This is a genomic window from Ideonella oryzae, from assembly GCF_024055665.1.
Taxonomy (GTDB): Bacteria; Pseudomonadota; Gammaproteobacteria; order Burkholderiales; family Burkholderiaceae_C; genus Ideonella; species Ideonella oryzae.
Genome location: NZ_JAMXMC010000014.1, coordinates 57,672 through 100,028 on the forward strand (window position 1 = coordinate 57,672; position 42,357 = coordinate 100,028).

The 42,357-nt window shown below is 68.7% G+C and carries 30 protein-coding genes (1 of these 30 cut by a window edge); 24 read left to right on the forward strand and 6 right to left on the reverse strand.

Annotated features, from left to right (window positions below; translation table 11 throughout):
- Positions 1-763, reverse strand: partial view of a glutathione synthase gene (gene gshB, locus M0L44_RS19725; protein WP_252771897.1) — the 5' portion only. It extends 200 nt beyond the left edge of the window; 763 of the gene's 963 nt are visible here — the first part of the coding sequence; the start codon lies at positions 761-763; the stop codon falls past the left edge of the window.
- 165 nt (positions 764-928) lie between these two features.
- Here gshB and M0L44_RS19730 point away from each other — a divergent pair, with 165 nt between their 5' ends.
- Complete coding sequence (locus tag M0L44_RS19730) at positions 929-1,681, forward strand: glycine zipper 2TM domain-containing protein (RefSeq protein ID WP_252771898.1); 753 nt, start codon at positions 929-931, stop codon at positions 1,679-1,681.
- A 12-nt stretch (positions 1,682-1,693) separates the two neighbouring features.
- On the opposite strand, the gene M0L44_RS19735 is transcribed toward M0L44_RS19730, so the two are convergent.
- Positions 1,694-2,857, reverse strand: a complete 1,164-nt coding sequence (locus M0L44_RS19735; protein WP_252771899.1) for a benzoate/H(+) symporter BenE family transporter — start codon at positions 2,855-2,857, stop codon at positions 1,694-1,696.
- A 22-nt stretch (positions 2,858-2,879) separates the two neighbouring features.
- Positions 2,880-4,766: a potassium transporter Kup gene (locus tag M0L44_RS19740; protein WP_252771900.1), complete on the reverse strand. Its 1,887-nt coding sequence runs from the start codon at positions 4,764-4,766 to the stop codon at positions 2,880-2,882.
- 134 nt (positions 4,767-4,900) lie between these two features.
- Between M0L44_RS19740 and M0L44_RS19745 the strand changes: the two genes are divergently transcribed.
- On the forward strand, positions 4,901-8,563 hold the full coding sequence (locus tag M0L44_RS19745) for a glycosyltransferase (protein ID WP_252771901.1): 3,663 nt from the start codon (positions 4,901-4,903) through the stop codon (positions 8,561-8,563).
- Here the strand turns inward: M0L44_RS19745 and gshA are convergent.
- The 3 genes from gshA to M0L44_RS19760 all read right to left on the reverse strand — a co-directional run bounded on the left by gshA (position 8,554) and on the right by M0L44_RS19760 (position 11,917).
- Complete coding sequence (gshA, locus tag M0L44_RS19750) at positions 8,554-9,849, reverse strand: glutamate--cysteine ligase (protein WP_252771902.1); 1,296 nt, start codon at positions 9,847-9,849, stop codon at positions 8,554-8,556. The two genes, M0L44_RS19745 and gshA, sit on opposite strands and share 10 nt — an antisense overlap.
- Before the next feature lie 165 nt (positions 9,850-10,014).
- The gene (locus M0L44_RS19755) at positions 10,015-11,541 is read right to left on the reverse strand and encodes an ammonium transporter (protein ID WP_252771926.1); all 1,527 of its coding nucleotides are present in this window, start codon (positions 11,539-11,541) and stop codon (positions 10,015-10,017) included.
- A gap of 37 nt (positions 11,542-11,578) precedes the next feature.
- The gene (locus M0L44_RS19760) at positions 11,579-11,917 is read right to left on the reverse strand and encodes a P-II family nitrogen regulator (protein ID WP_022979924.1); all 339 of its coding nucleotides are present in this window, start codon (positions 11,915-11,917) and stop codon (positions 11,579-11,581) included.
- Positions 11,918-12,329: 412 nt separating this feature from the next.
- On the opposite strand from M0L44_RS19760, the gene M0L44_RS19765 reads away from it, so the two are divergent.
- The 22 genes from M0L44_RS19765 to M0L44_RS19870 form a co-directional block, all read left to right on the forward strand.
- On the forward strand, positions 12,330-13,850 hold the full coding sequence (locus M0L44_RS19765) for a YifB family Mg chelatase-like AAA ATPase (RefSeq protein ID WP_252771903.1): 1,521 nt from the start codon (positions 12,330-12,332) through the stop codon (positions 13,848-13,850).
- A 58-nt stretch (positions 13,851-13,908) separates the two neighbouring features.
- Entirely contained in the window at positions 13,909-14,973 is a 1,065-nt protein-coding gene (locus M0L44_RS22235) for a glycosyltransferase family protein (protein ID WP_252771904.1), read from the forward strand.
- Positions 14,973-15,872, forward strand: coding sequence for a glycosyltransferase family 29 protein (locus M0L44_RS19775; protein ID WP_252771905.1), 900 nt, complete (start codon positions 14,973-14,975; stop codon positions 15,870-15,872). The genes M0L44_RS22235 and M0L44_RS19775 overlap by 1 nt, the downstream gene beginning before the upstream one ends.
- 103 nt (positions 15,873-15,975) lie before the next feature.
- Entirely contained in the window at positions 15,976-18,627 is a 2,652-nt protein-coding gene (locus tag M0L44_RS19780; RefSeq protein ID WP_252771906.1) for a glycosyltransferase, read from the forward strand.
- A 136-nt stretch (positions 18,628-18,763) separates the two neighbouring features.
- Positions 18,764-19,555, forward strand: coding sequence for an ABC transporter permease (locus M0L44_RS19785; protein WP_252771907.1), 792 nt, complete (start codon positions 18,764-18,766; stop codon positions 19,553-19,555).
- A 9-nt stretch (positions 19,556-19,564) separates the two neighbouring features.
- A complete protein-coding gene (locus M0L44_RS19790) occupies positions 19,565-20,260 on the forward strand; it encodes an ABC transporter ATP-binding protein (RefSeq protein WP_252771908.1) in 696 nt (231 codons plus the stop codon).
- A complete protein-coding gene (locus M0L44_RS19795) occupies positions 20,257-21,375 on the forward strand; it encodes a KpsE/RkpR family capsule polysaccharide export protein (protein WP_252771909.1) in 1,119 nt (372 codons plus the stop codon). The genes M0L44_RS19790 and M0L44_RS19795 overlap by 4 nt, the downstream gene beginning before the upstream one ends.
- A 4-nt stretch (positions 21,376-21,379) precedes the next feature.
- Positions 21,380-23,104 (forward strand): polysaccharide biosynthesis/export family protein, encoded by a 1,725-nt coding sequence (locus tag M0L44_RS19800; RefSeq protein ID WP_252771910.1) that lies wholly within the window; start codon positions 21,380-21,382, stop codon positions 23,102-23,104.
- Positions 23,043-27,455, forward strand: a complete 4,413-nt coding sequence (locus tag M0L44_RS22240) for a glycosyltransferase family protein (protein WP_252771911.1) — start codon at positions 23,043-23,045, stop codon at positions 27,453-27,455. The genes M0L44_RS19800 and M0L44_RS22240 overlap by 62 nt, the downstream gene beginning before the upstream one ends.
- 334 nt (positions 27,456-27,789) lie before the next feature.
- Positions 27,790-28,518 (forward strand): hypothetical protein, encoded by a 729-nt coding sequence (locus M0L44_RS19810; protein WP_252771912.1) that lies wholly within the window; start codon positions 27,790-27,792, stop codon positions 28,516-28,518.
- Positions 28,515-29,387 (forward strand): hypothetical protein, encoded by an 873-nt coding sequence (locus tag M0L44_RS19815; RefSeq protein ID WP_252771913.1) that lies wholly within the window; start codon positions 28,515-28,517, stop codon positions 29,385-29,387. Before M0L44_RS19810 ends, M0L44_RS19815 begins: the two co-directional genes overlap by 4 nt.
- The gene (locus M0L44_RS19820) at positions 29,384-30,655 is read left to right on the forward strand and encodes a glycosyltransferase family protein (protein WP_252771914.1); all 1,272 of its coding nucleotides are present in this window, start codon (positions 29,384-29,386) and stop codon (positions 30,653-30,655) included. Before M0L44_RS19815 ends, M0L44_RS19820 begins: the two co-directional genes overlap by 4 nt.
- Positions 30,652-31,644, forward strand: coding sequence for a hypothetical protein (locus tag M0L44_RS19825; protein WP_252771915.1), 993 nt, complete (start codon positions 30,652-30,654; stop codon positions 31,642-31,644). The genes M0L44_RS19820 and M0L44_RS19825 overlap by 4 nt, the downstream gene beginning before the upstream one ends.
- Positions 31,641-32,813: a glycosyltransferase gene (locus M0L44_RS19830; RefSeq protein WP_252771916.1), complete on the forward strand. Its 1,173-nt coding sequence runs from the start codon at positions 31,641-31,643 to the stop codon at positions 32,811-32,813. The genes M0L44_RS19825 and M0L44_RS19830 overlap by 4 nt, the downstream gene beginning before the upstream one ends.
- Positions 32,814-32,978: 165 nt before the next feature.
- A complete protein-coding gene (locus M0L44_RS19835; RefSeq protein ID WP_252771917.1) occupies positions 32,979-34,433 on the forward strand; it encodes a mannose-1-phosphate guanylyltransferase/mannose-6-phosphate isomerase in 1,455 nt (484 codons plus the stop codon).
- 40 nt (positions 34,434-34,473) lie between these two features.
- Positions 34,474-35,292, forward strand: coding sequence for a hypothetical protein (locus M0L44_RS19840; RefSeq protein ID WP_252771918.1), 819 nt, complete (start codon positions 34,474-34,476; stop codon positions 35,290-35,292).
- Between the two features lie 52 nt (positions 35,293-35,344).
- A complete protein-coding gene (locus M0L44_RS19845) occupies positions 35,345-36,445 on the forward strand; it encodes a Stf0 family sulfotransferase (protein WP_252771919.1) in 1,101 nt (366 codons plus the stop codon).
- Positions 36,442-37,224, forward strand: coding sequence for a hypothetical protein (locus M0L44_RS19850; RefSeq protein ID WP_252771920.1), 783 nt, complete (start codon positions 36,442-36,444; stop codon positions 37,222-37,224). The genes M0L44_RS19845 and M0L44_RS19850 overlap by 4 nt, the downstream gene beginning before the upstream one ends.
- The gene (locus tag M0L44_RS22245; RefSeq protein ID WP_252771921.1) at positions 37,221-38,465 is read left to right on the forward strand and encodes a glycosyltransferase family 4 protein; all 1,245 of its coding nucleotides are present in this window, start codon (positions 37,221-37,223) and stop codon (positions 38,463-38,465) included. Before M0L44_RS19850 ends, M0L44_RS22245 begins: the two co-directional genes overlap by 4 nt.
- Positions 38,466-38,493: 28 nt before the next feature.
- Complete coding sequence (locus tag M0L44_RS19860) at positions 38,494-41,124, forward strand: glycosyltransferase (protein ID WP_252771922.1); 2,631 nt, start codon at positions 38,494-38,496, stop codon at positions 41,122-41,124.
- 88 nt (positions 41,125-41,212) lie between these two features.
- Complete coding sequence (locus tag M0L44_RS19865) at positions 41,213-42,220, forward strand: NAD-dependent epimerase (RefSeq protein WP_252771923.1); 1,008 nt, start codon at positions 41,213-41,215, stop codon at positions 42,218-42,220.
- 3 nt (positions 42,221-42,223) lie between these two features.
- The coding region (locus M0L44_RS19870) for a sugar phosphate nucleotidyltransferase (RefSeq protein ID WP_252771927.1) at positions 42,224-42,357 on the forward strand (134 nt) is incomplete at its 3' end.

Sequence of the window (42,357 nt, forward strand, 5' to 3'; positions counted from 1 at the left end):
CGCTGTCGGACAGGGGCTGGGCCACGCCCTTGCCGCCGGCCGCCAGGTTGCCGCGGATCTCGCTGCCCTGCGGGATGCGGGCCAGGCAGAAGGGCACCGGCTGGCCACCGATGACCAGCACGCGCTTGTCGCCGTGCACGATCTCGGGCACGTAGCGCTGCACCATCACCGTCTGCGCGCCGTCGCGGTTGAGGGTTTCGATAATGCTGCCCAGGTTCAGGCCGTCCTCGCGCACGCGGAAGATGCCCATGCCGCCCATGCCGTCCAGCGGCTTGAGGATGATGTCGTGGTGCTCGGCGTGGAAGGCGCGGATGGCCGCCGCGCTGCGGGTGACCAGGGTGGGCGAGGTGAACTGCGGGAACTCGAGGATGGCGAGCTTTTCCGGGTGGTCGCGCAGCGCCTGGGGCGAGTTGAAGACCCGCGCGCCTTCGGCTTCGGCCCGGCCGAGCAGGTGGGTGGCGTAGAAATACTCGCTGTCGAAGGGCGGGTCCTTGCGCATGATGACCGCGTCGAAGGCCGCCAGGGCTTCGCTGCCCTCGCCCGCCACGGTGTACCAGTCCTTCACACCGGCCCCCGAGCGGCCGGTCAGGGCGAGGGCCTGAATGTGGGCGCTGACTTTCCCGCCGGTGACCCAGGACAGGTCCTCGGGCCCGCAGTGGTGCAGGCTGTGGCCGCGCCGGGCGGCTTCGCGCATCATCGCGAAGGTCGAGTCCTTGTGCGTCTTGAAGGTGGACAGGGGGTCGGCAACGAACAGGAGTTTCATGGCGCGGGGCGACGGTCAGAAAGCGCCAGTGTGCCCTGAAGCTGCGGGCCGTGCCGCAACCAGGGTGTCACGTTTGTTCACGTGTTGAGGTGCCTCCGGTCAGCGCAAAGGCCGGGACCGGCGTTACATCTTCACCGCGATCCGATCCATTTCACAGGACACGTCATGAACGATCCGCTTGCCTCTTCCTCCAACCCGGTGCCCGGTATGGCGCCGGCCCGTCGCACTTCCCCGGCTTTGCTGGTGGGGGCAGGGCTGGCCGCAGGGGTGTTTGCCGCCGCTGCAGGGGCCCTGGTCTGGCAAAAGGTGTCCACCCCCGCGGTGCTGCCACAGCCCGAGCCGGTGGCCTCCGCGGTGATGGCCCTGCCGGCCAGCGCACCCCCGTCCATCGCTGCGGTGGCCTCGGCGCCGGTGGTGGCCCAGGCGGCCTCTCCGGTGACGGCGCCTGCGCCGGTCCACAAGCCGTTGCACAAGCCCGTGACCAAGGCCCCGACGGCGGTGGCCGAGACTCCGGCGGCCTCGGTGCCCGTCACCACGGCACAGACGCCCCCCCCGGCCCCGGTCAAGGCGGTGTGCACCAACTGTGGCGTGGTGGAATCCGTGCAGGAAGAAAAGCACAAGGGCCACGGCACCGGCATGGGCGCGGTGGCGGGTGGTGTCGTCGGCGGGGTGGTGGGCAACCAGTTCGGCAAGAACTCCCGCATCATCGGCGCCATCGGTGGTGCACTGGTGGGGCACCAGATCGAGCGGGATGTGCGCTCGACGATGGATTACAAGATCGTCGTGCGCATGGAAGATGGCAGCCGCCAGACGGTGACCCAGGCCCAGAGCGTGCCGGTGGGGACCCATGTGACCGTGCAGAACGGCGCGTTGCGGGTCAACAATGGGGCCACGGACAGCGGCAGCGGGTCGTACTGAGTCCGGTCGGCCTCAGTGGCGGCGCTGGCTGGTCAGCAGGGCCAGCGCCCCGGCCAGCACCCCCCAGAAGGCCGAGCCGATGCCGGCGATCGACAGCCCCGACAACGTGACCACATAGGTCAGCAGCGCCGCGTCGCGGTGGCGCTCCTGCTGCAGCGCGCTGGCCAGGCCGCCACCGATGGTGCCCAAGAGGGCCAGGCCGGCGATGCCGATCACCAGTTCCTTCGGGAAGGCCCCCAGCAGGCCCGCCACGGCGCCGCCTGCGAGGCCGACAGCGATGTAGAACACACCCGCGGCCGCCGATGCGGTGTAGCGCCGCTCGGGGTGTTCGTGGGCCTCCCGGCCCATGCAGATGGCTGCGGTGATGGCCGCCAGGTTGAAGGCGAAACCGCCGAAGGGGGCCAGCGCCAGCGAGGCCAGGCCGGTGGTGCCCACGGTGGGGGAGACGGGAATCTGGTAGCCCGCCGCCCGCTGGGCCGCCACGCCGGGCAGATTCTGCGAGGCCATGGTCACGACGAAAAGCGGCAAGCCCAGGCCCACCAGGGCGTGAAGGGTGAACTGCGGTGTGACCCAGACCGGCTGCGCCAGGCCCCAGGAGATTCCACCGAGGTGCAGCAGCCCCTGGGCTGCGGCCAGCACAATGCCGGCCAGCAGCACCCCGGGCACGGCGTAGCGCGGCCACCAGCGGCGTCCGGCCAGGAAGGCCGCGGCCATGCCCACGATCAGCAGCGGCTGGCTGCGGGCGGCCAGGGTGGCATCCAGCGCAAAGCGGGTGAGCACCCCGGCCAGCAGGGCGGCGGCAATCGCCATCGGGATGCGGTCCATCAGCTTCTCGAACCAGCCGGTGACGCTGACCAGCAGGATCAGCACCGCGCAGACGATGAAGGCGCCCACGGCCTCGGGCAGCGCGATGCCCTGGCTGGCCGCGATCAAGGCTGCACCGGGGGTGGACCAGGCCGTCAGCACCGGCTGGCGCGTCCACAGCGACAGACCCAGGCTGGTCAGGCCGGTGCCCAGGCCCAGGGCCCAGATCCAGGAGGCTGTCTGGGCCGTGTCAGCCCCCACGGCCTGGGCCGCCGCGAAGATGATGGCGATGGAGCTGGTGAAGCCCACCAGCACCGCGACAAAGCCGGCCACGACGGCCGACAGCGAGACATCTTTCCAGAACGCGCGCATCAGGGCAGGGGAGAGAAGAGGGTCAGATCTCGACCTTGGCACCCAGCTCGACGATGCGGTTGGTGGGCAGGTTCAGGAAGTCGGCCATGTCGGTGGCGTTGCGGTGCATGCTGGCGAACAGCTTTTCGCGCCACATCGCCATGCCCGCGCCGCGGGTGGGCACCACCGTCTCGCGCGAGAGGAAGTAGCTGGTGTCCATGTCGTCCAGCGGCACGCCCCGGTCCTTCAGCAGCTTGATTGCTTCGGGCAGGTCCGGGTCGTTCTTGAAGCCGAAGCTCACCGTCACCTGCCAGCAGTCGTGGCCCAGCGAATGCAGGGAGAGGCGCTTGTCGAAGCCGATCCAGGGCACCTCGTGGTGGCGCACGGTCACGAACAGGTTGTGCTCGTGCAGCACCTTGTTGTGCTTGAGGTTGTGCATCAACGCGTTGGGCACCAGATCTTCTTCGGAGACCAGGAACACCGCGGTGCCGGGGACCCGGGTGGGCGGGTTGATGAAGACCGCATCCAGGAAGCCTTCAAGCCGGATGGCGTCGTTGCGCACCTGCTCGCGCATGATCTGCCGCCCCTGCTTCCAGGTCAGCATCAGCATGAACATGCCGGAGCCGATGACCAGCGGGAACCAGCCGCCAGCGATCAGCTTGAGCAGGTTCGAGAAGAAGAAGGTGATGTCGATGGTGAAGAAGAAGCCGGTGGCCAGCAGGCACAGGGCCAGCGGGTAGCCCCAGCCGTAGCGAATGACGTAGAAGGTCATCACCGTGGTGATGGTCATGTCCAGCGTCACCGCGATGCCGTAGGCCGAGGCCAGGTTGGACGAGGACTTGAACAGCGCCACCGCCAGCACGATGAAGACGTACAGGCCCCAGTTCACGAAGGGCACGTAGATCTGGCCGGTGTCCTTGACCGAGGTGTGGCGGATGGTCATGCGCGGCAGGATGCCCAGCTGGATGGCCTGCTTGGTGACCGAGAAGGCGGCCGAGATCAGGGCCTGCGAGGCGATCACCGTGGCCGCCGTGGACAGGAAGACCAGCGGCAGGCGGGCCCAGTGCGGCGCCATCAGGAAGAAGGGGTTGTCGATGGCCTCGGGGTTGCCCAGCAGCACCGCGCCCTGGCCGAAGTAGTTGACCACCAGGGCCGGCATCACCAGGCCGTACCAGGCGATGCGGATGGGCAGGCGGCCGAAGTGGCCCATGTCGGCATACAGGGCCTCGCCGCCGGTCACGCACAGCACCACCGCGCCCAGGGCGATGAAGGCCACCAGGGGCTGCTGTACGAAGAAGCCGATGGCATAGAGCGGGTTGAGCGCCACCAGCACGGCGGGGTTCTCGAGGATGTGCGGCAGGCCCAGGGCAATCAGAGCGAAGAACCAGATCAGCGTGATCGGCCCGAAGAACTTGCCGATGCCGCCGGTGCCGAAGCGCTGCACCGCGAACAGGCCGGTCAGCACCACCAGGGTGATGGGGATCACCAGGCTGTGCAGGGCGGGGGCGGCCACTTCCAGGCCCTCGACGGCCGAGAGCACCGAGACCGCCGGGGTGATGACGCCGTCGCCATAGAAGATGGCCGTGCCGAACAGGCCCACGACCATCAGGATGCGGCGCAGCAGCGGGCGCTCCTTCACGGCGGTGGTGGCCAGCGCCAGCATGGCGATCAGGCCGCCTTCGCCGTTGTTGTCGGCCCGCAGGATCAGCAGCACGTACTTCAGCGAGACGATGATGGTCATCGTCCAGAAGATGAGGCTGAGCACGCCCAGGATGTTCTCGTCCGAGGCCGGCACATGGCCCGCATGGAACACCTCTTTCAGCGCGTAGAGCGGGCTGGTACCGATGTCTCCGTAGACCACGCCGAGTGCCGCCAGTGTCAGGGTGGCCAGGGCTGCCGGTGTCCGAGGGGCAGGGGTATGAGAACTCAAAGGAGCTTGCTCGTTGGAGAAACCCTTATTGTGCGCTTGCCCCGGGCGGGTCTGTCCAGCGGAACGCGTCCGGCGGGGCGTGCGCGCCACGGCACAATCCGCGCTGTGCAGCGCCCTGTGCGGCCTGCCGGCCCATGCTGTCTTCTACCGCGATGTCTTCAGCCGCCGCCCGCCCTGTCCGCTTCCATGTCGAACTGATCGATGGTCCGGGCGCCCAGGGGTGGGCGCTGGATTCTCGGCATCCGGGCCAGGAGGTTCTGTCCTTGCGCCTGGACGGTCAGCCGCTGCAGGCCCAGTGGCGCCGCACCTGGCGCCACGACGTCTGCGAGTCTACGGGCGTGCAGGGCGTGGCGCTGGGTTGGGTGTGTGACCTGCCTCCGGAAATCTGGGCGCGCTGGTTTGCCACGCGGGGAGAGCTGGAGTTTTGGGTGAATGGGCTGCGGCATCCCGGTCTGGCCTGGGTGTTGGATCCCACCTCGCTGCACCGCTGGCTGGCGCGGCGTCTGCTGGAGGCTGACGCGCGGACACGGGCTGATTGGCAGGCCCGCTTTCAGGCTCATCGCGCTGCCATTTCGAAGTGCGGGCTCACATGGCGTTCCCCGGCTGCGTCATTTCCGCCGATCGGGCAGCATGAGGGGCTGCGGGGACTCTGCCTGGTCGGTTGGCTGGCGGATGTCCCGACGGCGCGCCACGTGCTGGGCCTGCAATGCCAGGGGAAGCCCTTGCCGTGTCCGGTGCGGCGCCTGTCTCGCCAGGATGTGTGCCGTGCTCTGGACTGGCCCGAGGAAGGGATCGGCTTCGAGCTCGAACTGCCGGGTGTCTTGTGGCTGGGCGTGGCGCCGGAAAACCCTCTGGTGTGTCAGCTCACGGTGGACGGAAAGCCCTGGGGCGAGCCCGTGGCGCTGGATCGGCTGGACTTGGTGGCGGGCTTCGATGCCGCCGCAGGGTTGGCCGATGCCGGCGAGCGGACCCGTCAGGGCCTCTTGGCGCTGGAGCACATCTTGCATGCAGGTCTTTGGCACACCCTTGGGGGGGGCCGGCAGCGGAGGGCTGGGCAATTGGCGGCGCTGGCGGGGGTGTCCTCCTGGCTGGCCCAAATGACCGGCGATGCCAAGTCACCACCACTTTCGATCCTGCCCGAGCAGGCCCCGCAAGGGTGGCTGGGCCGTTGGGTGCAGCGACGTTGGCGTGCCTGGCTGGCCCTGGTCTGGCTGCAGTGGCTGCAGCGGTCGTCCCGACGGACGGCGTTGGCCCTGCGCACGGAGATTGCGCTCACCCAGGCCTTGGGCCTGTTCGATGCTGCGCTGTACGACCTGCAGGTGCCGGAGTCGCTGCGTCCGGGCCTCTCGGCGCTGGCCCACTACGTGATCCAGGGGGATGCACGCTCGCTGGTGCCCCATGCTCTGCTGGATCCCCGTCACTACACGGGGCAGTTGCCCGGGCGGCGGCATCCGGGGATCAACCGGCTGTTGCACTATGGTCTGAAGGGGCGGTTCGAGGCCCTGAGCACTTCGGCCTGGTTCGACGGCGGCGCCTATCTTCGCCGTTACAGAGATGTGCGGCGCAGTGGGCGCGATCCCTTGCGTCATTTCGTCCATCGGGGTTGGCGGGCCGGACGCCTGCCGCGGGACGGCTTCGTGGCGAATTCGCTTCAGGGCCAACCCCTGGCGCAGCGCCTGGCGCGAGAGGTCAATCCCCTGCGGGCGCACCCGGTGCTGCGCTACCTGCTGGATGGTCTGCCCGCCGATGCGCCCCTGCCGGAACAGGGGCGTCTGCCCTGGATGGTGCCGACCACCCTGGACGGATGGGACCACCTGGACCTGGCGCCCTGGCAGGCGCTGCCCGTGCCGGACCCCCGTCGCGCGATCACCCTGGATGTCGTGATCCCCATCTATGCCGGGGCCCAGGAGAGCCTGCGCTGTCTGTGGTCGGTGCTCAGCGCCCCGGGGCGGACGGATGTGGCGGTGGTGGTGGTCGACGACGCCAGCCCGGAGCCCGCCCTGAGCGCCATACTGGCCCAGTTGGCCGGTCTGGGCCTGATCGAGTTGCTCGTGAACGAACAGAACCTCGGGTTCGTGCGCAGCGTCAACAAGGGCATGGCCCTGCATCCTGGGCGGGATGTGCTGCTGCTCAATGCCGACGCCCGGGTGCATGGCGACTGGCTGGACCGCTTGCGTCGCCACGCCGAGCAGGATCCCCGCATCGCCTCGGTGACCCCGCTGTCGAACAACGCGACGATCTTCAGCTATCCCCGCACGCAGTTCAACAATCAGGATGGCGTGGCCTTGCAGGGCGACGCCCTGGACGCGCTGGCGGCGCGCTGCAATGCCGGGCGGCGCGTCGAGGTGCCGACTGCCATGGGCTTTTGCATGTACCTGCGGCGGGCCTGCCTGGACCAGATCGGCCTGTTCGATGCGGGGCGCTATGGCCGCGGCTATGGCGAGGAGAACGACTGGTGTCGCCGGGCTGTGGCCGCGGGCTGGATCCACGTGGCGGCCACGGATGTGTATGTGCTGCACCAGGGCTCGGTCTCCTTCAAGGCCGAGGCCGACAGCCGCTCCCGGGCGGCTCTGACGCTGCTGCTTGAGCGCTTCCCGGACTACCAGCAGCAGATCGATGCCTGGATTGAGGGCGATCCGCTGCAGGCCGCCCGCGTGACCCTGGATCTGGCCCGGCTGCGTGCCGACCTGGGTGAGGCCGGTCTGGTGCTGATGGTCAGCCACGACCGGGGCGGCGGCACGGCGCGCCATGAAGAGGATGTGGCGGCCGGGCTGCGTGCCCGCGGTCTGCAGGTGCTCTGGCTGCGGCCCTCGGTTGCCCCCGGATGTGTGACCCTGCGAGCACCAGAGCTGGGTGACTATCCCAACCTCGAGGTCCTGCCCCTGGTCCGCGGCGGGGACGATGCGCCCGACCTGGCGCAAGCCATGGCGGCCCTGCCTTTGCAGGGCGTACAGGTGCACCATCTGGCCGACCTGCCCGCGGCCCTGGCCGAGGTCCTGCCCGGCCTGTGTGCCGCCCGGGGCGTGCCGCTCGAGGTCACCGTGCACGACTACCACCTGATCTGTCCCCGGATCAACCTGGTGGGCTCCGACGGACGCTACTGCGCCGAGCCCGACGAGGCGGGCTGCGACCGCTGCCTGGCCGCTGATGGCCTGCTGGCCACCAGCGGTCCGATCCAAGCCTGGCGGCAGCGCCACGCCCGCCTGCTGAGGGCGGCGCGGCAGGTGGTGGCACCAGATCTGGACGTGGTGCAGCGGCTGGAGCGCCATCTTCCGGGGTTGCGCGTGGAGGCCGTGCCCCACGAGCAGGATTTCCAGCCCTCTCTCGTCGCAGCGCCGTCAGGCCCCGTGCGCCACGTGCTGGTGATCGGCGCGCTCAGCCAGATCAAGGGCCTGGAGGTGCTGCGGCAGCTGGCCCGGGCGGCCAGGTTGCAGGGACGGGACATGCGCTTCACCCTGCTGGGACATTCCAGCGACGATGCCGCCTTGCGGGCGGAGGGCGTGCGGGTGCTCGGCCGCTACGACGATGCGGAGCTGCAGGGCTTGATCGCGGCGGAGGCTCCGGACCTGATCCTCATCCCGTCCATCTGGCCGGAAACCTATTGCTATGTGCTCAGCGCCGCCTTGCGCGCAGGCCGCCCGGTTTCGGTGTTCGATCTGGGGGCGCAAGCCAGGCGCCTGAGGGCGCTGGGCCTGACCCGCTGGATCGTTCCACTGTCCGAGGCGGATCTGCCCGAGCGCCTGCTGGCGCGTCTGGCAGGCGAGGTCGCGCCAGCCCCGCCCCCGCCTCACTCGTAGACTTCGGCGTCCGGGTCGGTGGCTTCCAGCTCGTAGCTGGCCGCCAGCATCGCCAGGCGGCCGATCACGCCGTACATGTAGAAGCGGTTGGGCGCGCTGGCCCCCGGGCGCATGCCGGGCTTGGGCAGGTGGTGGCTTTCCGAGAAGGCCAGGGGCACGAAGCTCGCGCCCGGGGCGTTGAGGTTCTCGTCGATGCCGCGGTCCGCATGGACCCGGTAGAAACCGCCCACCACATAGCGGTCGATCATGTAGACCACCGGCTCGGCCACAGCTTCGTTGACCCGCTCGTAGGTGGGCACGCCTTCCTGGATGATCAGATCAGAGACGGTCTGGCCGTCCTTGACCACGCCCATCTTGTTGCGGGTGCGGCGGCTGACCTCCTCCAACTCCTTCGCATCACGCACGGTCATGATGCCCATGCCGTAGGTGCCGTTGTCGGCCTTCACGACGACAAAGGGCTTCTCGTTGATGCCGTATTCCTTGTGCTTGCGCCGGATCTTGGTCAGCAGCGCATCAACCTGGGTCTGCACGCGGTCCAGGCCGCTGCCTTCCTGCCAGTCCACCTCGCCCACATGGGCCGACATGGGGTTGATCAGCCAGGGGTCCATGCCCAGCAGCTTGGCGAACTTCTTGGCCACCTCCTCGTAGCTGTCGAAGTGCTGGCTCTTGCGCCGCACCGCCCAGCCTGCGTGCAGCGGGGGCAGCAGGTACTGCTCGTGCAGGTTCTTCAGCACGTCCGGGATGCCACCCGACAGGTCGTTGTTCAGCAGGATGGTGCAGGGGTCGAAGTCCTTCAGACCCAAGCGGCGCGGGGTGCGCAGCAGCGGCTCCAGCGTCAGTTCGCTGCCATCGGGCAGCTGCAGCCGGGTGGGCTCGGTGATGGACTCGTCGAGGGTGCCCAGGCGCACGTTCAGGCCGGCCAGGCCAAAGATCTCGATCAGCCGCTGCACGTTCATCAGATAGAACATGTTGCGGGTGTGCTTCTCGGGGATCAGCAGCAGGTTCTTGGCCTCGGGGCAGATCTTCTCGATGGCCGCCATCGCCGCCTGCACCGCCAGCGGCAGCATCTCGGGCGTGAGGTTGTTGAAGCCGCCCGGGAACAGGTTGGTGTCCACCGGCGCGAGCTTGTAGCCGGCGTTGCGGATGTCCACCGAGGTGTAGAACGGCGGCGTGTGCTCCATCCATTCGAGCCGGAACCAGCGCTCGATGGCCGGCATGGACTCCAGGATCCGCTGTTCGAGCTCGTTGATGGGGCCGGTCAGGGCGGTGACGAGGTGGGGAACCATAGAGCGACTGCCAGAGTGGAGACGGAATTCTGGCAGATGGGGATGCCCGGCTGCATTGCAAGTGCCCCGGCCACCAGGCAAAAAAAAGGACTGCCCGCAGGCAGTCCCCAACTCGCTCCGAAACTGAATCTTGATCCGGGATCGGGGGCCGCAGCCCCCGGGGTATCACTTGTTGTAGGCGGCTTCGCCGTGGGAGGTGATGTCCAGACCTTCGCGCTCTTCCTCTTCCGGTACGCGCAGGCCGATGACCAGGTCGACGATCTTGTAGGCGATCACCGAGACCACACCCGACCAGACGATGGTGATGCCCACGGCCTTGGCCTGGATCAGCACCTGGCTGGCGATGCTGTAGGCGTCCGGGGTGACGGTCGTGGCCGTGACCCAGTCGCCCACGGCGCTGGGGCCGCCCAGGGCCGGCGAGTTGAACACGCCGGTCAGCAGGGCACCCAGGATGCCGCCCACACCGTGCACGCCGAAGACGTCCAGGGTGTCGTCCGCGCCGATGATCTTCTTCAGGCCGGTCACGCCCCACAGGCAGATGAAGCCCGCCAGCAGACCGATGATCAGTGCACCACCGATGCCGACGTTGCCGGCCGCCGGGGTGATGGCCACCAGACCGGCGACAGCACCGGAGGCGGCGCCCAGCATCGAGGCCTTGCCCTTGTGCAGGGCTTCACCCAGCGACCAGGACAGCACGGCGGCGGCGGTGGCCACGAAGGTGTTCATGAAGGCCAGGGCGGCAAAGCCGTTGGCTTCCAGGGCGGAGCCGGCGTTGAAACCGAACCAGCCCACCCACAGCAGGGCGGAACCGACCATCGTCAGCGTCAGGCTGTGCGGCGCCATCGATTCCTTGCCGTAGCCGATGCGCTTGCCGACCATGATGGCGCCCACCAGGCCCGCCACGGCGGCGTTGATGTGCACCACGGTACCGCCGGCGAAGTCCAGGGCGCCCATCTGCCAGATGTAACCGGCCTTGGCGTTCATCGCATCGACCACTTCCTTGCCGGAGTAGGCATCCGGGCCCATCCAGAACCAGACCATGTGGGCGATCGGCGCGTAGCTGAAGGTGAACCACAGGGCCATGAACAGCAGCACGGCGGAGAACTTCATGCGTTCGGCGAAGGAGCCGACGATCAGGGCGCAGGTGATGCCGGCGAAGGTCGCCTGGAAGGCCGCGAACACGATTTCAGGGATGTAGACACCCTTGCTGAAGGTGGCGCCGTTGGCGAAGGTGCCGGCGACGTTGTCCCAGATGCCCTTCATGAACAGGCGGTCGAAGCCACCGATGAAGGCATTGCCCTCGGTGAAGGCCAGGCTGTAGCCGTAGACGGCCCACAGCACGACGATCAGCGAGAAGGTGACCATCACCTGCATCAGCACCGACAGCATGTTCTTGCTGCGCACCAGGCCGCCGTAGAACAGCGCCAGGCCCGGCACGGTCATCATGATGACCAGCAGGGTGGAAACCATCATCCAGGCGGTGTCGCCCTTGTTCGGCACGGGCGCCGGGGCGGCAGCCTCAGAAGCGGCCGGAGCGGCTTCAGAGGCGGCAGCGGCCGGGGCGGCGGCGGGCGCCGAGGCGTCAACCGAGGCCGCAGCCACCGGTGCCGAGGCGGCGTCCTGCGCGATCGCGGTTCCCGCGAAGCCCAGGACCGCGAGGCCCAGGGCGAGGGAAGCAACAAGCTTTCTCATCATGATGTGTGAGTCTCTTTGTCTGGGTGGGGCGGCGTCAGAGGGCGTCCTTGCCGGTCTCGCCGGTGCGGATGCGGACGACTTGCTCGAGAGGGGACACGAAAATCTTGCCGTCGCCGATCTTGCCGGTGCGGGCGGAGGATTCGATGGCCTCGATCACACGGTCGACCAGCGCGTCATCGACGGCGGCCTCGATCTTGACCTTGGGGAGGAAGTCCACGACGTACTCGGCGCCGCGGTAGAGCTCGGTGTGGCCCTTTTGACGGCCAAAGCCCTTGACTTCAGTCACGGTGATGCCTTGCACGCCGATGGTGCTCAAGGCTTCCCGCACTTCATCAAGCTTGAAGGGCTTGACGATGGCTGTCACCATTTTCATTCTGTGCTCCTGGAGGGTTGAGGCCAACGGGCGTGCTGGCCGTGATGCGGGGTGTCAGAACGTCTTGTGGACGTGGCCGGGAAGAAGGTCGGCCACAGCGGGCGTGGCGTGTGCGATGCAACAGGACTTCATGCAGTGGCTCCGGTTGGACCGTTCCCGGCTGAACAGTGGGTTGGAACGGAATCGCAAGGCATGTTGCAGCTTTCATGCCACCTTGCCTCGTTGCCATCGGTCCATGCACCTGCCCGGGGTTCGCTCTTGGTGCGCAGTGTCAGGATCGAAATTGATCGCACCAAATTGGTTCATCGACGTCGTCAAGCCAAGGATGGCCGTGCGCCCAAGGCTGGGCTACACCTGTGGCCTGTGTTCGGGCAGGCCGCGGAGCTTGTTTCCGGCGTGACGGAGGAGTTCGATGTCGTATGCGGTGGTGGCCAGTCGGGCGCTGGACGGGGTCCAGGCCCCGCCCGTGATGGTGGAGGTGCATCTGGCCAACGGCCTGCCCAGCTTCACGCTGGTGGGGCTGGCGGATACCGAGGTCAAGGAGGCCCGGGAGCGGGTGCGCGCAGCGCTGGCCCAGAGCGGTTTCGAGTTTCCGCACAACCGGAGGATCACGGTGAACCTGGCGCCGGCCGATCTGCCCAAGGAGTCGGCGCGCTTTGACCTGCCCATGGCGCTGGGGATTCTGGCCGCCCAGGGCATCATCGACCCCCAGCGGCTGACGGGGTGGGAGTTTGCCGGAGAACTGTCGCTGGCGGGGGCGCTGCGCCCGGTCACGGGGGCGGTGGCGCTGGCCCTGGGGGCCCGCCAGGCCGGGGTGAACCGCGGGCTGGTGCTGCCCGCGGACAGTGCGGTGCTGGCGGCGCGGGTGCCTGGGCTGGAGGTGCGCTCGGCGACCCATCTGGGCGAGGTGGTGCAGTCCCTGCTGCCCCAGGGGGAGTCCTTGCCTTTGGCGCAGCCCACGGCCCCAGTTCAATCCCGGGTGGGGCCTGATCTCGCCGAAGTTCGGGGGCAGGCCGCCGCCCGCCGGGCGCTGGAGATTGCGGCGGCGGGTGGGCACAGCCTGCTGCTGATCGGTCCGCCGGGCTCGGGCAAGTCGATGCTGGCGCAGCGACTGCCGGGCTTGCTCCCGCCGATGTCGGACGAAGAGGCCCTGGAAAGCGCCGCCCTGCAGGGCTTGGGGGCGGGGGGGCTGGATCCGACCGATTGGCGCACCCGGCCGGTGCGTTCGCCCCATCATAGTGCGAGCTCGGTGGCGTTGGTGGGGGGCGGCAGTCCGCCGCGGCCGGGCGAGATTTCCCTGGCGCACGGGGGTGTGTTGTTTCTGGACGAATTGCCCGAATTCGCCCGGTCGGCCCTGGAAGCCCTGCGCGAGCCGTTGGAGAGCGGCCACGTCACCATCTCGCGTGCGGCCCGCCAAGCCCGGTTCCCGGCGCGTTTCCAGCTGGTGGCGGCCATGAACCCCTGTCCGTGCGGCTGGCTGGGCGCCCAGGCCGCGACGGGGCGGGCCTGCCGCTGTGCACCGGACACGGTGGCGCGCTACCAGGCCCGCATCTCGGGGCCTCTGCTGGATCGCATCGACATGCAGGTGGAGGTCCCCGCCACCCGGCCGGACGAACTGCTCAGCGGCCCGGCGGGGGAATCCACGGCTGCCGTGGTCGCGCGGGTGCGGCCTGTCCAGGAACTGCAGCGGACGCGCCAGGGCGGCCCCAATGCCACCCTGGCGGGCGACGCCCTGGACCTGCACGCGGTGCTGGTGCCGGCGGCCCGCCAGTTCCTGCAGAACGCGGCGCAGCAGTTGGGCTGGTCCGGTCGCAGCATCCACCGGGTGCTCAGGGTGGCCCGGACCATTGCCGATCTGGCGGGCCGGGACTGGGTCGACATTGCCGATGTGGCGGAGGCCATGCAGTACCGCCGGGTGATCTCGGGGGCTTGAGGGGCCTGCGGCTACACTGAATTCAGCATCGCGTTCCACGCCCTTCCCGGAGTTTGCCGTGTCCCGTCCGCTGGCCATTGCCTTTCTGGCCTGCAACAAGAACCCGGATCGGTTTCGGGAAGATCCTTCCTTCACCTACCGCTGCGAGAACCTCGCGCTGGCCCTGGCTGCGCAGGGGCATGAGGTGACGTTGGCTCACCTGAGCCGCCCGGGCTGGGGCCGTCGGCCCGACATCGTCGTGTTCCACCGCCCGCTGTTGTCCTGGCGCTTCTGGTGGACCCAACGCCGCCTGCGCCGACAGGGCGTGCGGCTGCTGGCCGATGTGGATGACCTGGTGTTCGACCCCGCATTGGCCGGCCAGAGTCCGGCGGTGCTCAACGGGCAGCTGCCTTTGCGGGCCCTGCAGCGCCGTTTCTGGCGCCATCAGCAGGCCCTGAGGCTGTTCGACCGCATCACGGTTTCCACCCAGGCGCTGGCGCAGGCCCTGGCGGCGCAGCCCGGACCGGGGGGCGCGGACCGGATCTTCTGGCTGCCCAATGCGGTGCACCGGCGCTGGCGGACCGAGGCTGAGCCTGAGGTCGCTCCCTGCGCCGAGCCCGTGCTGCGCTACCTGCCGGGCACGCACAGCCACGACCGCGACTTCGCGTTGGTGGCGCCGGTGCTGTCGGCCTTGCTGCGGAAGCGTCCGGGGCTGCGGCTGGAGCTGGTGGGGCCCTTGTCCTTTGTGCTGGATGCCCCGCCCGGGCAGGTGCAGCACCGGCCTCGGCTGCCGTTTGCGGACTACCTCGCCGAGGCGCGACGGCCAGGCATCCATCTGGCCCCCCTGGAGGCGACCCCGTTCACCGCCTGCAAGTCGGCACTCAAGGTCATCGAGGCGGCCTTCTGGAACCAGCCGACCGTCTGCTCCCCGCTGCCGGATGCGGCGCGGTTCACCGACACCGGTGCTTGCGTGGCCACGTCGGCGGAGGACTGGCGGCACTGGATCACCCGGCTGCTGGACGAGCCTGCGGTCTACCGGGCCATCACGCACGGCCTGCGCTCACGTGTCCTGCGCCACGCCGACATTGACCATCAAGCCCTGGCCTGGCTCGAGGCCATGCGGCCCCGCGCGGAGCACGCCTGATGGGCTGGCGGGCTGTCGGGCTGACGCTCTGGGCCGATCTGCTGCGCCGACGTGGCCGCTATGGACACCAGCTGCGGAGGCTGCGCTGGCTGGCCTGGCGCGATCGCCCGGATGGCCTGCGCGGGCAACGCCTGGCACAGTGCTGGCGCGACCATGGGCGTCCGCTGCCCGGGCGCTGGTGTCGTGCGCTGGAGGCGGTTGCCGCAGTCGGCACATCGCCGCGGCTGGCCCCGCTGCTTGAGAGTGCACATGGCCCCGGGGTGGCCGCGATGCGGGAGACCCGGGCCGCCTTCGCGGCCTGGCTGCACGCACGGGTGGCCCTGGGGCCGGTGTGCGTGGTGGGCAATGCCGGCAGTTTGCTGAGTCGGGCGGAGGGACCGCAGATCGACGCCCATGCGGTGGTGTTGCGCTTCAACCGCTGGCGCCCGCCTGGTCAGGATGCGGCGCGTGCCCTGGGGCATCGGCTGGATGTCTGGGTGGCGGCGCCCGACTGTCGGGACGTGCCGGAGCAGGACATCGCCTGGGCGGTGATCAGCGGTGCCGACCCGTGGGTGGCCATGGAGGCGTGGCCGTCCGTGCAGGCCCTGCGGGCCAGGGGGGTGCCGGTGGTGACCGTGCCGCTGGGTATCTGGAAGGCCCTGGTAGATCGCCTGGGGGCACCGCCCAGTGCCGGCCTGCTGGTGCTGGCATGGTTGCTGTCCCTGGGTCTGGGCGAGGGGCGGTTGCGGATGACCGGGGTGGCCGAGCCCGCTGAGGAGGAGGGCGGGTCCCATGTGCTGGGGGCCTGGCATCGGCGGGGTCGCCGCCATGCCTGGGAGCGGGAGCGGGCGCTGGTGGCCGAGTGGTGCGCGTCGGGGGCCTTGCTGCCGTTGCACCGTTTGCAGGGAGGCTCCGTGTGACCGTGCCGTGTACATTGCACGGGAGGCTGCGGGGCCTGGATGACCGGCGATGGGCACCCGTCCGGGGTGTGATCGGGTTCCGCGGGGATGGAGAAGCGTTGAAGTGGCTTTGATCGAGGTGCCGAAGCGGGCTTTCGACGCCAAGGTCATGCTGCAGAGCATTCGACTGGCGCGGGCTGTCGGCCGTCCCATGGGGCGGCCGCGGGTGCTGCTCGATTTCGAGGTCGAGCTCACCCGGTTGTTGGGGCTGTTCGACCGGGATCACTACCTGTCCCAGGTGGATGCGACCAGCTTGGGCGGCATGACGCCGCTGCGGCACTATGTCGAGCAGGGCGATGCGGCCGGCCTGTCCCCCAGCCCTTTGCTGAACGTGCGCCACTACGACACCCACTGGCCGGATCGCCAGGGTGTCAACCGCCTGCTGCACTTCGGGCTGTGCGCGCATTTCGCAGGCTTCTCGCCCTCGCCCTGGTTCGACGCGGAGTACTACCTGCGCAGCTATCCGGACGTGGGGCGCAGCGCCATCGACGCCCTGGTCCATTTCCAGCGCTGGGGTTGGCGCGAGGGCCGCAGCCCACTGCCTGGGCTGGACATGCGGCGTCTGCTGAACGGGCGGCCGGAGCTGCGCATGCTCAAGGGCGGTGTGCTGTCGGTGTTCGCCTCCGGCGAGCTGGCGCAGATGCTGCACGCCGGCGATGCGCGCGCCCGTCCGGGTTCCACTGCGCGGACGGCGCCGGCCGGGCCGGACCTGCGCGAGGCGGCGGTCTGGACGGAGGTTTCGCCCCGGACCTGGGCCACAGCCCCCCAGGTCGATGTGTTCATCCCTGTCTACGGCGGCCTGCAGGAGACCCTGGCCTGTCTGCACAGCGTCCTGACGGCGCCGGTGAGCACGCCGCACCGGGTGGTGGTCATCAACGATGCTGGCCCCGATCCGGAACTCAATGCCTTGCTGCGCAGCCTGGCCGCGCGCGATCTCTTCGTGCTGGAGCAGCATCGCAGCAACCTGGGTTTCGTGAAGACGGTCAACCATGGCCTGCGCCTGTGCAAGGGGCGCGATGTGGTGATCCTCAACAGCGACACGGTGGTCTACAACGATTGGTTGGACCGCTTGCTGGTGCACGCCCGGGAGCATCCCCGGCTGGCCAGCGTCACGCCGCTGTCCAACAATGCCACGATCTGCAGCTATCCGGAGACCCTGGCAGACAACCGGGTCGGCCTGGAGCTCACCCATGCCGAGATCGACCGATTGGCCGGGGAGACAAACCGGGGCGTGCATGTCGAGGCCCCCACCGGGGTGGGCTTTTGCATGTACATGCGTCGCGCGGCCATTGACGAGGTGGGAGGGCTCGACGAGCGCCATTTCGGGCGGGGCTACGGCGAGGAGAACGACTGGTGCCAGCGCGTGCTGCGCAAGGGCTGGCGCAATGCCATTGCCTGCGACGTCTATGTGCGCCATGTTGGCTCGGTGAGTTTCAAGGGGGAGGCCTTGCAGCGCACCCGCGACGCCATGAAGACCCTGGCCCGCCTGCACCCCAACTACCAGCCGGATGTGGCCCGCTACATCGCGCGTGATCCGGCCTGGACCGCGCGGGCTCGGCTGGACCTGGCCCGGCTGGTGCGGCAGAGTGAGCCGCGCAATGTCCTGCTGGTCAGCCACAACCGCGGCGGTGGCACCGAGCGGCATCTGCTGGAGGAGAACGAGCGCCTGATGTCGGCGGGGTGGGGGGTGTTCGAGCTGCGTCCCGCCTCCCAGAGCGGCGCGTTGGCGCTGCTGCATCCCGGTCTGTTCGGTCTGCACAACCTGGCGCAGGTGCCCCTGGATGCGGTGGATCTGTTGAGCGAAGCGCTGCGCCGTCTGAGGATCGACGAGGTGCATGTGCATCACCTGATCGATTTCCCGTCCGGGACGGCCCAGTTGCTGATCCGGCTGGTTCAGGCACTGGGACTGCGCCTGCGGGTGGCCGTGCATGACTACTACCTGCTTTGTCCGCGGGTGAACCTGGTGAACCAGGAAGGGCGTTTCTGCGGACAACCGAGCGAAGACGATTGCTTGCGATGTCTGTCGGAGGACGCCGAGTTGCAGGCCCTGGGGCCGATCCGGGCCTGGCGGGAGCACTCCAGGGCGCTTCTGGGTGCTGCCCACAGCGTGGTGGCACCTTCGGTCGATGTGGCCCGCCGGCTGGCGCATTGGGGACTGTGTGACAAGGTGGAAGTCCTGCCACATGAGGAACTTCCCCCCACCCGTCCCATGAAGCACCGCGACGTGCCGGCCGGCCGGCCAGCCCGGGTGCTGGTGATCGGCGCGATCAACCACGTCAAGGGCTTTGAGGTGCTGGCGGGGCTGGCCGAAGTGTCGAGCCGGCGGAACCTGCCGCTGGCTCTGGGGCTGCTGGGCTATTCCTCGGACGATGCCCGCCTGGCGGCGCTGGGCGTGCAGTTGCAAGGGCGTTACTTCGACCACGAACTGGTGCAGAAGATCGATGGTTTTGAGCCCGATCTGATCCTGATTCCATCGATCTGGCCCGAAACCTACTGTTATGTCCTGACGGCCGCCCTGGCCAGTGGACGCCGCGTGGCGGTGTTCGATCTGGGCGCCCAGGCCGACCGGACCCGTGCCCACAGTGCGGAACATCTGGTGCTTCCGCTGGACCTGGCCGATCAACCCGAGGCGCTTGCACATCGCCTGATTCAAGGTCGGCGCCATGATCCGGCCGCCGCCGCCCAGCCTTCCAGCATGGCAAGCGACCACCGCTGAGAGACGGTGCCATGCGACGCCAATTCTGTCGATGGTCCGCCCAGGGGCCTGAGTTAAAGTCCCGCCCAGCCGGACAGCGTCCCGGCAGCCGCATCGGCGTTCATCGGGGTGATGTCCCCTCTGCGAAGCACCACCCGTGAAGAAACGCACCCCCTGGCAAATTCAGCGTGCCGTGATTTTTGCCCTGCTGATGCGGGAGTTGAAGACGCGCTTTGGCACGCACTGGACCGGCGTGGTCTGGTTGCTGGGTACCCCCATCGCCCAGGTGGGGGTGCTGGTGGGCTTCAACGCCTTCCTGCGCGGGCGCCTGCATGAGGGGCTCTATCCCTATGCTGTGTTCCTGATGGTGGCGCTGATGCCCTTCCGGCTCTGCACGGGGCTGTGGTCTCAGCTCATGGGGGCCGCCAAGGCCAACCAGGGCTTGTTCAACTACCGGCAGGTGGTGCCCATGGATGCCTTCATTTCCCGTGCGATCCTGGAGTTGGTGCTCAACATCGTGATCTTCGCGATCTCGATGCTGATCCTGGCACGCCTCGGCTTGCCTCATACCTGGCCGGACCGGCTGCTCTATCTCATCGTTGTGTGGGCGATCTATTTCTTTTTCGGGGTGGGCATGGGGCTTCTGCTGGCGGGTCTGTCCGGCCCCATGCCGCGCCTCGGTACCTTGGTGAATCTGATTTCCATGCCGCTGTACATGCTCTCCGGCGTGGTGTTCGCCTTTCACGCACCCACGCCGGATATCAACGCTGTCCTTCTGCTCAATCCCCTGATGCATCTGGTCGAATGCGGGCGCGAAGCCTACCTCGCCGGCTACCACCCGGGCCAGGGCATCAATCTGGCGTACCCCGCCATGTGGGCTCTGACCCTGTGTTTCCTGGGCATGGGCATCTGTCGGATCCGGCGCCAGGAACTGGCCGCGGGCGAGTGAGGGCATCCTGTGCTGGAGCTGGTCAATCTCACCAAGTACTACCCGACGCCGATGGGGCGTCACTATGTGTTCCGTGATCTGAACTTCAAGTTCCCGGAAGAGGCCAGCATCGGCCTGATGGGGCGCAATGGGGCAGGCAAGTCCACGCTGATGCGCATCATCGCCGGGGTGGAGGTGCCCAACCGGGGCCATGTCCGCACGGACAAGAGCATGTCCTGGCAGGTGGGGTTGGCTGGAGGATTCCAGGGCTCGCTGTCCTCCCGGGACAACGTGCGCTTCGTGTGCCGTCTGTTCAGCACAACCCCCGAGGAGACGCGCGAGAAGGTGCGCTTTGTCGAGGAGTTCGCGGAGATTGGCAAGTTCTTCGACCTGCCCATGAAGACGCTGTCTTCGGGCATGCGCGGGCGGGTGACCTTCGGGCTCAGTCTAGCCTTCGAATTCGACTACTACCTCATCGACGAGGGCATGGCGGCCGGCGATCCGATCTTCCGTAAGAAGGCCCAGGCGGCCTTTCAGGCCCATGTCTCCAAAGGCAAGCTCATCCTGGTGTCCCACAACCCCAAGGACATCGAGAACCTCTGTGATGTGGTCGTGATCCTCGAGGATGGGCAAGCCACGCTCTACAACGATGTCAAGGAAGGGCTGGGGCTCTACCAGAACATGCAGCAGAAACGCCAACAATCCGCCAAGGTGGAAGGGCCATGAACCTGAATTCCCTGAAATTCGTCACGCCCGCACGCGTCACCTGGGCGCTGTTCGTGATCCCTGTCGCACTGGCCACGGTGTTCTATGCGGTGGTGGCCGCCGACCGCTACGCGAGCGTGGCAGTCGTCAGTGTCCGGGACACCTCGTCCTCCGCTTCCGTCGGCGGTTCGTCGGTGGCGTCTCTTCTGGGGGGGGCGGGCGGTGCATCGCTGTCGCTGGTGGACACCTTTTTCGTCCAGAACTACATCCAGTCCTCCGATCTGCTGCTCAAGCTCGACAAGCGCTTCAATCTGCGTGCGCACTACAGCGCACCGAGGTTGGATCTGCTGTACCGCCTGAGTGCCGATGCCCGTCGCGAGGACTTCCTCGACTACTTTCGCAATCGGGTCAAGGTCACGCTGGACGACACCTCGGGCCTGCTGACGATCGAGGCCCAGGGTTTCGAGCCCGCCTTCGCCCAGAAGCTCGCGCAGGCGGTGGTTGAAGAAACCGAAACCGTGCTCAATGAGAATGCCCACCGCATCGCGCGCGATCGGCTGGTCTTCGCCGAGCGGGAGGTGGAGCGCACGGCCAAGAAGCAAGCCAAGGCCCGTGCCGACCTGCTGGCCTTCCAGACCCAGCACCGCCTGCTCGATCCCCTGTCGCAAGCGACCGCCAACAGCACCTTGACGGCTTCTTTGCAGGCCACGCAGGCGAAGCAGGAGGCCGATCTGAAAGCCGCGGAGGCCTACCTCAGCGAGGACAGCCTGCAGGTCCGCAGTCTCCGTGGGCAATTGGAAGCCACGAAGGCCCAGATCGAGGTGGAGCGACTGCGGGCGACAGGGACCGTGGATGGATCCCAGTTGACAGCATTGACCAGCCAGTACCAAAACCTGATGGCTCTGGCCGTCTTTGCCGATGATGAGCACAAGATGGCGCTGACCACGGCGGAGCAGGCACGCATGGACACGGTGCGCAAACTCAAGACGCTCATGGTGCTTGAGCCAGCCACCTTGCCGGACATGGCGACCTATCCCCATCGGATCATTGACTGGCTCACCGTCTTTGCCGTGTGCGGCATGATCTTCACCATCGTGCGCCTTGCCATGGCCACGATCCGCGAACACCAGGACTGAACCCATGCTGCCACGCTTCCTTCGCACGCTCGCATCGAGTTTTCTGCTCCTGTCGGTCCTGACCTCGGGGCATGCGGCCGACCCCTCCACGGATGCCAGCAAACCGCAGACCCCGTCCCTGGGGCAGATCCTGGGCCTGCCTTTGGGGGTGGGGACGGCTTCGACGGTGCTCCCCGGCGACGCGTCCCTGGTTCCCGCACCGCCGCCGCAGGCCCTGCCGGCCTTGCCGGGCATGCAGGTGATCGGCGCCAAGCCGGTGGTCTTCGGATCGCAGATCTTCAGCGGCCGTTTTGCCAGCCAGGGTCTCTCGGGATTCAACCCGGACTACCAGGTGGCCAGTGGCGACCGGATCACGCTGCGCATGTGGGGTGCCCTGAACTACGAGGCCGTGCAGGTGGTGGACGCCCAGGGCAACATCTTCGTGCCCAACGCCGGTCCCATCCAGGTCCGAGGCGTGCGCAACGACGAGCTCAACCAGCGGGTGGATGAGCAGGTCAAGCGCACCTTCAAGGCCAACGTGGGCGTCTACGCGACGCTGGAATCGGCCCAGCCGGTCAAGGTGTTCGTGACCGGCTATGTGCGCGCGCCAGGCCTGTATGGCGGCCTGTCTTCCGATTCCGTGCTGGGTTTTCTGGACCGTGCCGGCGGCATCGATCCGGACCGCGGCAGCTACCTGAACGTCGAAGTTCTGCGCGGTGGCAAGCCGCGTGCGGTGCTCAACCTCTATCAGTTTCTGCTTGAAGGCAAGCTGGAGCGTCTGCAGTTCCACGATGGCGACACGGTGGTGGTGCGACCCCGGCAATATGCGGTCACTGTCCAGGGCGAAGCCCAGAACACCTACCTGTTCGAGCTGTCCGCGGCCGATGTGCCGGCGACAGAGCTGGTTCAGCTGGCGCAGCCCAAGCCCACAGCCACCCATGTGAGCGTGGTGCGCAACACGGGCGTGGAGCTCAAGAGCGAATACCACCCGCTGTCGCAGCTGGGCAGTGTGACGATCCACAACGGCGACCTGGTCACTTTCACCGCCGACAAGTACCCCACCACCCTCTTGGTGCGCATCGACGGAGCTCAACTGGGAGAGCGGGCGCTGGTGATGCCCAACGGGGCGCGTCTGAAAGATCTGGTGGCGCGACTGAACCCCTCGCCTGAGGCGGATCTGGCGGGAATTCAGCTCTATCGCAAGTCCGTCCAGGACAGGCAGAAGCGTTCGCTGGACCTGTCGCTGCGCAACCTGGAGACGGCGGCGCTGACCGCCCGCTCGGCCACGGCCGAGGAGGCGGCCCTGCGCAAGCAGGAGGCCGATCTGATGATGTCCTTCGTGAACAAGGCCCAGCAGGTCCAGCCCCTGGGGCAGGTGGTGCTGACCAGCAAGGAGCAAGCCGACCAGATGCTGCTGGAGGATGGCGACGTCGTGGTGGTGCCGGAGAAGCAGAACACCGTGCTGCTCAGTGGGGAAGTCCTGTTCCCCAATGCCCTGGTCTTCAAGCCTGGGGCATCGGTGGCCGACTACGTGGCCATGGCCGGCGGCTATACACAGTCGGCCGACACGTCCAAGGAGATCGTGCTGCACCCCAACGGCACGGTGGCCGAGCCGGGGTCTTCGCCGCAACCGGGTGACGAGATCATGATCTTGCCGAAGATCGATTCGAAGAACATCGAGGTCACGCGTGGCATCACGCAGATCCTCTACCAGATCGCGATTGCGGCCAAGGTGGCCTTCGGTCTCTGAGCTCGTCTGCATTGGAAAGTCTGGAATGAGTTTGCGTCGAGTGAGAGCGATGTGGGGCGCCAAAAGGGCCAGTCATGGAGATGGCGTGTCGACTTCGGTGCAAGGGCACGTGGAGGCATTGGAAGGCCTGACCCTGCGGGGGTGGGCGAGGAGTGCCTCTGGTGAGGACGAAGACATTGCGCTCTGGTTGGACGACGTTCCTCTCGAGGCTGTGCGATGGCGTACCGAGCGCGAGGATGTCCGGCAGGCCTTGCAGACCGATCGGTTGGAATTGGGATTCTTGCTGGAGATCCCCGCAGCGATGTGGCAGCACATCCCGCGGGATGGGCGTGGCCAGCTTTCCGTCCGGGTGAAGGGGCTGCCCCTGGCGAGCCAGCCCGACATGATTTGGGACCGGGGCCGACTTCAGCAGTTGCTGTCTGCATTGGGCGCAGATGTGCCTCCGTCAGCGCGCAAGGGATGGATGGCCCATGCGCAGGCGGCTGATCTCGCGCATGTGTTGCCTTCCGAGTGGGAGAGCACCTCTGTGGAGGCACAGGCCGCGGCCGAGCATGTGAAGGGGCTGGTGGAGGCGCGTGATGGGTTGCTGCTGCGCGGATGGGCTTGCCTGTCGGGCGGAAGACAGGAGCGCATCACTCTGCAGAAGGGGCGGGCGCATGTGGACGCCGCGGTCGTCCGCGTGTCCCGCGAGGATGTCCATCAGGCGGTGAGCGACGCCGGGCCGTTCGCGGGCTTCGAACTGGAGCTGCCGGTGCAGATCTGGGCCGATGTGCCCGAAGGTGGGGAGGTCGATCTCCAGGTCGCGGTCAATGGTCAGCCGTTGCAGACGGCCGTGCCGCTGCGGCTGGACCGTGGCATCCTGTTGGCGGAGCTGGAGAGCCTGCATTTCCAATCGTTCAGCCTGGCTTCCCAGGGCAAGGCGGCGGAGCAGCTGCATCAGTACCGGCTGTTGGCGGTGATTGAGCACCTGGCCCAGGCGGGTTGGCTCTCGAAGTTGTCACCGCCGCTGCGACGCTTTGTGTGGGAAGCGGCCGAGCGATTCGGCGTGGCCACCCTGCTGCCCCCTGCCGATCTGCAGCAGGAGATGCAAGGGTTGCCCGCAGGCCCCGACATCGGACAGGTGACGGTTTGGCGGGCGCTGGCCGACTTCAATACCCGTCTGCAGGCGCAGGTCGATCCGGTGCAGGCCTTGCAGGAGACCCTTGACGCGCTGAGCCTGGGTGACGAGACCTGCCAGCGCTTCCTGCATGCCGTGATTCCCTTCTTCTGTGGTCAGCACCGCTATGGGCTGCTGCGGCCCTGGCTGGATCTTCCACTTCTGCGCGAGCAGGCCTCGACCACACAGGCTTGGTCGGTGTCGCTGTTCCTGCCCGAGTGTGTGGCTGCGGGTGATTTCCGCTGGGCCAGCGACGTGGTGCGGCGCTTGGGCGAGGTGCCGGGCTGGCTCAACACCGAGTGCGTTGGACAGGCCTGCCGCGATCTGTTGCGCTATTCAGAGCGCCATCTCTTGCTGGAGGATGATGGCGGACTGCCTCTGGTGCGTGCGCTGGTCGGCTTGCTGGACCGGGTCGCTTCCGATGCCTGGGGCCGCTCGCACGATGCCCATCTGGTGGATGCCCAGGTGTCGCTGCTCCTCATGCTGCCCTCCTTGCCGGACGAACTTCGGCGGGATCTCCTGGACAAGGCTGACCGGCACTATGGCTTGGTGCCGGCCTTCTGGGGGGGGCTGGACAGCCGCTGGCCATCGGGCGTGCCCTTGCCGGGGAGGCTGATCGCCGCGCGGCGGGGCATGAACCAGCTGCAGCGCCGGCTCAAGCCGGCCACCCTGGATCGCTTCCCCACGCGGGGGGATCTGGATCTGGCCCTGGCCCAGCTTCGTCCTGGGCAAAGTCGCTGGCATCCCGATGCCTGGCGGGCGACGCGTGAAATCGTGCTGGCCCAGTGCATGCTGAGGTCTGATGGGGATGCCGCCCACTTGGAACGCCAGTTTGGCGAGCTCAGCGGTCTGGCCGCCTCGGACGTCTTGCGTCTGGCGGCCCACCCACTGACCCCCGAGCAGGCCGATCTGCCCTCCGATGCGCTGAGCGCCACCGTGCGTGGGGCCAGCGGCGTGGCATTGGGATCGTTCACCGAGCAGAGCTGGTCGATCTGGCAGCGTCTGAGGGAGGCGAGCCAGTCCGCCGAGCGCTGGAATCTGGCCGCCCTGCCGACGTTGGCGGACTGCCGGCGCTTCAACGAATGGTCCTGCCATTTCCTGGGCACCTACTTCGCCACGGTGCGCCTGGCGCTCATGGCCGAGCATGCCCCGACAGGGGACGGCGCGGTGCCATTTGGCGAGCTGGCCGAACTGCGTGGTCTGTGGGTGCGTGCATGGCAGCAGCGGGCCCAAGGCGATCCCCTGGTCGCGCCCTTGTGGAACGCCATGACCCTGGTCGGGCGGCTGCAGCAGCGCTGGCCGGCCCAGCGGGGCTGGTCTGGCCTGCTGGCCGAATGGCTGAACTGCCTGCCCGAGGAGGCGCAGGCCGCCGCCAGACTGCCCGAGCCGGAGCAACTGAGGCTGCGCAGTCCCTGCTGGATGCAGGACACCCTGGTGGTGGTCTATTCCTGCCGCGCCAACCTGACCACCCGCGTTCAGGCCATCCGGGACAGCTGGGGCCAGACCCTGACCGCCGCCGGGATCCCCTGGGTGGTGCTGGTGGGGGATGGCGATGGTCTGGCGCCTGCCGGTGTGGCGGGCGATGTTCTCGCCTTGCCGGTGGCGGACACCTACGAGCAACTGCCCCAGAAGACCCTGGCGCTGCTCGACTGGGTACGCCGGCACAGTGACTTCGCCTACCTCTACAAGATCGATGACGATTGCCACCTGCATGTCGAGAGCTTCCAGGCGCGCTCGCTGCACCGCTGCCACCACTACATGGGGCGCCCGCTGCAGCGCACGGTCGGGGCCACGGATCGCCGCTGGCATCAGAACCGCTCGGCCACGCCCAGGGCGGCCAGTGCGCTCGACAAGTCACCCGAGCCTTCCATCTATTCCGACGGCGGCTCGGGCTACTTCGTGTCCCGCGCGGCGCTGGAACTCCTGGGGCGCCGTGTCCATTCGCCCGATGGTGCTCGGTTGCTGCTGTCCTCCTTCATGGAAGACAAGCTGGTGGGCGATCTGCTCAGCGCCTGCGGCTTCCATCTCAGCGCCGAGGGGTACGAGACGCTGGTGCGCAGGCGGTTCGGAGCAGGTTCCGCGCCGGTCAACGCCTATCAGAACACCTTCTATCCCGGGCGCTCCAGTTCCGTCTGGGTCACACACCTGGACGAGTCGGCTGCCATGGCCACCGTCGAGGCGGGGCTCGATCGGACAGCACTGCGTCCGGCCCGCCTGTGGCCGACGGTGGGCGAGCCCGTGCTGGGTGGTGTTGCGGGAACCAACCAGCTCGAGCTTCTGAGCTCGCCTGAAAGCGTGGCCGCGCTGGTGAATGCGCCGGTGATCGTGGTGGCCGTTGCTCGTAACGAAATGATTCTGATGCCCCATTTCCTGTCGCACTATCGCAGGATGGGCGTTCGCCATTTCGTGCTGGTGGACAACCTGTCGGACGACGGCACACGCGAATATCTGCTGGCGCAGCCCGATGTCGTGCTGTATTCGGCCGATACCGAATACCGATATTCCCAATATGGGGTGGCTTGGCAGCAGGCCGTGCTGGGGGCGCATGCCCTGGGGCGCTGGGTGGTGCTGGCCGACATTGACGAACTGTTGGTGTACGGGGATTGCGAGCACCGTCCCATCCTCGACTGGCTGTCCGAGCTGGATGCCCAGGGGCATGACGCGGCCATGACCCTCATGGTGGACATGTACCCGCAAGGGGATCTGTCATCGGCCGATTTCACGGCGGCGCCCGGAACCCCTTTCGAGTTGGCGCCCTGCTTCGACAGTCAGCCGCTGGTGTCATGGAAACTCGGGGCCGGGAATTATTCCAACGGTCCGACCTACCTCAGTGCGCTGCGTCATCGGCTGATCCCGGATTCAGCCCCCAATCTCTACACCTCGCAGAAAGTTGCGGTTTTCCGATATGCGCCCTGGGTTCGGCTTTCCCAGGGATTGCACTATGCTTCGAATTTGAGAGTGTCGCCTCAGCCGGTGGTATTCGCCCATTTCAAGTACCACGCGGGCTTCCAGCGCAAGGTGCAGGAGGAAATCGCGCGCAAGCAGCACTTCAATGGGGCGGAGGAATACCGCAAGTACCTGGCCCTGCTGGCAGAAAGCCGCGGCAGTCTGTGGAGCCCGGATCTGTCGACCCACTACCAAGGCAGCCAGTCCCTGCTGGATGCCGCCACCCGCTGCCATCGCTCGCAGGGATGACGCCTCACAGGCGGGGCTCGGGAGCGAATACGCCTCGGCTCTGCCCATGGAGGCCGTGGGAGCCGGACGGTCTGACAGGGCTGTCGCCGACCTGGCACTGGGCAGGCCCCGCCTCCAATTGCGGTCAAGGGATCAGGGAAAATACGCCCCAATGCCTGGGTTTGGACTGAGCGATTTTCCCATGCGTGGCATCCTGTCTCCGAGATAGATCAAATGGATGTTCTCTGCAGCCCATTTCAAGGGAGTACGTATTCTTTCTGTTACTTCCTCCGACTATCATCGCCGAATCTGAACGGTCCCTGCCTGGGCCGGGACCCTATTGCTTCGGAGTGCCATGCCCGATTCCGCCGAAACGCTGCGCCATGCCCAGGCGCAGGAACTGACGCTGACCCTGCGCGCTTTGCAGCGGCGTTTGAATCAAACCGTGGATGAGCTTTGCGCATTGGTCGCGGGCCAGGTGGGCGAGGTGGTCGCTCTTCAGGCCGAGGCCGCCCACTGGGAGCCGGCACTTCTGACCCTGCCCTTGCCTGTGCCGGTGTGGCCCCAGCCCGCCAGTGGCCTGGCCCTGGGGCCGGGATCCAGTTTCTATGTCGGTGAGCACCATGGGATGCTGCAACTCGTGCAGGCCCCGCGGTCGCAGGACCACATGGCCCGCTACACCTGCAACCTCAACTTCGCCGACTTTGACGGCGGTTGGATGTCCCTGGCGTTTGATCTCCGATCCCTGCTGAGATCGGTCTCGCCCGGGCGGATGCGGCTGATGGTGCTGGGAGATTGCGCCTGCACGCCCGCGCAGTCCCTGCAGGTCAAATGCAACTGGCGCCAAGACGGCGCGGAGCCCAAGTCGAGGCAGCTTGCACCGGACGCCACCGGGGCGCTGCAACTCAGTCTGGACCTCGGGTGGATCGACCCTGCACAGCTGAAGACGATGGATCTGCACCTCATCTTTACCGTGGCTGGCCGCGGCTCGATCTCTCTGCGCAGCCTTCAGGCCTCCCTGGTGGTCGACACCGACACCGATACCGGTGGCGGGGCGAGCGATGTGTTCGAGGAGACACCATGAATGCCCCGACGCGTGCGGCCGCCTGCATCGACTGGGGGGGCGGGCAGGTGGTCGGTTTTGCACTGCCCGCTGACGAGGGCGTCCTGCACGAGCGCGTGACGCTCTGCCTGGATGGTGTGCCCGTGACGTCTGCCGTCGCCAGCCAGTCCGTCTTTGCCCTGGGTGATGCCTGGGGTGGGCTGCCTGTGCCTGCGCGCGAGCAAAGCGCTTTTGCCCTGCGCATTCCGCAGGGGCGCCTGCTGCCGGCTCATCTCGCCGCATCCCTGACATTGCAGCTGCGGGACAGCCAGGGCCAGGTGTTGCTGGAGGAGACCCTGGCGGGGCCTGCGGCCGTTCTCGCCCTCACGGAAGGCGCCCCTGTCGATCTCCTCTACGAGGTCCGTTTTCGGGCCGTGGTGGGCGGCATGCTGCAGGGCGAGGTGGTGGACCGCCTGGGCCTCGGGCGACGGCCAGCCTTGCGACTGTCGGTCAACGATGGGCCCGCACAAACCGTGCCCTGGCTGGCGGAATCCACCGAAGACGGCGTACACCGATTCGCCATTCCGCTGCCCGTCGAGCAACTGACCCATGGTGCCAACCGGCTGTGCCTGACGGGTCTGGAGGGGCAGCCGCTGGCCTGCTATCCCATCCAGCTCGGAGCAGGCTCCGAGGGCGAGTCCATGCACCGCCTGAAAGTCCTCGAGGCCGAGCTGCAGTTTCTCAAGCAACTCCTGCTGACCCGGCCTGACGACACGGCGCCTGCGCGGCTGGATCTGCTCAAGACCGAGGTGGTGGGGCTGTGCTCGGACATGATGGGCCTGCAGCGCGTGCAGCTGGAGCGTGAGTTCCAGGCCCGCCTGGCCGCGCTGTCCGGGGATCCGCAGGCATGAGCTTGGCGCCCGGCGGTGCCCTGAGGCGCCGACTCCATGTCTTCTCGCCGATGCCGCCCCAGCGCAATGGCCTGGCCGACTACATGGTCGAGTACCTGCCTTGGCTGAGCCGCGACTTCGATGTCTCGGTCGTGGTGGCTTCGGATCAGCAGGAAGCCGTGGCCCGCGCGCGGCCCGCCGACGCCCCCTGGTCGGTCATTGGCGAGGCCGAATTCCTGGCGCGTCAACCCGATGCTCAGGGTCAGGTCCTCTACAACCTGGGCAACAACGGCGACTGCGTGTACATGCTGGACCATCTCCAGGCCTACCCGGGGGCGGTGGTGCTGCACGACATTTCGCTGTTCTATCTGCACCAGCTGGCCACCGAGCGGGGATGGATGGGCTCGCTGATGTCGGGCTGGATGGCCGAGGACGGCCACACGGTGCCCCCGGCCTTCCTGCGCCGAGACGGTTCGCTGCACCACACCCCTGGGATGATGTACCAGGAATGTCTGATGCTGGCCCGATTGCTGCGCCACGCCCCCGGGGTGCTGGTGCACACCCGTTACGCTCAGGGGCGCCTGCTCGGGGCCGTTCCTGAAGCGGATCGCGCGGGATGGGTGCGCATCCCGCACTTCGTGTTGCCGCCGGTGGTGGCCCGCGACGCGCCCGAAGCCCGGGCGCTGCTGGCCCGCCTGGGCATCGGTCCGCAGAACGTGCTGCTGCTGGTGCCGGGTTTCCTGACTGGCAACAAGATGCTTTACGAAGTGCTGGCCGCCTACCGCCAGGTCCAGCCCACCGCGCCCCAGCTGCGCCTGGTCTTCGCTGGCGAGGAGCGTCCGGCCGAGTACGACCTGTCCGCCCGCATCGCGGTCTGGTGGCCGGCGGGCGAGGGGCCGGTGGTCACGGGCTATCTCGATGCAGCGGCCCTGGACACGCTGCTGGCACGGGCCGACCTGAGCTTCGTGCTGCGCTATCCCACCTATGGCGAATCCTCCGGCATCCTGCCCCGTGCGGCCCTGGGCGGGGGGCGCGTGGTGACGGTGGACATCGGCGCCTACCCCGAGTTCGCCTCGCCTCGTGTCACGCCGCTGAACGTCGGTCCGGGCCTGGTGGACGATCTGGCGCGGGCCATGGCGGAGGTGGCCCGGGCCGCACCCTGGGGGCCCGAGGATCGGCAAGCCCATCAGGCCGACGAGGCACAACGCCAGGCGGGCCGGACGCCTGTGGCCCTCTACCCGGCCTGGCGGGACTGGCTGGATCTGTGTCACACGAGGGGGCGGCCATGAGTCCGTCCCACGGTCCGGCGGTGGCCGGGGACCTGTCCCGTTGGCTCGACGCCTGGTTGGCCGCTCAATGGCGTCAGCGGGTGCCTGCCACGGTGGTGCTGGCCCAGGCGCAACGCCGTTGGTGGCCACTGCTGGAAAGCGTGGCCACGGTGCTCTGGCTGCATCCGACGGAGGACCCCCGGCGCGACTTCCATGCTCCGCCGGGTTGTCGTCCGGCCCTGCGCCCTCGTCTGGCCCTGGATCGGGCCGACCAGGCGGTCGAGGCCGACGAATTGCTGCAGCGTGCCAGTCTGCGGGTGTTGGGCGTCACGGATGACACCCAGGCTCTGGCCAGCTTGCTGGCCCCCCAGGGCTGGCGCCAAGGTGACGGGCAGACCCTGCTGTGGGGGCGGGCGTCCTCTGCCGGCTGGTCGGCCTGCGAAGACACGGTGCAGGCGCTGGGCCTGCGGGCACTGCCGGCGCCCCCAGGGTGGCGCTGCCTGGCGTCCAGCGGCCTGTCATCGCATGCCGCCCATCCCTTGCCTTGGACCCCGCAGGGGGCCCGGGTCAATGAGGCCGCCTGGTCGCAGCGTCCACCTTTGCACCGCTCGCTCGGTCCGAAGCTCCGCTGGCGTCTGCAGCTACCTGGGCGCGAGGCCGCCGTGGCAAGCGCCGAGCTGGCCCAGCAGCGCATCATGGTCTGGGGTCGTGCGCTGGCCGATCGCCGCGGCAATTTCAGCCTGATCCGGCCCTGGGAGGGGCCCTTGTGCTGGCGGGCCCTGCTGCCCAATGTGCGGGTCAGGCTGGACGGCGTGACCCTGTGCCTGCCGGGTGGCCAGGCACTGGTGGCCCGCGGCCTCTGGAAGCAGGGGGCTCTGCAGCTGCACGCCCCGCTGCCCGCCGTGCCCGAGGACCAGCCTGCGCTGCTGCACGGCGCGGTTCCCGTCTGGGCCCTGCCGCAGCCGGACTTCTGCGAACTGGCCATCCAGGCCTGGGAGTGGCCGGCATGACGGCGCTGCTGGAACCATCCCGCGCGCCCCGGGTGCTGCTGGTGAGCTTCAATCGGCTGCTGCCCGCGGATCAGGGCAATGCCCGTCGCATCCTGCAACTGGTGCGCTTATACGAGGCCCTGGGTTTCTCCATCGACCTCCTCTACCACTGCGAGGAAGGCTTGGACCCCGGTCTGCTGCGTGGCCTGCAGAAGCGCTTCGCGATGGTCCGCGTCCTGGAGTCGCGCGCGACCAAGCGCATCGGCCCGAACCACGTCTGCCGTCTGCTGGACTGGTACGACCCGCAGCTGCATGCGGTGGCCGCCGAGATGCACCGCCTGCGCCGCTACCAGGTGGTGCACGTCAACTACGTCTGGTACGCCCCTCTGCTGCGGCATTTCGGGCCGGACGTGCTGAAGGTGCTGGACAGCCACGACATCTTTGCCGACCGGGCCCTGGCCTACCAGCAGGCCGGTCTGGCGCCCGCCTGGTTCAGCACCAGCCTGCAGCAGGAAGACGAGGCCTTCGGCTGGGCCGATGCGGTGCTGGCCATCCAGCGTGACGAGGCGCGGGCCATGGCCGCGCGCGGCCACCGCCACATCCTGTTCCTGCCTTACCTGGAGCCCCAGGTGGGGCACTTCACGCCCCGCCGCCCCGGTGAGCCGCTGGTGCTGGGTTACCTGGGCAGTGGCAACGACTGGAACATCCGCAGCCTGCGGGCCTTTCTGGTGGCCTGGCAGGCCCGCAGCGACCGCCCCCCGGTGCAGTTGCTGGTGGCCGGTGGCATCAGCCGCCATCTGTCGGAGCAGCCGGGGGTGGTGCGTCTGGGCTTTGTGCAGGAGCTGCAGACTTTCTACGGTGCCATCGACATCGCGATCAATCCGATGGTCGGCGGCACCGGCCTGAAGATCAAGACGGTGGAGCCGCTGTCGTTTGGCCGGCCGGTGCTGGCCACCCCCGCAGGCATCCAGGGCCTGAGCGAAGTCTGGCGCCTGCCCGTGGCCGAGTCGGCCGAGGCCCTGGCCGAACTGCTCTGCCAGACCTTGAGCGTCCACCCGAACCAGGCTCTGGAGGGGTGGCTGGCGCAGGCCGAGGCCACCCGGAGGGCCCTGGACACGCAGTTCGATCAGCAGCGGCAGCGTTTCTCTGGCTGGCTGTCGCAGAGGCTGTCCTTGCCCTTGCTGCCCTGACCCGAGGCGGAATTTCGTCAGTTGGAAGGATGTTTCGACGGCGGCGCGCTGGCCCGTTTGCATCAGGGTGTGCTTCTTGCAGCATCTCCTTCCATCTGGGGGCACGCGAGGCCACACCAGGGCCATGGTGCTCCCGTACACTGCTTCGGATTCAAGGACCTTGCCATGTCGACTTTTCAGATTTCCGTCCAGCCCGTCATCATGGCCGGTGGCAGCGGCACCCGCCTGTGGCCGCTCTCGCGCGCTGGCTTTCCCAAGCAGTTCCTGAGTCTGTCGGGCGACGACAGCCTGTTCCAGCAGGCCGCGCGCCGTCTGGCCGGCCTGTCCACCGAGGACATCGTCGCCCGGCCCGTGCTGGTGGTCGGCAACGGCGACCACCGCTTCCTCGCGCTGGAACAGCTGCGAGAGCTCAAGCAGACGCCGTCGGCCGTGCTGCTGGAGCCGGTGGGCCGCAACACCGCGCCGGCCCTGACCCTGGCCGCCCTGGCGGCGCTGGAGGGCGGCGAGGACCCGGTGTTGGTGGTCACCCCCGCCGACCAGACCGTGGCCGACGAGGTGGGCTTCATCGCCACCCTGTGCGAGGCCGCACGGGTGGCCGCGGACGGGGCCATCGTCATCCTGGGCATCACCCCGGACCGGCCCGAGACCGGCTATGGCTACATCCGTGCCGCCGCGGCCGAACCCGGCGAGGTCGCCAAGGTGCGCCAGTTCGTCGAGAAGCCCGACCGCGCCACCGCCGAGCGCTACCTGGTCGAAGGGGGCTACACCTGGAACAGCGGCATCTTCGTGCTCAGGGCCTCGGTCTGGCTGGCCGCACTGGAGGCCTTCCGGCCGGACATCGCCAGCGCGGTGCGCGCGGCCTGGGCCGCACGCGAGCAGGACGGCGTCTTTGTGCGCCCGGGCAAGGAGGCCTTTGCCGCCGTGCCCTCCGAGTCGGTGGACTATGCGGTGCTCGAGAAATGCCCGGGCAGCGCCTTCGACATCCGGGTGCTGCCGCTGGCCGCCGGCTGGAACGACCTGGGCGCCTGGGATGCCGTCTGGCAGGTGGGCGCCAAGGACGAGGCCGGCAACGTCACCCAGGGCGACGTGCTGCTGCAGGACGCCCGCGACACCCTGGTGCACGCCACCAGCCGCCTGGTCAGCGTGGTCGGTCTGAGTGATGTGGTCGTGGTGGAGACGCCCGACGCGGTGCTGGTGACCGACCGCGCCCGCAGCCAGGACGTCAAGCACATCGTTTCCCAGCTCAGCGCCGGTGGCCGCAACGAGCACACCCTGCACCGCAAGGTGCACCGGCCCTGGGGCTGGTACGACAGCATCGACCACGGCGGGCGCTTCCAGGTCAAGCGCATCATGGTCCGGCCTGGCGCCTCGCTGAGCCTGCAGATGCACCACCATCGCGCCGAGCACTGGATCGTGGTCAGCGGCACCGCCGAGGTCACCTGCGGCGACAAGACCGTGCTGCTGACCGAGAACCAGAGCACCTACATCCCGCTCGGTGAGGTGCACCGCCTGACCAACCCGGGCAAGCTGGACCTGGAACTCATCGAGGTCCAGTCCGGCAGCTACCTGGGCGAGGACGACATCGTCCGCTTCCAGGACACCTACGGCCGGACCAGTTGAACCGGGCAGCGGGGTCGGGCATGAAGAAGGGTGAGCACGCGTGCTGATCGGCGACAACTACGTCTTCGTCGAACTCCAGAAGACCGGCTCCACCCACATCAAGCAGCAGCTGCAGGCGCTGCTGGGTGGGCGCAGCGAAGGCAAGCACAACAAGCCCAGCGACGAACTGCTGGGGCCGGGGCGGGTCATCATCGGCTCGGTGCGCGATCCCTGGTCCTGGTACCTGTCCCTGTGGTCCTACGGCTGCCAGCGGCGCGGTAGCCTCTACACCCGCCTGGTGGACCCGCAGAACTGGCAGCACAGCCAGCCCCTGCTGCAGGCGCGCCAGCGCGAGCACGGCGATCTGCGGCTTGATCAGCTCACGCCGCAGCGGGCCCACGACGTCTGGTATGCCGACACCGGCAGCGCCGAGGGCTTCCGGGAGTGGCTGCGGGCCGTCTGCCTGCCGGAGATGCGCACCACCGTGCAGTCCGGTTTCGAGGCCTCGGGCCTGGGCCGCTGGGGCTGCGGCATGATGAGCTACCGCTACCTGAAGCTCTTCACCCACGGCGTGACCACCCTGGCCCAGGAGGTCGACAGCGCCGAAGGCCTGCGCCTGTGGACGCAGCGGCATTTCCGGCCGGCCCACATGGTCCGCCTGCATGCCCTGGCCGAGGACCTCATCACCACCGTGCAGGCCCTGGGCGGCAGCCTCACGCCGGCGCAGTGCGAGGCCCTGCGCCAGGCCCGCCCGACCAACCGCTCCTCGCGGCCACATCCCTTCGGCCACTACTATGATGCGCAGGCCCTCGACGATGTCGCCCGACGCGAGTGGCTGCTGATCGAGCGACATGGCTTCCAGCGGCCATCGCTGGGCTGATGCCCGGTCCGCAGTGGGCGGGCCGCGAGATCCGAACCAACCTGGCGCAGTGATGAAGAAGACCGTTCTGGATGCAGGCGACGAATGCGGCCTGGCCAAGTTCCTGGCCCACCGTGGTGCGCAGGCCTGCCTGCTGGCTCCGGCGGCCCTGCTGCAGGAGCTGGCGGAACGGGCCGGACCGCCGGCTTGCCTGGCCGTCAGCCGTGTGGAAGACATCCCGGCGGGCGTGAAGCGGGTCTTCGCCCATGACCCCGACGACGAGGGCGGCCTGCTGACCCAGCTGCGGTCTGCGCGGCCGGATCTCGAGGTGCATGGCTGGACCCGCCTGATTCCCGTGCTGGTGGCCGATCGCAAGCGGCCCGCGCCGGACGCGCCGCGGCCGCTGCCGCAGCACCGCTTTGCGGTGGTCTGCACGCCGCGCACCGGCAGCACCTTTCTGTGCGAGCTGCTGGAAGCCGGTGGGCTGGGCGCGGCCCGAGAGCACCTGCGCTGGCCGCTGATCTATGCCCTGCGCCATGGCGTGCCCACCGAAGCCGCCTTTGACCTGGTCCAGCGCCACGGGACGGTGGAGGGCGTCTTCGGCACCAAGCTGATCTCGCACTTCCTGTTCGACGCCGTGGGCCAGGACCAGGCCGCCGGCTTCCTGCAGGGCTGGGCCGGGCAGGGCTTTCGTTTCATCCGCCTGCGCCGCGACCCGGTGGCCCAGACCCTGTCCAAGTACAGCGCCAAACACAGCGGGGTTTGGCATGCCCGGGGGGCGCTGGCCGAGGGGCGGCGGCGCCGGCTCGAGAATGTGGCCTACGATTTCGCGGAGCTCTGCGAGATCCACCGACGCACCCTGGACGAGGACCGCGCGCTGGACGACGCCATGGCCGGGCTGCCGCCCGATCGCCTGCTGGCGCTGGACTACGACAGCGTGGTGGCCGCACCGCTGGAGACCCTGGCCGGCGCCGCCGCCTTCCTGGGCCTGCCGGCCCATCCCGAGCGGGTCGACTTCAGTGCCTTGCCGACCCAGCTTTCGGCCACCCACGACAACACACGCCAGCTGCGCGAACGCTTCCTGGCCGACCTGGCCGACCTGGCCGACCTGGCCGACCTGGCCGACCTGGCCGACCTGGCCGACCTGGCCGACCGACCGGACCTGAGCCTGTGACCGACGCCCACCTGCCCACCGCGCCCCAGACCGTCCGCGCCAGCGAGTTGCTGGAGGGCGACGACGAAGGCTTCGTGATCAACGCCTACCTGGCCCTGCAGCGGCAGTGGCCGGATGTCGGCGGCTTTGCCCACTACCATTGGCAGCTGTCCCAGCGCCCGCAGGCTCGGCTCGAGCTGCTGCGCGAGATCGCCCGCTCAGCCTCGGCCCAACGCTCCGGCGTGGTCTTCGAGGACGACTTCCCGGCCGAGCAGACCGAGGCTCCCCGCCTCAGCGACCCGGTGCAGTCCCGGCTGCGTTACCTGACGGCCTGCGAGCGCCTGCGCGTGCCGCAGCTGGCCCGGCAGTCGCTGGAACTGCAGGCGCTGCTCTCGGGGGTGAGCCTGGAGGGCATCGGCGAGGCCGTGCGCACCGTCATCGAAACCAGCATGGCCCAGCTGGCCCAGCTGGAGTCCCGGCTCAACAGCCTGCAGGTCGAGTTGGCCGACCTGCGGGCACGCCTGACCCTGCCCGACATGGTGCAGGCGCCGCCGCCGGCCGAAGGCTCTCCCGCCTGGATGCAGCGCGAGCTGCTGCGCCTGGGCCAACGGGTGCAGGCCCTGGAACAGGGGCGGGTGGGCGACCTGCCCGGGCGCACGCCCGAGGAACTCAAGCGCGAGCTGGCCGACTACGTGAGTGCGATGGTGACCGTGCAGGCCGACCTGGCCGCGCAGCAGCAGGTGTCCCTGGCCCTGGCGGCCGTGCGGGGCGATGTCCCCCCCCGCGCGGAGGCCCCGTGAGCGCGCCGCCCCTGGTCGTCTTCTCGCCCCTGCCGCCGCGGCGCTCGGGCATCGCGGCCTACACGGCCGAGCTGTTGCCGGCCCTGTGCGAGGGCGGGCCGGTGACGGTGGTCAACGAGGAAGGGTTGACCCCCGCGGTGGCCGCCGAACTGCCCGACTGCGGTGGCGCGCTGCGGGTGCTGTCGCTGGCCGAATACCAGGTCGAGTCACAGGCCGAGTCGCAGGCCCAGCCGGCGCTGCGGGCGCAGCCGCACGTCTACCAGATCGGCAACAACGCCGACCATGTCTTCGTCTACAAGGCTTTCCGCCAACGGCCCGGCCTGCTGGTGCAGCACGACTTCAACCTGCACTACCTGGTCGAGGATGTCACCCTGGTGCGCGGCGATGCCGAGGGCTACCGCGCGGTGCTGCAGGAGGAGTACGGCGAGCCCGGCAACACCCTGGCCATGCTGCGCCGGGCGGGGGTGTTCTCCGAGGCTCAGAAACTGAGCCTGCCGCTCAACCGCCACCTGCTGCGCCAGGCCCACGGCGTGATCGTGCACAACCGCTGGATCCACGACCGGCTGCCCGTCGAACTGCGCGATTCGGCCTGCGTGGTGCCGCACCACTACTCGCCCGCCGTGGCCAGCGTGGCGGGGCTGACCCCCGCCCAGGCGCGCCAGCGCCGCGGCCTGCCGGCAGAGCCTTTCCTCTTCCTCTCGCTGGGCTTCATCACGCCGCCCAAGCAGATCCAGGCCGCGCTCTGGGCCCTGGGCCAGCTGCGCCAGCGGGGGCGGCAGTTCCGCTACGTCATCGTCGGCGAACGCAATGCCGGCTTCGACATCGACACCCACATCCGCCGCCACGGCCTGGAGGACTGGGTCACCGTCACCGGCTACGCGCCCGAATCCGACTTCTTCGAGTACATCGTGGCCGCCGATGCGCTGATCAACCTGCGTCACCCGACGGTGGGCGAGAGCTCGGGCACCCTGGTGCGGGCTCTGGCCCTGGGCCTGCCCGCGGTGGTGCACAACTTTGGCCCCTCCAGCGAATACCCGGACGATGTGGTGCTCAAGGTGCCCCTGGAGCTGGGCTCGCCCGATGCGCTGGCCGCCACGCTGGACACCCTGCTCACCCATGTCGAGCTGCGCGAGGCCCTGGGCACGCGGGCGGCCCGCTACATCCGCGACCACTGCGCGGTCCAGCATTCCGCCCAGGCCTACCGGGCCTGGCTTGCCCGCTTTCCGCAGACGGTGCGTTGATCTCGCACCCGAGGCCCACGGTTTCGCCATGTCTTCATCCGCCTTCGATGCTCCCGCTACCTGGCCCGCCCTGCCCACGGACGCCCTGAGCGAGGACGATGTGCTGCAGCTCTACCGGGCCTTGCTGGGTCGGGAGCCGGATCCCGGCGTGGCCCAGCGCGCGGCCGGCCGGTCCCTGGCCGAGATGGCGCTGGAGATGGTGCGCAGCGAGGAGATGGCCCTCAAGGTGCTGACCCCGGTGGTCCAGCGCCGTGACCTGCCCCATGCCCATCTGAGCGACGAGGAGCGGCTGCGCCTGTGGCAGTGGATGGACCGGCGACTGGGCTGGCCGGCGGCGGCACCGGTGGGCCGGGTGCGGCCCGAGGCCCTGCTGCGCCGCGTCTGTGGTCATCCCCGGCTGAGCCAGGAACTGCAGGCCGTCCATGCGGGGCTGTTCAGCGAGGTGGCGGCCCATTTCGCCCAGCCCGGCGCGCTGGACCTGCAGGGCAAGATCGAATTCGCCAACCACGAGTTCATCTCCGGCTGGCTGACCGACCTGTCGGGCCAGCGCGCCACGCTGCGGGTGGAGGTGCGCTGCCACGGCCGCCTGGTGGCCAGCGGTTCGGCCCACAGCCTGCGGCCCGACATTCGCGAGCACATCGGCGGCAACGGCCTGTGCGGCTTCCGTCTGCCCTGGCGGCCCGAGGCCTGGCCCTCCGGCCAGGCGCTCAGCCTGCAACTGGTCGAGCCGGCCAGTGGCACGGCGGTCGGCGGTCCCTACCGCTACGAGAACTCTCGCCTGGACCAGCTGGGCGTGGCCCAACTGCTGTCCAAGGAATTGGAGGAGATCCAGCGCCGCATCGACGCGCTGGCGGCGATGGTGCCGCAGGGGCTGCGCTATGCGGCCTTCCCGCTGGACCACTACGACCTCTACCGGCGCACCCACCGGGTGCCGCCGCCGCCCTGGCTGCAGGAACGGGCCTGGGCCGGGGTGCTGACGCCGCCGGCGGTGGCGGAGGGCGTGGCGTTTCGCGTGCTGATCGATGCCTGCGCGGGCGACCCGATCGCGGCCCGCTGCACGGTGGACACCCTGCGCGCCCAGCCCTGGCCGCATTGGCAGGCCTGGATCGTGGGCGCGGCCCCGGTGGTGACGGATGCCGCAGCCCTGATGGCCGCGGCCGACTCCCGGGTGCGGGGTGTGGCTGGCTGGGCCGACCTGCCACCCGACGATGGCCTGGCCCCCTGGTGGCTGCTGCTGGAAGCCGGCGAGCGCCTGGACCCCATGGCCTTGCCCTGGCTGGTGCACGCCGCGCACCAGTCGCCCCAGGCCGCGGCCCTCTACTGGGACGAGGACACGCTGCGCCATGCCTGCGGGCGCGCGCCGGCGCGCGAGGAGCGCCATGTGCGCCCCCTGCTGCGCCGCGCCTTCGATCCGGAAGCGATGCTGGAGCTCAACGTCGTCGGCCGCAGTCTGGCGGTGCGGGTTGCCGCCTTGCAGGCGGTGGCGCCGGCCCTGGGTGCGGGCGATGCGGCCGGGGGGCTGTCGGGCGCCCCGGCGGCGCGGGAGGCGCTGGTCTGGGCCCTGGCCGGGCAGGGGCCGTTGGTGCATGTGCCGCAGTTCCTGTTGAGCCGCAACGACGCCGCGCTGCGGGCCGACAGCGCCGAGGCAGGCGATGACGACGGCCCCGGCGAGTCGGTCCAGCGCCTGATCGCCCAGGCCGGCCCTGAGGCCCTGCGGCCCTGGCTGCCCGCCGCCTGGCAGGGACGCCGCTGGCAGCGGGTCACGGACCCGCTGGGCGCCTCGCCCAAGCCGCTCGTGCGCTGGACGCCGCAGCGGCCCGAGGCGGTGCTCAGCGTGCTGCTGCCCACCCGCGACCAGGTGGGCCTGCTGCGCGACTGCATCGACACCCTGCGCGAGCAGGCCCTGCACCCGGGGGCGCTGGACATCGTCGTGGCCGACAACGGCAGCACCGAGCCCGAGACCCTGGCCTACCTGGCCGAGGGCGCGGCGCGCGGCGACTTCCGCGTGCTGCGTATCGACGAGCCCTTCAACTGGAGCCGGCTGAACAACCGCATGGCCGAGGCGGCCCGCGGTGATCACCTGCTGCTGCTCAACAACGACACCCGCATGCTCACCGGGCAATGGGACGACATCCTGCGCGGCCTGCTCGAGCGTGAGGACGTGCTGGCCGTGGGCGCGCGCCTGCTCTACGAGGACATGACGATCCAGCATGCCGGCGTGCTGACCGGCCAGGAGCGCTTCGTCGCCCACGACGCGGTGGGCGTGCCGGTGGACGATGGCCTGGGCCTGCTGGGCCCCCAGCTCACCCGCCGCATGCCGGCGGTCACCGGCGCCTTCCTGGCCTGCACGGCCGCCACCTACGCGGCCACCGGCGGCATGGACGAGGCCCAGCTCTCGGTCACCTTCAACGACGTGGACTGGTGCCAGCGCGCCGGCCAGCGCTTCCCGGACCGGCACGTCGTCTACAGCCCGCTGCTGAGCCTGGTGCACCTGGAGTCCAAGAGCCGGGGCTTCGACTTCCAGGACCCGCTCAAGCAGGCGCGGGCCGACTACGAGCGCCAGGCCTTCGAGGCCCGCTCCGGTGGCTGGGTGATCGAAGACCGCGGCGGCAACCCCCAGCTCAGCCACTGGGTGCGTCCGGGCACGGCGCTGGACTGAGGCGGTTTCCGTCCGGTCGCCGACTGGCCGACAATGTCCGCATGAGTCTGCTCCTGTCTGCCGGCCGTTTGCCCTTCGGGGGCCGGCCATGAAAGTCCTGATCACCGGCGCGGCCGGCTTCATTGGCATGCATGTGGCCGAGCGCCTGCTGGCGCGCGGCGACGAGGTGGTCGGCATCGACAACCTCAACGACTACTACGACCCGGCGCTCAAGCAGGCCCGGCTGGCCCGGCTGAGCCCGCAACCGGGCTTTCGCTTCCAGCGCCTGGACGTGGCCGACCGCGCCGGGGTGGAGGCGCTGTTTGCCGCCGAGCGTTTCGACCGCGTGGTGCACCTGGCGGCGCAGGCCGGGGTGCGCTACTCCATCACCCATCCGCATGCCTATGGCGAGGCCAACCTCAGCGGCTTCCTGAACATCCTGGAAGCCTGTCGCCAGTGCCCGGTGGCGCACCTGGTCTATGCCAGCAGCTCCAGCGTCTACGGTGGCAACACCAAGATGCCGTTCTCCGAGGCGGATGCGGTGGACCACCCGGTGAGCCTGTACGCGGCCACCAAGAAGGCCAACGAGCTGATGGCCCACACCTACAGCCACCTCTACCGCCTGCCCACCACCGGCCTGCGCTTCTTCACGGTCTACGGGCCCTGGGGGCGGCCGGACATGGCCTACTTCAGCTTCACCCGCAAGATCCTGGCGGGCGAGCCCATCCCGGTCTTCAACGAAGGCCGCATGCAGCGCGACTTCACCTACATCGACGACATCGTCGACGGCGTGGTGGCGGTGCTGGACAGGCCGGCCACTCCGGCCCAGGCCTACGACCCGGGCGCGCCGCACCCGGGCCGGTCGAACGCGCCCTACCGCATCTTCAACATCGGCAACCAGGACCCGCTGCCGCTGGGCGAGTTCATCGCCGCCATCGAGGCGGCGCTGGGCCGCGAGGCGGTCAAGCAGTACCTGCCCATGCAGCCCGGCGACGTGGTGGCCACCTCGGCCGACGTCAGCGCCCTGGCGGCCTGGACGGGGCTCAACCCCGGCACCCCGCTGCGTCAGGGCATCCAGCGCTTTGCCGACTGGTACCGCGATTACCACCACCTCTGACCTATGACATCTGCACGCAAAGGCATCATCCTGGCCGGGGGCTCCGGCACGCGGCTGCACCCGGCCACGCTGGCGATCAGCAAGCAGCTGATCCCGGTGTACGACAAGCCCATGGTGTACTACCCGCTCTCAGCGCT

What these genes read in the sequence shown, in the direction of transcription:
- M0L44_RS19730 (WP_252771898.1), top strand. Translation starts at nt 929, where the DNA reads ATGAACGATCCGCTTGCCTCTTCCTCCAACCCGGTGCCCGGTATGGCG.
- M0L44_RS19735 (WP_252771899.1), bottom strand. Translation starts at nt 2,857, where the DNA reads ATGCGCGCGTTCTGGAAAGATGTCTCGCTGTCGGCCGTCGTGGCCGGC.
- M0L44_RS19745 (WP_252771901.1), top strand. Translation starts at nt 4,901, where the DNA reads ATGCTGTCTTCTACCGCGATGTCTTCAGCCGCCGCCCGCCCTGTCCGC.
- gshA (WP_252771902.1), bottom strand. Translation starts at nt 9,849, where the DNA reads ATGGTTCCCCACCTCGTCACCGCCCTGACCGGCCCCATCAACGAGCTC.
- M0L44_RS19755 (WP_252771926.1), bottom strand. Translation starts at nt 11,541, where the DNA reads ATGAGAAAGCTTGTTGCTTCCCTCGCCCTGGGCCTCGCGGTCCTGGGC.
- M0L44_RS19760 (WP_022979924.1), bottom strand. Translation starts at nt 11,917, where the DNA reads ATGAAAATGGTGACAGCCATCGTCAAGCCCTTCAAGCTTGATGAAGTG.
- M0L44_RS19765 (WP_252771903.1), top strand. Translation starts at nt 12,330, where the DNA reads ATGTCGTATGCGGTGGTGGCCAGTCGGGCGCTGGACGGGGTCCAGGCC.
- M0L44_RS19775 (WP_252771905.1), top strand. Translation starts at nt 14,973, where the DNA reads ATGGGCTGGCGGGCTGTCGGGCTGACGCTCTGGGCCGATCTGCTGCGC.
- M0L44_RS19795 (WP_252771909.1), top strand. Translation starts at nt 20,257, where the DNA reads ATGAACCTGAATTCCCTGAAATTCGTCACGCCCGCACGCGTCACCTGG.
- M0L44_RS19800 (WP_252771910.1), top strand. Translation starts at nt 21,380, where the DNA reads ATGCTGCCACGCTTCCTTCGCACGCTCGCATCGAGTTTTCTGCTCCTG.
- M0L44_RS19810 (WP_252771912.1), top strand. Translation starts at nt 27,790, where the DNA reads ATGCCCGATTCCGCCGAAACGCTGCGCCATGCCCAGGCGCAGGAACTG.
- M0L44_RS19815 (WP_252771913.1), top strand. Translation starts at nt 28,515, where the DNA reads ATGAATGCCCCGACGCGTGCGGCCGCCTGCATCGACTGGGGGGGCGGG.
- M0L44_RS19820 (WP_252771914.1), top strand. Translation starts at nt 29,384, where the DNA reads ATGAGCTTGGCGCCCGGCGGTGCCCTGAGGCGCCGACTCCATGTCTTC.
- M0L44_RS19825 (WP_252771915.1), top strand. Translation starts at nt 30,652, where the DNA reads ATGAGTCCGTCCCACGGTCCGGCGGTGGCCGGGGACCTGTCCCGTTGG.
- M0L44_RS19830 (WP_252771916.1), top strand. Translation starts at nt 31,641, where the DNA reads ATGACGGCGCTGCTGGAACCATCCCGCGCGCCCCGGGTGCTGCTGGTG.
- M0L44_RS19835 (WP_252771917.1), top strand. Translation starts at nt 32,979, where the DNA reads ATGTCGACTTTTCAGATTTCCGTCCAGCCCGTCATCATGGCCGGTGGC.
- M0L44_RS19845 (WP_252771919.1), top strand. Translation starts at nt 35,345, where the DNA reads ATGAAGAAGACCGTTCTGGATGCAGGCGACGAATGCGGCCTGGCCAAG.
- M0L44_RS19860 (WP_252771922.1), top strand. Translation starts at nt 38,494, where the DNA reads ATGTCTTCATCCGCCTTCGATGCTCCCGCTACCTGGCCCGCCCTGCCC.
- M0L44_RS19865 (WP_252771923.1), top strand. Translation starts at nt 41,213, where the DNA reads ATGAAAGTCCTGATCACCGGCGCGGCCGGCTTCATTGGCATGCATGTG.